The 57,671-nt window shown below is 31.4% G+C and carries 57 protein-coding genes and 1 riboswitch (2 of these 58 running past the window's edge); of the genes, 8 read left to right on the plus strand and 49 right to left on the minus strand.

The genetic code is table 11. From position 1 onward, the window contains the following. Both OZJ21_RS02305 and yjeM read right to left on the minus strand, forming a co-directional pair. Nucleotides 1-903 carry the 5' portion of an ABC transporter substrate-binding protein/permease gene (locus OZJ21_RS02305; RefSeq protein WP_011476410.1) on the minus strand. 597 nt of this gene lie to the left of the window's left edge, so 903 of the gene's 1,500 nt are visible here — the first part of the coding sequence; the start codon lies at nucleotides 901-903; its stop codon lies beyond the left edge, outside the window. A gap of 224 nt (nucleotides 904-1,127) precedes the next feature. After that, on the minus strand, nucleotides 1,128-2,618 hold the full coding sequence (gene yjeM / locus OZJ21_RS02310) for a glutamate/gamma-aminobutyrate family transporter YjeM (protein WP_268857371.1): 1,491 nt from the start codon (nucleotides 2,616-2,618) through the stop codon (nucleotides 1,128-1,130). Between the two features lie 281 nt (nucleotides 2,619-2,899). Between yjeM and OZJ21_RS02315 the strand changes: the two genes are divergently transcribed. Together OZJ21_RS02315 and OZJ21_RS02320 are read left to right on the plus strand one after the other, a co-directional pair. Continuing rightward, a complete protein-coding gene (locus OZJ21_RS02315; protein ID WP_003705442.1) occupies nucleotides 2,900-3,223 on the plus strand; it encodes a MazG nucleotide pyrophosphohydrolase domain-containing protein in 324 nt (107 codons plus the stop codon). Nucleotides 3,224-3,226: 3 nt separating this feature from the next. After that, nucleotides 3,227-4,399 (plus strand): MFS transporter, encoded by a 1,173-nt coding sequence (locus tag OZJ21_RS02320; RefSeq protein WP_268857372.1) that lies wholly within the window; start codon nucleotides 3,227-3,229, stop codon nucleotides 4,397-4,399. 69 nt (nucleotides 4,400-4,468) lie between these two features. Here OZJ21_RS02320 and OZJ21_RS02325 read toward each other — a convergent pair whose 3' ends face one another. From OZJ21_RS02325 to OZJ21_RS02390, 14 genes are all read right to left on the minus strand, one after another. After that, on the minus strand, nucleotides 4,469-5,125 hold the full coding sequence (locus OZJ21_RS02325; RefSeq protein WP_087250074.1) for a hypothetical protein: 657 nt from the start codon (nucleotides 5,123-5,125) through the stop codon (nucleotides 4,469-4,471). 32 nt (nucleotides 5,126-5,157) lie between these two features. Further along, nucleotides 5,158-8,100 carry a peptidoglycan DD-metalloendopeptidase family protein gene (locus tag OZJ21_RS02330; protein WP_442916302.1) on the minus strand — a complete coding sequence of 981 codons (2,943 nt, stop codon included), beginning with the start codon at nucleotides 8,098-8,100 and terminating at the stop codon, nucleotides 5,158-5,160. Between the two features lie 250 nt (nucleotides 8,101-8,350). Then, nucleotides 8,351-9,346, minus strand: a complete 996-nt coding sequence (locus tag OZJ21_RS02335; RefSeq protein WP_098183884.1) for a sugar transferase — start codon at nucleotides 9,344-9,346, stop codon at nucleotides 8,351-8,353. A gap of 7 nt (nucleotides 9,347-9,353) precedes the next feature. Then, nucleotides 9,354-10,541: a hypothetical protein gene (locus OZJ21_RS02340; RefSeq protein ID WP_095761960.1), complete on the minus strand. Its 1,188-nt coding sequence runs from the start codon at nucleotides 10,539-10,541 to the stop codon at nucleotides 9,354-9,356. Between the two features lie 15 nt (nucleotides 10,542-10,556). Next, nucleotides 10,557-11,981 (minus strand): flippase, encoded by a 1,425-nt coding sequence (locus OZJ21_RS02345; protein ID WP_095761961.1) that lies wholly within the window; start codon nucleotides 11,979-11,981, stop codon nucleotides 10,557-10,559. Between the two features lie 81 nt (nucleotides 11,982-12,062). Continuing rightward, on the minus strand, nucleotides 12,063-13,055 hold the full coding sequence (locus OZJ21_RS02350; RefSeq protein ID WP_268857374.1) for a glycosyltransferase: 993 nt from the start codon (nucleotides 13,053-13,055) through the stop codon (nucleotides 12,063-12,065). Nucleotides 13,056-13,073: 18 nt separating this feature from the next. Continuing rightward, nucleotides 13,074-14,186 (minus strand): UDP-galactopyranose mutase, encoded by a 1,113-nt coding sequence (gene glf, locus OZJ21_RS02355; RefSeq protein WP_003709511.1) that lies wholly within the window; start codon nucleotides 14,184-14,186, stop codon nucleotides 13,074-13,076. A gap of 489 nt (nucleotides 14,187-14,675) precedes the next feature. Beyond that, nucleotides 14,676-14,963, minus strand: coding sequence for a hypothetical protein (locus tag OZJ21_RS02360; RefSeq protein ID WP_034984109.1), 288 nt, complete (start codon nucleotides 14,961-14,963; stop codon nucleotides 14,676-14,678). A gap of 116 nt (nucleotides 14,964-15,079) precedes the next feature. After that, nucleotides 15,080-15,745 carry a sugar transferase gene (locus tag OZJ21_RS02365; protein WP_095761963.1) on the minus strand — a complete coding sequence of 222 codons (666 nt, stop codon included), beginning with the start codon at nucleotides 15,743-15,745 and terminating at the stop codon, nucleotides 15,080-15,082. 79 nt (nucleotides 15,746-15,824) lie between these two features. Further along, nucleotides 15,825-16,796, minus strand: coding sequence for an LCP family glycopolymer transferase (locus OZJ21_RS02370; protein ID WP_268857375.1), 972 nt, complete (start codon nucleotides 16,794-16,796; stop codon nucleotides 15,825-15,827). Nucleotides 16,797-16,815: 19 nt separating this feature from the next. Then, entirely contained in the window at nucleotides 16,816-17,592 is a 777-nt protein-coding gene (locus OZJ21_RS02375) for a tyrosine-protein phosphatase (RefSeq protein WP_268857376.1), read from the minus strand. Between the two features lie 288 nt (nucleotides 17,593-17,880). Next, on the minus strand, nucleotides 17,881-18,675 hold the full coding sequence (locus OZJ21_RS02380) for a hypothetical protein (RefSeq protein ID WP_268857377.1): 795 nt from the start codon (nucleotides 18,673-18,675) through the stop codon (nucleotides 17,881-17,883). Between the two features lie 185 nt (nucleotides 18,676-18,860). Further along, nucleotides 18,861-19,586: a CpsD/CapB family tyrosine-protein kinase gene (locus OZJ21_RS02385; RefSeq protein ID WP_268857378.1), complete on the minus strand. Its 726-nt coding sequence runs from the start codon at nucleotides 19,584-19,586 to the stop codon at nucleotides 18,861-18,863. Between the two features lie 18 nt (nucleotides 19,587-19,604). Then, nucleotides 19,605-20,399 (minus strand): YveK family protein, encoded by a 795-nt coding sequence (locus OZJ21_RS02390; RefSeq protein WP_268857379.1) that lies wholly within the window; start codon nucleotides 20,397-20,399, stop codon nucleotides 19,605-19,607. A gap of 204 nt (nucleotides 20,400-20,603) precedes the next feature. Here OZJ21_RS02390 and OZJ21_RS02395 point away from each other — a divergent pair, with 204 nt between their 5' ends. Both OZJ21_RS02395 and OZJ21_RS02400 read left to right on the plus strand, forming a co-directional pair. Further along, on the plus strand, nucleotides 20,604-22,091 hold the full coding sequence (locus tag OZJ21_RS02395; protein WP_268857380.1) for a nucleotide sugar dehydrogenase: 1,488 nt from the start codon (nucleotides 20,604-20,606) through the stop codon (nucleotides 22,089-22,091). A 390-nt stretch (nucleotides 22,092-22,481) separates the two neighbouring features. Continuing rightward, nucleotides 22,482-23,771, plus strand: a complete 1,290-nt coding sequence (locus OZJ21_RS02400) for an ISL3 family transposase (protein ID WP_268857381.1) — start codon at nucleotides 22,482-22,484, stop codon at nucleotides 23,769-23,771. Nucleotides 23,772-24,409: 638 nt separating this feature from the next. Here the strand turns inward: OZJ21_RS02400 and OZJ21_RS02405 are convergent. The 16 genes from OZJ21_RS02405 to OZJ21_RS02480 form a co-directional block, all read right to left on the minus strand. After that, nucleotides 24,410-24,985 (minus strand): acyltransferase family protein, encoded by a 576-nt coding sequence (locus tag OZJ21_RS02405; RefSeq protein WP_268857382.1) that lies wholly within the window; start codon nucleotides 24,983-24,985, stop codon nucleotides 24,410-24,412. A gap of 37 nt (nucleotides 24,986-25,022) precedes the next feature. Beyond that, the gene (locus OZJ21_RS02410; RefSeq protein ID WP_268857383.1) at nucleotides 25,023-26,471 is read right to left on the minus strand and encodes a flippase; all 1,449 of its coding nucleotides are present in this window, start codon (nucleotides 26,469-26,471) and stop codon (nucleotides 25,023-25,025) included. 507 nt (nucleotides 26,472-26,978) lie between these two features. Next, on the minus strand, nucleotides 26,979-27,845 hold the full coding sequence (locus tag OZJ21_RS02415) for a glycosyltransferase family 2 protein (protein WP_268857384.1): 867 nt from the start codon (nucleotides 27,843-27,845) through the stop codon (nucleotides 26,979-26,981). Beyond that, nucleotides 27,842-29,116 carry an O-antigen ligase family protein gene (locus OZJ21_RS02420; protein ID WP_268857385.1) on the minus strand — a complete coding sequence of 425 codons (1,275 nt, stop codon included), beginning with the start codon at nucleotides 29,114-29,116 and terminating at the stop codon, nucleotides 27,842-27,844. The genes OZJ21_RS02415 and OZJ21_RS02420 overlap by 4 nt, the downstream gene beginning before the upstream one ends. 19 nt (nucleotides 29,117-29,135) lie before the next feature. Then, entirely contained in the window at nucleotides 29,136-29,987 is an 852-nt protein-coding gene (locus tag OZJ21_RS02425; RefSeq protein ID WP_268857386.1) for a glycosyltransferase family 2 protein, read from the minus strand. A gap of 113 nt (nucleotides 29,988-30,100) precedes the next feature. After that, complete coding sequence (locus OZJ21_RS02430; RefSeq protein ID WP_268857387.1) at nucleotides 30,101-30,751, minus strand: acyltransferase; 651 nt, start codon at nucleotides 30,749-30,751, stop codon at nucleotides 30,101-30,103. 12 nt (nucleotides 30,752-30,763) lie between these two features. Then, nucleotides 30,764-31,906, minus strand: a complete 1,143-nt coding sequence (locus tag OZJ21_RS02435; protein WP_268857388.1) for a glycosyltransferase family 4 protein — start codon at nucleotides 31,904-31,906, stop codon at nucleotides 30,764-30,766. 2 nt (nucleotides 31,907-31,908) lie between these two features. Further along, entirely contained in the window at nucleotides 31,909-33,072 is a 1,164-nt protein-coding gene (gene cps2T / locus OZJ21_RS02440) for a beta 1-4 rhamnosyltransferase Cps2T (RefSeq protein WP_160996297.1), read from the minus strand. A gap of 392 nt (nucleotides 33,073-33,464) precedes the next feature. Beyond that, nucleotides 33,465-34,301, minus strand: a complete 837-nt coding sequence (gene rfbD, locus OZJ21_RS02445) for a dTDP-4-dehydrorhamnose reductase (protein ID WP_268857389.1) — start codon at nucleotides 34,299-34,301, stop codon at nucleotides 33,465-33,467. A gap of 55 nt (nucleotides 34,302-34,356) precedes the next feature. Continuing rightward, on the minus strand, nucleotides 34,357-35,388 hold the full coding sequence (gene rfbB / locus OZJ21_RS02450) for a dTDP-glucose 4,6-dehydratase (protein WP_003702299.1): 1,032 nt from the start codon (nucleotides 35,386-35,388) through the stop codon (nucleotides 34,357-34,359). A gap of 11 nt (nucleotides 35,389-35,399) precedes the next feature. Continuing rightward, nucleotides 35,400-35,981, minus strand: a complete 582-nt coding sequence (gene rfbC, locus OZJ21_RS02455; protein WP_003709486.1) for a dTDP-4-dehydrorhamnose 3,5-epimerase — start codon at nucleotides 35,979-35,981, stop codon at nucleotides 35,400-35,402. Continuing rightward, nucleotides 35,981-36,853 (minus strand): glucose-1-phosphate thymidylyltransferase RfbA, encoded by an 873-nt coding sequence (gene rfbA, locus OZJ21_RS02460; RefSeq protein ID WP_081541057.1) that lies wholly within the window; start codon nucleotides 36,851-36,853, stop codon nucleotides 35,981-35,983. The genes rfbC and rfbA overlap by 1 nt, the downstream gene beginning before the upstream one ends. Nucleotides 36,854-36,928: 75 nt before the next feature. Further along, on the minus strand, nucleotides 36,929-37,855 hold the full coding sequence (locus OZJ21_RS02465) for a glycosyltransferase (RefSeq protein ID WP_268857390.1): 927 nt from the start codon (nucleotides 37,853-37,855) through the stop codon (nucleotides 36,929-36,931). Nucleotides 37,856-37,872: 17 nt separating this feature from the next. Then, the gene (locus OZJ21_RS02470) at nucleotides 37,873-38,919 is read right to left on the minus strand and encodes a glycosyltransferase (protein ID WP_268857391.1); all 1,047 of its coding nucleotides are present in this window, start codon (nucleotides 38,917-38,919) and stop codon (nucleotides 37,873-37,875) included. Next, the gene (locus OZJ21_RS02475) at nucleotides 38,919-39,920 is read right to left on the minus strand and encodes a glycosyltransferase family 2 protein (protein WP_268857392.1); all 1,002 of its coding nucleotides are present in this window, start codon (nucleotides 39,918-39,920) and stop codon (nucleotides 38,919-38,921) included. Before OZJ21_RS02475 ends, OZJ21_RS02470 begins: the two co-directional genes overlap by 1 nt. Nucleotides 39,921-40,001: 81 nt before the next feature. After that, a complete protein-coding gene (locus OZJ21_RS02480; RefSeq protein ID WP_268857393.1) occupies nucleotides 40,002-40,814 on the minus strand; it encodes a DUF4422 domain-containing protein in 813 nt (270 codons plus the stop codon). Between the two features lie 232 nt (nucleotides 40,815-41,046). Between OZJ21_RS02480 and OZJ21_RS02485 the strand changes: the two genes are divergently transcribed. Further along, complete coding sequence (locus OZJ21_RS02485; RefSeq protein ID WP_268857394.1) at nucleotides 41,047-41,688, plus strand: CPBP family intramembrane glutamic endopeptidase; 642 nt, start codon at nucleotides 41,047-41,049, stop codon at nucleotides 41,686-41,688. Between the two features lie 34 nt (nucleotides 41,689-41,722). Here the strand turns inward: OZJ21_RS02485 and OZJ21_RS02490 are convergent, their stop codons facing one another. The 3 genes from OZJ21_RS02490 to OZJ21_RS02500 all read right to left on the minus strand — a co-directional run bounded on the left by OZJ21_RS02490 (nucleotide 41,723) and on the right by OZJ21_RS02500 (nucleotide 44,493). Then, entirely contained in the window at nucleotides 41,723-42,367 is a 645-nt protein-coding gene (locus tag OZJ21_RS02490) for a YigZ family protein (RefSeq protein ID WP_003701096.1), read from the minus strand. A 15-nt stretch (nucleotides 42,368-42,382) separates the two neighbouring features. Further along, complete coding sequence (locus OZJ21_RS02495) at nucleotides 42,383-43,048, minus strand: HAD family hydrolase (RefSeq protein ID WP_098033991.1); 666 nt, start codon at nucleotides 43,046-43,048, stop codon at nucleotides 42,383-42,385. Nucleotides 43,049-43,137: 89 nt separating this feature from the next. After that, entirely contained in the window at nucleotides 43,138-44,493 is a 1,356-nt protein-coding gene (locus OZJ21_RS02500) for an MDR family MFS transporter (RefSeq protein ID WP_268857395.1), read from the minus strand. A 187-nt stretch (nucleotides 44,494-44,680) separates the two neighbouring features. Between OZJ21_RS02500 and OZJ21_RS02505 the strand changes: the two genes are divergently transcribed. From OZJ21_RS02505 to OZJ21_RS02515, 3 genes are all read left to right on the plus strand, one after another. After that, nucleotides 44,681-44,845: a hypothetical protein gene (locus OZJ21_RS02505; RefSeq protein WP_003701093.1), complete on the plus strand. Its 165-nt coding sequence runs from the start codon at nucleotides 44,681-44,683 to the stop codon at nucleotides 44,843-44,845. A 78-nt stretch (nucleotides 44,846-44,923) separates the two neighbouring features. Then, nucleotides 44,924-45,580 (plus strand): HD domain-containing protein, encoded by a 657-nt coding sequence (locus OZJ21_RS02510; protein WP_187397322.1) that lies wholly within the window; start codon nucleotides 44,924-44,926, stop codon nucleotides 45,578-45,580. A gap of 67 nt (nucleotides 45,581-45,647) precedes the next feature. Then, nucleotides 45,648-46,037: a MerR family transcriptional regulator gene (locus tag OZJ21_RS02515; RefSeq protein WP_187397321.1), complete on the plus strand. Its 390-nt coding sequence runs from the start codon at nucleotides 45,648-45,650 to the stop codon at nucleotides 46,035-46,037. 45 nt (nucleotides 46,038-46,082) lie between these two features. Here the strand turns inward: OZJ21_RS02515 and OZJ21_RS02520 are convergent, their stop codons facing one another. The 14 genes from OZJ21_RS02520 to rsmG all read right to left on the minus strand — a co-directional run. Then, nucleotides 46,083-46,862 (minus strand): flavodoxin family protein, encoded by a 780-nt coding sequence (locus tag OZJ21_RS02520; RefSeq protein ID WP_268857396.1) that lies wholly within the window; start codon nucleotides 46,860-46,862, stop codon nucleotides 46,083-46,085. 60 nt (nucleotides 46,863-46,922) lie between these two features. Then, nucleotides 46,923-47,717 carry a bifunctional hydroxymethylpyrimidine kinase/phosphomethylpyrimidine kinase gene (thiD, locus tag OZJ21_RS02525; protein ID WP_268857397.1) on the minus strand — a complete coding sequence of 265 codons (795 nt, stop codon included), beginning with the start codon at nucleotides 47,715-47,717 and terminating at the stop codon, nucleotides 46,923-46,925. A 69-nt stretch (nucleotides 47,718-47,786) separates the two neighbouring features. After that, nucleotides 47,787-48,329 carry a folate family ECF transporter S component gene (locus OZJ21_RS02530; protein WP_003701088.1) on the minus strand — a complete coding sequence of 181 codons (543 nt, stop codon included), beginning with the start codon at nucleotides 48,327-48,329 and terminating at the stop codon, nucleotides 47,787-47,789. A 61-nt stretch (nucleotides 48,330-48,390) separates the two neighbouring features. Further along, a riboswitch (THF riboswitch) is annotated at nucleotides 48,391-48,492 on the minus strand. Between the two features lie 76 nt (nucleotides 48,493-48,568). Then, on the minus strand, nucleotides 48,569-49,369 hold the full coding sequence (locus OZJ21_RS02535; RefSeq protein ID WP_003705492.1) for a metal ABC transporter permease: 801 nt from the start codon (nucleotides 49,367-49,369) through the stop codon (nucleotides 48,569-48,571). Next, on the minus strand, nucleotides 49,362-50,030 hold the full coding sequence (locus OZJ21_RS02540; protein ID WP_087309972.1) for a metal ABC transporter ATP-binding protein: 669 nt from the start codon (nucleotides 50,028-50,030) through the stop codon (nucleotides 49,362-49,364). The genes OZJ21_RS02535 and OZJ21_RS02540 overlap by 8 nt, the downstream gene beginning before the upstream one ends. A 2-nt stretch (nucleotides 50,031-50,032) precedes the next feature. Next, the gene (locus OZJ21_RS02545; protein WP_034997657.1) at nucleotides 50,033-50,899 is read right to left on the minus strand and encodes a metal ABC transporter solute-binding protein; all 867 of its coding nucleotides are present in this window, start codon (nucleotides 50,897-50,899) and stop codon (nucleotides 50,033-50,035) included. A gap of 232 nt (nucleotides 50,900-51,131) precedes the next feature. After that, nucleotides 51,132-52,007 carry a hypothetical protein gene (locus OZJ21_RS02550; protein WP_268857398.1) on the minus strand — a complete coding sequence of 292 codons (876 nt, stop codon included), beginning with the start codon at nucleotides 52,005-52,007 and terminating at the stop codon, nucleotides 51,132-51,134. A 455-nt stretch (nucleotides 52,008-52,462) separates the two neighbouring features. Next, the gene (locus tag OZJ21_RS02555; protein WP_081512797.1) at nucleotides 52,463-53,209 is read right to left on the minus strand and encodes a DUF1129 domain-containing protein; all 747 of its coding nucleotides are present in this window, start codon (nucleotides 53,207-53,209) and stop codon (nucleotides 52,463-52,465) included. A 29-nt stretch (nucleotides 53,210-53,238) separates the two neighbouring features. Then, nucleotides 53,239-54,339 (minus strand): redox-regulated ATPase YchF, encoded by a 1,101-nt coding sequence (gene ychF / locus OZJ21_RS02560; RefSeq protein WP_003701082.1) that lies wholly within the window; start codon nucleotides 54,337-54,339, stop codon nucleotides 53,239-53,241. A 17-nt stretch (nucleotides 54,340-54,356) separates the two neighbouring features. Beyond that, a complete protein-coding gene (locus OZJ21_RS02565) occupies nucleotides 54,357-54,551 on the minus strand; it encodes a DUF951 domain-containing protein (RefSeq protein ID WP_047035972.1) in 195 nt (64 codons plus the stop codon). A gap of 16 nt (nucleotides 54,552-54,567) precedes the next feature. After that, nucleotides 54,568-55,443: a ParB/RepB/Spo0J family partition protein gene (locus OZJ21_RS02570; protein ID WP_268857399.1), complete on the minus strand. Its 876-nt coding sequence runs from the start codon at nucleotides 55,441-55,443 to the stop codon at nucleotides 54,568-54,570. Further along, on the minus strand, nucleotides 55,433-56,200 hold the full coding sequence (locus OZJ21_RS02575; RefSeq protein ID WP_003701079.1) for a ParA family protein: 768 nt from the start codon (nucleotides 56,198-56,200) through the stop codon (nucleotides 55,433-55,435). Before OZJ21_RS02575 ends, OZJ21_RS02570 begins: the two co-directional genes overlap by 11 nt. Nucleotides 56,201-56,217: 17 nt before the next feature. After that, complete coding sequence (gene noc / locus OZJ21_RS02580; RefSeq protein ID WP_034982451.1) at nucleotides 56,218-57,060, minus strand: nucleoid occlusion protein; 843 nt, start codon at nucleotides 57,058-57,060, stop codon at nucleotides 56,218-56,220. Nucleotides 57,061-57,090: 30 nt separating this feature from the next. Further along, nucleotides 57,091-57,671, minus strand: partial view of a 16S rRNA (guanine(527)-N(7))-methyltransferase RsmG gene (rsmG, locus tag OZJ21_RS02585; protein WP_003705502.1) — the 3' portion only. Its footprint extends 145 nt past the window's final position; the window shows 581 of its 726 coding nt (coding positions 146-726); the start codon falls outside the window, past its right edge; its stop codon occupies nucleotides 57,091-57,093.

Raw genomic sequence — 57,671 nt, forward strand, 5'->3', positions numbered from 1 at the left:
AATACCTTTTGCGAAGTATGTCCAGTAACTAGCCATTGTGTTGTGCTTGCTAGATTGCTTCATATACTTAGCAGCTTCTGGAACGTATTCTTTGTCTAATAAATCTTGTTTCTTAATATCAGCAATTGTCTTGTTAGCAGCTTGAGTTAAAGCTGTTGCTCCTTTAGGAAATGCCATTGCAGCCCCTGTTTCGTTAACATCAACACTTACTTTAGAGTTGAATGCATATAAATTAGGGTTATTTTGTACGTAAGCCTTAGCTGTTGGTTCTTCCATCAATACCCCAGATACCTTACCAGATTGTAAAGCAATAATTAAGTTGTTTAACTTAGCTAAACCTTTAACTGTTGCTCCAGGGAATTGTTGCTTAATCAAATTGTATTCCAAAGTACCATTTTGAGCACCAACTGTTTGACCCTTAAAGCTTTCCTTAGACGTATATTTACTCTTATCTTTCTTGTTGATAACAATGTACTTACCACCAGAGTAGTAAATGTTAGAGAAATCAACACTCTTACGACGTTCTTCAGTTGGATTCATCGCAGAAATGATTGTATCGATCTTACCTGTTTCAAGCGCAACTAGTAAGGAATCGAAGTTCATATTCTTAATAACTAACTTAACGCCTAAATCTTTAGCAAATTTCTTAGCAATTTGAATATCAATTCCGACATATTCAGTCTTGCCATCTTGCTTAGTAGTAAATTCGTAAGGTGGATAATCGGCACTTAAACCAACTACCAATGTTCCCTTTTCTTTTACCTTTTTCAATGAATCATCTGTTGTCTTAGCTGTATCAGCGGAAGAACTACTAGAAGTTGTATCAGCAGTAATCGCAGCAAATGGTGTAACTACCATCATGAGTACAGCTAAAAGCATTAATATCTTCTTAAAAATTTTCATACTCATAATCTCCCTCATTAATATAATCTATAGTTTTCAAGTTGATATGATTAGTATACTTTCTATTGTTTATTTATGCAAGTATTTTTTGAAATTTTGTATATTTTATTCATAATTAATGTTTAAATTGCATTTAAAATGAATAAAATATATTTATGTAACAGTTTTCTATAAAATAAAAACATCAATGAGCTTATCTACAAAACTCATTGATGTCTCTTTAACTATTTTATTTTATGTTTCTTTGATGAAACTTGATAGAAGATGAATGCCACTAATCCGAAGAAGACTGGACCAGCAATTGTCCAGAAGGCTGTCTCAAAATCGCCATCCAAAATTGGTTGAACACAAGTAAAGATAATACCTGCTGATAAGATAATTTCAATAATAATTACTAATAAGTTAGTCCAGAATGGATTCTTAAAGGCTACAAATGAATGTTCAATCTTCTTTTTCTTAAAGAATGGGAATGCCCCAACTAAGAATAGATATGGGAAACTAGTAGATACATTTGCCATATCAGTCAAGATTAAATAGAATCTTTGAGCTGCAGATCCACCAAAGGCTACTAAGAAGATAATTACACAAACAATAATTGCTTGTAACCACATTGCATTGGCTGGCATATTGTGTTTGTTAAGGCGAGTTAATTTTTCCGGCCATAATCTCTTATCTGAACCTAAAATAAATGACTTGATTGGTGAGTATAAGAGAATGAACATCGCACCTAAAAATCCTAAAACTTGTGTTAAAGCTACAAATCTTGTAATTAACATACCTGTTGTATGAGATGCAGCTGCTGACCAACCTAATGAATGTCCTAGATAGACACCTAATTGGTTAAAGACAATATATGTGATGTTACCTAAGTTTACCCCATGCTTAGCAACAACAGAGTTATAGTTAACACTGAAACCAATCATAAAGATCATGATTACATATGCACCGATGGTAAATAAGCTAGCAATAATTAATCCACGTGGGAAAGTCTTTTCTGGCTTATCCATACTATCAGTTACACTACCTAAAGATTCCATACCACCATAAGCAAAAATTGCATAAACAACGAATGAAATAATAGCGATTGGGGTTTGGAATTGTGGATTAGGTGAAGTAATAAAATCTTTCATTCCATGGATAGGTTGAGCTAATTGACCATGATTAGCAAAAATAATGATTAAACTAGCAATCAAAAAGATAATGTTAGTTACAACCGTAAAAATTCCACCTAAAGAACCAACTTTAGAAATTGAATCCATTCCTTGTGTTGTAAAGAATGTTGAAATTAAAATAAATAAAATTCCTAAAATACCAATAACTTCAGTTGATGATAGACCTAACATTGACCAATGTTGTGTAGTATCTTTGCCAAAAATCAATGCAGAAAATGTTATCCAGATACGTGAAGCTGTTGATACCATCCAGACAATCCAAGATGCTAACCAGATAAAGGTTCCAATGAAAGCTGCACGTTCTCCGATTGATTCAGCTAGCCAGGAATAAATACCACCTTTGGCGTCTTTAAATGCAGAACCATATTCTGCCATCATTAAACCACAAGGGAAGAAGAAACATATCCCTGCTAAAATATACCAAATAATACTACCATAACCCATTTGTGCATAAGCATTAGATACATTACCAAAACCAAAGATAGCGGTAATAATCATCATAACTAAGCCAAATGTCGTGATTTTCTTTTTATTTTCTTCCAAAATCTCCACTCCATCTTATGTATATTTATTAACTACTAAAGTATATTCTCTTTTATGCAATTTGTATTAATTATGATAGATTTTTTATTGTTTTATAATAAAAATTCATTCTTATACCATAAATTTGAATTTTAAAACATAATATTCATGGAATATTCGTATAATTTATGATTATTCATTGTTTTTTAATTGTAAAAAATTCATTCTTTCTAAAATTCGTCTAACTTGAAAAATATACCTGTTTCCTGTATGTTTTATTATTATGAAGGAGTGAATATATTTTGGATATTAATGAACATCAACAATGGTTAGTTAAATTCTATGAAAAAAGAGATTGGTTTAAGTATCCACCTCAAGATCGAGTTAATTATATTACAGAAGAACTTGGAGAATTATCACGTGCTGTTCGTACAATTGAAGTCGGACGCGATCATCCTGGCGAAAAAATCTTAAATCAAGCTGAAAAAGAAGATAATTTAAGAGAAGAAATGGCAGATGTTATTGATCAGGTATTGGTATTGGCTGCTAAATATGACATTAAACCTGATGAATTACTTGAATATAGCGAAAACAAATTAAAGAAACGTTTTAATATGGATGTTTAATATATGGAGAAAAAAACTTTATTTTTTCTTGTCGCTTTATTTAATCTAGCAGCTAACTATGCCCATCCAGTTACACCTACATATTTTAAGATGCTTCATCTTGATAATTCTGTCTTTGGTACGGCCTTTGCGGTAATGTCCTTTGGTATCTTTATCGCCTCTCCATTTTGGAGTAAGATTGCTGGCTTAGTTAACTCAAAGTCTGTTATCGCAATTGGTTGTATTGGCTATGCTGTTGCACAATTCTTATTTGCTATCGGACATACAACAAGCCTGATCTTAATTGGCCGATTGCTTGCAGGACTAGCATGTGGCGCATTCTTTGTAGGTGTGCTTAACTATATTGTTAATCTATCCAGTGAAACAAATCGAGGAGCTAACCTAACTCTTAATGCTACTATTCAAACTGTTGCTAGCGCTTTAGGTTACTTTGTCGGTGGAATGCTTGGTGCGTATAATGTTTATCTATCTTTTGCAGTTCAAGTTATTCAACTAACTTTAGTCGGGATATTATTCTATCTTTTACTTGAAAAAGATTCGCAAAACACTGATAGTTTGCAATTATTTCTTATATTGAAGGAATCAAATCCACTTAAACGCCTCGAAGATGGACGTTTATTTATGAATAAAGCTTTTGCCTTATTATTCTCTGTTTCAATCTTACTGTATTTAGGATATACTGCCTTTGATCAAAGCTTTAACTACTATTTAAAAGATATCTTCAATCTTTCTAGTAGTTTTAATGGGATCTTTAAGGGAGCTATCGGTATTATTTCTTTGATTGTTAATACTTCAATTGGTTTGTATTTAATGAAAAATACTAAGATTAGTAAAAGCTTGATCTATGTACTATTAGGTGCTTCAACTTTAATGGTACTTATCTTATTTAGCCATCATCTAACAACTTACGTTATCAGTAGTTGTATATTCTACGGCTTCTATGCTTTGAGTACTCCACTACTTCAAGATTTAATTACACAAGAAGCTCAAGTTGAGACACGTAACTTAGTACTAGGATTTTATCAATCAACACAATCATTAGGACAAATTCTAGGTGCTTACTTAGCTGGAATTATTTATAATTTCAGCCCACAAGCTCCATTCTCATTAGCTTTTCTTGCCCTACTAGGTGCATTTCTTTGTTCGATTTTTTATCGAAGAAAGTATAGAATTTAACACAACCAAAAAAGCAATTTTGAAAGAGATTCAACTCAATCAAAATTGCTTTTCTTTATGCTTAAATTATTACTTTTGTTCGTTTGTAATTTGGGTGTTTCCAGCCACTGTACTAATTTGTCCAGTTGCCCCTTCACTTTTAGCCTTATCCAAAATAGCTTGCATAGATGTTTGTTGCCAATTTCCATTATTATCATAAATGTATACTTGACCATCTTTTACAGTGTAAGTCAATGACTTATCACCATAACCATCTTGCCAGTACATTTGATAATAAGTATCTCCACCAGTTGGTAAAGCAGGTGTTCCCATTTGAGAACGAGATGCTTTAGTTACACCAACTTTAGAGTTTGCTGATGGTTGTCCATCTGTTTTAGCATAGTTTCCTGCATACCAACCTGTTAATGCAGCTTGTTGTTGTTCTGTTAACTCATCTGCAGAGGAAGCTAATGCTTTACTACTACTGCTACTACCATCTGGATTAACTTTTTCACTATCTACGCTAGATGATTTACTAGATTTAGATGTGTTATCTGCAACATCTGCATCTTCAGCAAAAACTGCCTTAGCCTTAATTGCACTCTTCTTATGAGATTTCTTTACTACAACGCTACTTTCATGTGCAGAAGTCTGTGCTTGAGATTCGGCACTCTTATTGCCACATGCAGCTAATGTTCCCACTAAGAGTACACTACTAAAAGTAACAATTAATTTGTTTAATTTCATTTTATCCTCCAAATCTACCTGTCAAAACTCCATTACTGATTAGCAATACCATTTCTAATTAACTCTAATGGATTCAACCATGTACCATTATTGTTAAATGAGTTGGCAATAGCTCTCATAATATTCTTTTCACGAGTTATACCTAAGTGTAAGTGTGATGTATCACGATAACCAATTACGTCACCTGTATTGATTTGTTGACCAACACGTACCTTGATATTACCACGATTACTGAATGCTTCTTGGTAAACAAAACTATATTCGTCCGATTGAACAACAACATAGTTTTCCAAACCAGCAATATAACCAATTTGTGTAACGACACCACTGTGTACAGCATGAACTGAGGAACCAGGGTGATCATAAGAACCAAAGTCCAATCCATCATGGAATCCATTCATACGGAATTCTCCACCTGGATTTACACCAAATAATTGAGCACCTGTAAAGCTACCTTGACCTACAGATGGGAATGGCCATCCCCATGTATCTTGTTTCAATGTTCCATCAGAATTGAATGTGTAATTCTTACCGTTGATATTAACTGTACCTGTCTTCATAGCACCAGAAATAGTATCAAGATAGTAGTTCTTACCATTGACATTTTGCCAACCATATTGCATTTGTCCATTTGAAGCATAGTACACTGTCTTATTTTGACCATATGGAGCTAGATTTTGGAAGCCTGTTTGCATTGCTCCGGTTGCCTTATCAAATAAATACCAATGATTTCTAATTACTTGTTGGCCGTATTGCATTTGTCCATTTGGTGCATAATATACTATCTTATTTTGACCATATGGAGCTAGATTTTGGAAGCCTGTTTGCATTACTCCGCTATTTTTATCAAACAGATACCAATGATTATTCACTAATTGTTGGCCTGTAAGTACTTTATAATTAGAATTCAGCAAGTAACTCTTTCCATCCAATGTTACTATACCTTGCATTGAAAGATTACCTGTCTTACTATCAAAGTTATAAACTTTACCAGATATATTTACTTTGCCAACTTGCATCTGACCATTTGATGCATAATATTGGATTGTCTTTGTATCAGCATTATATGCAACACCTACATACATCTTACCTGTAGATTTATCAAAGTAATATTTTTTACCATTAATAACTTGACTACCATGTTGCATTTGACCTAACCTAGCTTTATCTTCACTATAGTAAACAGTCTTATTTTGATCTGTTAGATGTGTGAAACCAACTGACATCTTACCTGTTACTTTGTCAAAATTATACCAGTGTCCATCAATATACTTTTGACCTTTTTGAACTGCACCAGTTACTTTATCAAGATAGTATCTACCACTGTTGATATCTTGCCATCCAAATTCCATTTGACCTAATTTAGACTTATCTTCACTATAGTAAACAGTCTTATTTTGGTCAGGAATATTAGTAAAGCCTATTGCCATTTTACCTGTTGCTTTATCAAATAAATACCAATGCTTATTAATATATTTTTGACCGAATTGCATTTGACCATTTGATGCATAGTATGCCACTTTATTTTGGCCATACGGTGCTAAGTTTTGGAAACCTGTTTGCATTGCTCCAGTTACCTTATCAAATAAATACCAGTGCTTATCAATGTATTTTTGACCATGTTGCATTTGACCATTTGGTGCATAATATACTACTTTATTTTGGCCATATGATGCTAGATTTTGGAAACCTGTTTGCATTGCTCCGGTTACTTTATCAAATAAATACCAGTAATTTCCTACTACTTGTTGGCCAAATTGCATTTGTCCATTCGATGCATAGTAGACTACCTTATTTTGACCATATGGTGCTAGATTTTGGAAACCTGTTTGCATTACACCACTGCTCTTATCAAATAAATACCAATGATTTCCTACTACTTGTTGGCCCTTACGTACTTCTCCACTTACTTCATCTAAATAGTAGGTCTTTTGATTTACTTTAGTTAAACCATGTTGCATTTGACCTTTTTCATTATAGTAGACCACCTTATTTTGACCATATGATGTTAAATTTTGGAAGCCTGTCTGCATTGCTCCAGTATATTTATCAAATAGATACCACTGATTGTTTACTACTTGTTGACCATGTTGCATTTGACCTTTTTCATTGTAGTATACTGTCTTACCTTGATTTTCAATTTTCTGGAAACCTGTCTGCATTACACCTTGGTTATCAAATAAATACCAACTACCATCAATATGTTTTTGACCTGTAGTCATTGCACCACTAACATTATCAAAATAATATTTGTTATTATTGATATTTTGCCAACCAAATTGCATTTGAGCATTGCTTGGGGCATAGTAAACTACTTTATTTTGATCCTTAATTTCTTGGAATCCTGTCAAGTTCTTACCAGTGTTATTATCTACTAAATACCAGTTGCCATTGACATTCTTTTGGCTAGCATTATCAGCAGTATTCACTGGTGTTTCTACTTTAGGTTCTTCACTCTTTTGTGTAGTTGAACTTTGAGTAGTACTACTTTGTTCACTATTGTTAACTACTTGAGTATTTTGCTTTTGTTCAAAAGTAGTTGCTGGTGTAGCAGGTGCAGTAGCTACTTTGTTTTCTGCTACTTGTGTAGTTACATTATTATTTGCTGGAGTTGCTTGTTGTACAGGAGCATTTTGAGCTTGTACAGTTACTGGTGTAGCTTGCTTTACTTCTTGATTCGCAGAAGTTTGTTGAGTAGCATTAGCTACTTCGTTTGTATTAGTTTCTACACTTTTATTGCTTTCAACGTTTGCTTGTTGACTGCTGTTTTCTTGATTAACAACTGCCTTTACTTCTGTATTTTGTGTTGCTTGTAATGTTACTTCTTGCTTATTAGTTTGATTGTTATTGTTATTATCTGTTTGACTTTGAACATTAGTATCAGCCATAACTTTAGGATTATGTACACTGACACCCATTGCCAATCCTAAGAAAACTAAAGGTGCTACAACCCAGTTTTTACCGGCTTTATACATCTTATAACGTTTTTTTGCTTCATAATTCTCCAAGAAAAAACGTCCTCCTTTTTCTTATCTAAACTTAAATTCTTTCTAAACTTATGTAGCTATTCCTATAATAGTTTACAGGAATACTTTTTTATTATACTTTATGCAAATATCAATCTCAATATTTACCAAAGTTTGTATTATTTCTTTAGGTTAGTGTTACATTATTGTCATAAAAAAATCATCGACAACTTTTTATAGTCATCGATGATTTATTCAATTAAATTTCATCTAATTCTTCTAAAATTTTTTTTGTATATTTTCCATTTTTTAAATCTTTACTCAATTTTAAAACATTTTCTCTCATTATCTTGTATTCATCATCCGTTATACTATCAAGAGTCTCATCCAAATCGACTAAACTATCTATCGCTACACCAAGTTTATTTTTTACAATAAACTGAGCCATAGCAGCCTCTCGCCAAATTAATATTGGCAATCCAGTAGTAATATATAACGATGTCTTGTGCGGATTATTAAATTTCATATACTCTCCATAATGCCCCTCACAAGTTTCTATACTATCTCCATCCCATATTAATCCAAAGCTCTGATTCAAATGACTAGGTAGCTCTTCAGGACTAAATTGTCCTTTGTAATCTATGCATTCTGGATAATTGTCTAATTTATTAGGTCCATATACATCTATTTTATGTTTTTTCAGGGTTAGTTTTTGTAAAAAGGTTGATTTAAATAAATTTCCAGCAAAGCATACTGTTTTATCATACTCTTTTGATTTAGGAGAAAAATCTGTTAAATAATCAAAAATACCTAGAACTAAAATTTTCGATGAAATATTATTCTTTTCCAAAATTTTCTTCATTACATCATTGTGTACAATAATTTTATCAGCTAGATTTAGTAATCCTATCTCATATTCTGAGATTGTATTTCCATCTTCTTGCAAGCTTGATATATCATGAATAAATAATACTAGTTCAGCATTACTATTAGATATGTAATTTATTATCTCACGTGTCATTCTTACAGATGAAGTTGGATACTGAAAAACCACTCTATTGATATTTGTCAGATCTATATCCTTTCGCATTTTTGTATGAATATATAGGTATTTTCTAACTTTAGAAGTATAAATAGGAACATTCTTACTTATATATCCCATATCACTAAAAATTCTACTTATATCTTCTTTAGCCTTACCGCCACCAATATTCTTTCCTGGATCGCCAGTCGTCAAAATTATATTTTTCAACATTATTACCTCATACTAATTTATCTTTAAAATAATCGTTATTAGTTAACATTGCTATAAATATTATATTATATGATAATTCCATCAAATGTTGATCTATTAATGAACTTAAAGCTGCAAATAATAAGGCTACTAATAAACAAATAGTCTTATCATTCATAAACTTATTTACTGAGTAAATTAACATAATAACAAGAAATACAAAAGCTACTATTCCACCAAACATTAATACTCGTAAATAGCTAACATCTATAAAGAAATAATTAAACTTTCCCTTGTGAATTCCACCGTTAGCATGCTCCTTAATAAATTGACCAAACATTGTTACATTATAATCTTTAAAAGCCATATGACCATATTTCAATCTTCCAGATAATATGCGATCCATTATATTAAGGATTCTACTGTTAGCATTATATAAATAAGTTAAGATTATTTCAATTCCTACAACTGCTCCTGCCACTAAAGTTATAGTATTTGTTCCAATTCTATACAATAACTTCATAACAGTATTGTGAAAGACCGAAACTACTATTAGTAGTAATATCAATAAAGTATCTACCTTTGTATCTGTTACAAAATATATAAACGCACATATTGCTAACAATGATATATATTCTGGCAATTTTAACTTAAACTTCTTTAACGTAACATAAGCTAGTGAAATATAGAATATTCTTGCTGCTAAATCTGTTGGATAAACAGATCCTAACGATAATCTTATTCCAGCATTTCCAGTTCGCATATTTACAACTTCTAAAATCCATCCCATATAAACTGAAAAAGCAGAAAATAGTAACATAAATACTTCGATATAAATAAACACTTTCAATATTTGCTTAAAGTCTAAATCTTTTGCTGCTAAGATCATTATATAATAGTATAAAAGATCCATCGTTTGAGAGTTAATTGCAGTCACAGCTAATAATAAGCCTACTAATATTTCTATTGTTAATTCTTGCCAGTTACTAATTCTATTAAAAAATAAAATTTTTATTATTGCTAAAGCAACTGCTACCATCATAATTCTATAAGGAATACTTAGTCCAATATCATAAAAAATATATACATACATTGTTCCCATTAAAAAATGGGTAACCAAATATATTATAAAAGCTGTATAAAATATATACTTACCAACTTTATCTCTATTAGGATTATTTTTTATTTTTTCCATTGCTGTCGTTAATATATCCATAAAAAGACTCCTAATCTATTTTCTTCTTTGTTCAATCATTTGCTTGGCTTTTACTAAAATTGTAGGTTTTAAAATAAAAATCATAACAACATATAATACTATTCCTAATAATATTTCAATTGCCAACGTAATAACATTTGTCCTTAGTGTGTTATCCAAATAAAATACTGGAATAAACATAATGATTCCGCTGATTATATACTTAGGAACATTACTAAACATATTCTTGAATTCCACATCTTTTCTAACTCTATATAATTGATAGAATGTTACTGCAAATTCTGAAATTACAGTTGCCATCATAGCACCTTTCAATCCCCAAAGATAGATAAATGGAATGTTTAAGATAATATTTACAATTGCTCCTAATAATACTGAATTAGTAAATTCTTTTACTCTATTTACAGGAAGTAAATATTGAGTACCAATAACATTACTCCATCCAATTATGATTATAACAACTGATTCTATCAACATAGCTTCCCCAACAGGGCCATATCCTTTTCCATAGAAAAATGGGGCTATATGTAAAGAAATACCTGCCAACCCAAAAGCCATAGGAATAGCTATAAAAGAAACAAAGTCAAATGAATTATTTAGTAACTCATTAACTTTCTTATGATCACCCTTTGCAAACGCATTAGATACGTGGGGAAGCATTACAGTTCCAGTAGCAGTTACTATCGTCATTATCATCTTTACTAAATTATCTGAATATTGATAAAAGCCTGATGCGGTAGTTCCTACAAAAATCCCCAACATTGTCTTATTTAATTGAACATAAACTTGAATAGCTGCTTGTGGAATAAATAATGCAACTGTTGGCATAAAATGTTTAAATGGTTTTAAATCTTTTAACTTAACTCTAACTAGCATATCTCTAATACTTGGCCACAAAATCATATTTCCTAGTAAAACAGATAATGCTGTTATTAGTATGTATATAGTAACATCATCATGATTTTTGACGAAAACGAATATCATGATAGTTGAAAGTATTTTAAAAATTGTATTTCTTACAACAGTCGGTTTGAAATTCTCAATACCCATATATAACCATGAAATATCAAAAGCAACAGCTACAATATTTAAAGACTGTACCCATAAATATGTATTATATTGATTATACCAACTTAAAAACAATACAAATAAAATATAAGATATCACAGTAGTTACTGTCTTTACTATTTGTATTTCCCAAAAAGCCTTACTCATCTCATATCTATTTTCTCGTAAGTAGGCAATTTCTCTATTTCCATAGTAACCTACACCAACACTTGCTATTAAAACAAAATATTGAATAATTGAGTTTGTATACGATGAATCACCTACACCTATTGGACGTAAGACACGACTAACATAGGGCATAGTTATAAAGGGTACTATTATAGCTAATAATTGATACCCTGCATTGTATAAATAATTTTTTATTATCTTCATTTAAAACCACCTATTAAGCCTAACTACTTCTCTAAAAGAATAACAAGAATTCAAAAAAATTGGAAGAGCCCATCTTCCAATTTAATCTTTCACAATTCTAAATGCTAAATCAGTTATCCCAGTTACAGCCAATAAATCCCATAACCTACCTTTTTTATTCGTAGTATGATTATATTCATCAAAATTTTTCATTTTCATATACTTAACAAAAGAAGGACGTTTATAGAAATTATATCTAGATTCAATATATTTAATTGCACGAATTGAATCCTTATCTTTAAAATCGTAAGTCATTCTTAATTTATTTAAAGTAACTAATAGCCTTCTAGCTTCTTCTGATCTACCTTTTCTATTATAATTCAAAATATATTTCTTCAAATTGTTTTTAGCTGTAGTTCCTATCGCATTATTTTCATGTACTCTATAATTTACTAATATTTTATTCATGAAAAAACATCCGCCATGAATCGATGCTAAAAGATTTAAATGCCAATCATGCGGAAGAGTGAAATCGTATGTTTCTAAAAATTCATCCTTTATGTCTTTACTAAAGCACATCGCACAACCAGGAGTTATATTTGCAACAATTATTGAAGCTAATGGTATATTGGTCAAAAATCCTAACTTTCCTTTATGGTGTAGTAAATTTTCATTATAGAAATCAGGCTTTAGTTTTACTTCGAGAGGATTTAGCCTAGAATCTACAAATTTTACGGCAGCATTTATACTTTTTATTTTTGCATTTTTTTCTAACTCGTTTGTCATCAATTCTATCTTATTTTTCTCCCATACATCATCTTGATCAGATAGGAATATGACATCTCCTGTAGCTTGTTGAATTAAATCATAGAAATTCTTTTTATAACCTTTATTACTAGAATTAATCATTAGTTTCCAATTTTTTAAATCATGCTGTTCAATAAATTTTTCTATTAATTCCACAGTTCTATCATTAGAAACATCATCAGCTATGAGAACTTCATCGGGGTTAACAGTCTGATTATAAATACTTTTTAATTGTTCAACTATATATTTCTCTCCATTGTATGTAGCCATCAATAACGAAATCTTCATAAAGTACCTTCTCTTCGATTATTCAAATTCATTCTTAACAGTTATTAAAGCTGCTCCTATAACTTGATCCATATTGTAGTAACGATATTGTCCTAAACGTCCACCAAATATTACATTTTCAGTTTCTTTACTTGCTAATTCTTGGTATTGCTTATAAAGACTGTTGTTTTTACTATCATTTACTGGATAATAAGGTTCATCGCCACGTTTCCAATCAGCAGGATATTCACGCGTAATAACTGTCTTACCTTTTTCACCTTTACCAAATTCAAAATGCTTGTGTTCGATTATTCTAGTATAAGGTGTTTCAGCATCTGTGTAATTTACTACAGCGTTACCTTGATGATTATCTTCATCTAATACTTCTGTTTCAAAACGTAAACTTCTATATTCTAATTCTCCAAGTTTGTAATCAAAGAATTGATCAATCATACCTGTGAAGACAACTTTATCATATTCTTTTAGATATTCTTCTTTACGATCAAAGAAATCCACCCCTGTTTCCACAGTGATATTGTCATGATCTAACATCTTTTCGACAATTTGTGTATAACCGCCAATTGGAATACCTTGATATGTATCATTGAAATAGTTGTTATCATAAGTTAAACGTACTGGCAATCGACGGATAATAAAAGCTGGCAATTCTGTAGCTTTACGTCCCCATTGTTTTTCTGTATAACCTTTGATTAATTTTTCATAAATATCTGTTCCGATTAATGAAATAGCTTGTTCTTCAAGGTTTTCTGGTTTCTTACCATTAAGAACAGCACGTTGTTCTTCAATCTTAGCCATAGCTTCTTTAGGAGTTGCAACTCCCCAAAGTTTGTTGAATGTATTCATATTAAAAGGTAGGTTATAAATTTCACCATTATAATTAGCTACTGGACTATTAGTATACCGATTAAATTCAGCAAATTGATTTACATATTCCCAAATTTCCTTCTTAGAAGTATGGAAAATGTGTGCACCAAATTGATGAACTTGAATGCCATGTACTTCTTTTGTATAAATATTTCCAGCAACATGGTCTCTTTTTTCAATAACCTTTACTTTGTGTCCTCTTTGAGCAGCTTCATGTGCAAATACTGCACCAAAAAGACCTGCACCTACTACTAAATAATTTGTCACTTTATAATTCCTCCATTGATAAATAATCTACGTAGTAATCTAATTTGCAATTCTATATCAACAATTATGTAACTTTATTCATACATATATCACAACATATAGTTCTATTTTTAATGAAAAACATCCATCAATACATGCTTTTTTATTAATAATTGTTACCATAGTAATCTACTGTGAAATTCTACGTTATATTATACTCCACATTCCTTACTTTTTCGCCAATTAATCCTTCTATTTAATGAATAATATAAAATTAAAATACTATGCACCTTGAAACATTAGTTTCTATATTACTTATAATACAAAGTGTACGTTCCATATAATTTATGCTTATATTTTGAAAATATAGTTGTATCCAATCCGATATTATTTTGAACTAAATATACACTCTTTTCATCCACGTTTACGTTTGATAAATCACTATAAAAATGATATTTATCAAAATAGGAATATTCCATATGATCTGCAGGTTTTACTAGTTCTCTTGTTTTATAAAAAACGTTTGGATTTGTTTTTGTATAAAACAATACTACTGGATACTTCGATTCCTCCATCTCTTAATTCTGCTGAATTTGTTACCAAATATGATCTAACAAATAACGCTAATAACACTAACATTATTGCTAAAAATGAGATTTTCATAAATTTAGTATCTAGTAAATATAAAATTCCGACATATTCAAAATACAATATTGGGGCAAACATTGCATTAAAATGAACGAAGTTTGGCAAGATTAAAATATATGTTGGGAGTGAACCTAAAAGTAACAAGAACATGTAGATATCTAATTCATTTCAAAATACTCCTTAGTATTTTTAATTTCACTAATTGATGATACCACATACATACTAAAAAAGCATACTTACTCAAGCATGCTTTTAACTTTATTTCATTAATACGCATCATTAGAGAATAACACAATCTTAACTGTTAAAAAGATCAAGTATAAATCATAGAAAAATCCACTCTTTTGAATATATTCTAAATCTAATTCAACCATTTCAGAAAATCCTACACTATTTCTAACTGTTGCTTGCCAAAGTCCTGTACAACCAGGGACAACTAATAATCTTTGCTTATCATATTCTGTATACTGAGCAACTTCAGCTGGCAAAGGTGGACGAGGTCCTACTAAACTCATATCACCTTTAAGCACATTTAAAAGTTGTGGTAATTCATCAAAACTATGCTTACGAATAAATTTACCAATTTTAGTAATACGAGGATCTTCTTTCATTTTAAACATTGGACCCTCTACTTCATTTTGAGCCTTTAATTCAGCTAATTTTTTATCAGCATCCACAATCATTGAACGGAATTTATACATTTCAAATTCTTTACCATCTTTTCCCACTCTAGTTTGAGTATAGAATACCGGTCCCTTATCTTCATTATGAATCTTAAATGCTATGTATAAAAATAGCGGTGATAGTACAATTAATCCTACTAAGCTAGCAAGAAAATCAAATGCTCGTTTGAAAAAATGATAGACGTATCTTTTATTAATATTTTCTCTATCTAATTTCTTCATGCTAACCGTTCCTCCAATTTTTTCCATTAGCGCATTCTCCTCATTTTTTATTAACTCCAAAAATTATATCATTGAACTTCGACAAAAACTTAACAAAAAGTTAACATTATTCATTCAAAGCTGCTTTTAATTGACTAGTTACTTTATCTAGATTACTTTGTGGCACAACTTCATAAGACACCCCGTCAATCATCCTACTTTCCCCTTGCAATTGAACTTGTTCAATCTTAGAAGCAGAACCATACTTAGTTGCAATTGCCTTCATGTCATCAAAGGTTAAATTAGTCTTCATATTGCTAGAAATTGCATTTAAAATTGATTGATACTTAGTAATACTTCCAATCGTTGCAATCTTCTTAACTAAAGCTTCAAGTACCATACGTTGACGTAATTGACGACCATAGTCACCTCGTGGATCTTCATATCGCATACGTGTATAAGCTAAGATATTATCCTCATTGATAGTTACAGTTCCCTTTTTAAATGTCTTATTTAAGTTAGTAAACTCTAGATCATTCTCAACCTTAACTGGACCTACTGCTGCAGAAAGTTCTTCAAGACCTTTCATATTCATTTCAACATAGTAATCCACAGGAACGTCTAAATAACTCTGAACGATATTAACCGCACCTTTTGTACCTTCATATGAATAAGCTGCATTAATCTTATTATTATATCCATATCCTGGAATTGCTACCTTGGTATCACGTGGGATACTTACCAAAGTAGTTTTCTTTTCTTTAGGACTAACTGCTGCTAACATCATAGTATCTGAACGTCCACGATATGTACGTCCATATTCTCCCGTATCAGTTCCCAAGATAAGAACTGTAAATGGTTTACCATTATTTAAATCTGGTGTATTACGTAATTTATTGGTCTTAACTTGTTTATATGTACTGTTAGCTGACTTTTTAGCATCAAAATACATCTTACCAAACAATGCAACGTCAGCAACTATAAATAACCCAATAACAATTAAAACCCATTTCCAAATTTTATGTCTTTGCCAAAATGAGCGATGGTGATGCTTGTGATGGCTGTGATTTCTATTTAACTTTTCTTCTTCATTATTCATTTCCTACTCCCACTTTCCGTTAAAAGAACCAGAATTTCTTCTTTTTCTGAATTGGTGTATAGTCTCTAGCTACGACATACTCCCCGTTGATGAGATTTTCAGCGTTTTTCTCAAATTGTATTGCTTTTTGCTCACCAAAATCTTTAGCAATCTGATCTAAAGCTTCACTTAATACAAACTTACGTCCCTTTAAAGTATGTGCATCCGACGCAACAATTTGAACTAAATTATGTTCAACCAATGTACGTGATATTTCAGCTACATGTGAGCCGAAACCACCAACATAACTTGTAGCTGTGACCTGTGCTAAAGCCCCCGCTTTGATAAAGTCATATAGCATATTTAAATTATTCTGAATTTCATGATTACGTTCTGGATGTACAATAACTGGAATTGTTCCTCTTTTTTTTAGATTAAAAATCATGTTCTCAGCATATCTAGGAACCCCATCATGTGGAAATTCTAATAGCATGTATCGTTTATCCTCATCTATCCCTAGTAAATCATCGTAGTTATCCAAAAGTTCACCATTGATATGTACTTCTTGACTTGGAAAAACAGTCAATTTAATTTCTCGCTTGTCTAGCTCAGCTTGAAATTCATCAGCCACTCTAATGACATCTTGTGCGTGATTAGTATAATTACGATCGAGATGGTGTGGAGTAGCTAAAATATGTGTGACTCCATCAGCAACTGCTTCTTGAGCTAATTGTAATGAATGTTCTAAGTCTGGAGATCCATCATCAATACCTGGTAAGATATGACAGTGTAAATCTACTATTTTCTCAAAATTCATATTAATAATCCTTTTCTGATAATTAAATAATATAAAAAACACATATATTATACCAAACTCCACCTTTAAATTCATTAAAGGCAAACAAAAAATCGACAATTGTTGTCGATTTTTAAACAAATTATTAAGTCTACTTTTCAGTAATGGTTACCCAAATACTAAATTTTCATAAGAAAGTTAGAAATAAAAATTAATCTTTACATTCAACTGATTGAAAAAATCCAATTTTATTCCTTATTAAGCATTATATATTAAGATTATCTCAAATTACAATATTAAATAAAAGAACTAATATCCAATATATTCAACTTTCACTCCACTTTTATACTCATCAATATATAAAGTTCTTTTTTCCGAACGATCTTTATTAACTACTTGAAAAGTTTCTGAAGAATAATTAATCCCTGTTTCTAACCACTTGTATCTTCTTCCCACATCGTCAACTATTCTCATTTCAAATTTCTTATTTTTTTGTTTACGTCTATTCTTTAAGCCTTGTTTGAAAAGTTCTAGAGAAACAAGAAATTCATTTGCAATAACTCTAACTGCTTGATAAGCAGGATTATTAACTGCTGCATTACCACTAGAATCACTCCAACCTAAAGAGTTCATTTTTATCAAATTCGCATATGTTCCATCCAATTTAGGATCAACATGTGCTCCTCCATCTTGATTTGCTATAGAAGTTACAATATCTTTTCTAGTGAATCTATTTTTATGATCATCAAAAATAATCTCATTCCACCAATCGTGAAACTTCATAAAATATCTTGATTGACTTTCTAAATTTGCTTTATATTTAACTCCATTAGGATTTAATTCCATACTTAATAGAGTCCAAGATGTCAATAAATTACTTGGAGTATAGAATTGTCCACTTGAATAAAAAGTAATCCCTAATCCCAACTGTTTGAACAGTGATTTTGATAATTTAGTATCATGGAATAGTATTCGAAGACTTGTTGCAATTCTTTGTGCTTCCATCTCATCACCTAAATCAAATTCTTCAACTGATTTTCTGATAAATCTAATCTGATTATCCCAATGTTCTTGTAATTCTTGTGTACTAAGTTTATATTTCATTACACCAACCTGACTTTCTTTGTAATATCTTTAAACCTTTCATTTATACTATATCAGTAATTATGTATGCAATTAACACTATAGTTATGTATTTCTAAAACCTATAATTATCTAATTAAATTACAATACTAAATAAAAAGTTCCTACCTAAATATAGATAAGAACTAAATTAACAATTATATAATTTACTTTTCTTTTCCGTAGCCGTAGTAACCATAATAACCATCTGAGGAAGCATCTACATCATTCAATACAGCTCCTACAATATGAGCATTAACATGCTTTAATAAGTCCACAGCTTGACGGACGCCTTCTTTTTCTGCAAATCCTTGACGAACAATCAAAATCGTTCCATCAACTTTGGCAGATAAAAGTTGAGCATCAGTTACAGATAAAACCGGTGGAGCATCATAAATAACTATATCTAATTTTTCTTCTAATGCTTCACGTAATTTATCCATACGTTTAGAACCCATTAATTCAGATGGGTTAGGAGGAATTGGACCAGCTGGAATAACAAAGAGATTATCTACAGTTGTTTCATAAATAACATCATTAATATCAAAATCTCTATCTGTTAAGAAGTTTGTCAATCCTCTTGGATCAGCAATACCGAAAGTCGAAGCAATTGTTGGTCTGCGTAAATCAGCATCGACTAATAGAGTAGACAAACCTTGTTTTGCAAAAGATGCAGCAATATTTGCAGCTGTAGTAGATTTTCCTTCAGAAGCAACAGATGAAGTAATCATTAAAGATTTATATTCTGTATCTGCACTAGAGAACGTAATATTTGTACGAATAGTATTAAACTGTTCAGTATCTACAGATGTTGGTTTAGCAACTGTTACTAAATAGACACCCTTTTCCATACTATTTGTATCTAACTTCTTTTTCTTCTTGAATAATGCCATGTCTCTTACTCCCCCTTTCTAAACTCTACGTCGACGAGGAGTATCAAACTCTTCTTCGCCATTATCATCAGAGATTTTATTTCTAGCAATAACCTTAACTACACCATAGTCGTTATCATTAATGTCTAAATGATAAACAGAACCTATGTTGGTTAAGCCTAGTTCATCAGTTAAGAAACTACTATTCTTAACAGTTTTATCGGTAAGTTCTTTAATAAAAGTAATTGCTATTCCAACAAATGCACCTATTACTACTCCTGCTAAGGCAAATACCTTTTTATTGGGTGACACTGGACTATTATTAACTTTAGCATTAGATACAATTGTAACATTATCTACTTGCATCATCTTTTTAACTTTTTTTGAAAATACTTTACCAATTGTATTTGCCACATCTGCAGCAACATAAGCATTTTTATCAGTCACAGTCACTGTTACAACCTGCGAATTGGTTTGATTTGTTACCTTGATAGAATTTTCTAAAGTACTTACATTTCCCTGATAGTTATCTGTGCGTTTAACTTCTTTAAGTACTGGAGCCAAAATAATTGGCTTTGTCAAAACATCCTTATATGTATTAATAGCCTGTAAATCAGCTTGTTGCGTTGTATATTGTACCTGCTCATTACTAGCTTTTTGATTAACTAAAATATCAATACTAGAACTATACTTAGGCTCAACAAGTAAAAACACACTTCCCAAAGATATTATTAATCCTAATACTGCCCAAATAATAATGGATATCATGTTATTTTTCAAAACAATAATTAGATGTCTTAAATCAATAATCGTTTCATCGTCTTTTCTACTCATAATCTTCTCCCATAAATAAAATCTACAGGCTTAATAATAATTTATTTTTGTCTATTTTGTCAATATACTATTGACTTATTTGTCGTTATTTGATGTAACAAAATAAGTATTTATTTTGCAAAAATATACTTTATATGCTATTTTATTACTTAAAAGCAATACTATTGTTAATAAAAATAACAAAAAGGACGAGATTTTATAACTATGAAACAATTATCACTCTCTAAATTAGCTGAAATTATTATTGCTAATAGAAAGAAAAAATCATTAACACAACAACAACTTTCTGATGTAACTAATATAAATAGAGCAACTATTAGCAGAATAGAAGCGAAAGACTTTGTTCCTTCTATTCCTCAATTAGAAAGTCTTAGCCAAGCACTAAATTTTGATATAATAGACTTATTCATTGAACCACTTAACACAGCTAAAAAAGCTGAAACTCTATCTAATGTAAAAATTGCTGTAGCTGGTACAGGATATGTAGGCCTTTCAATAGCTACCCTTTTAGCACAAAATCATCAAGTAACTGCGGTAGATATTGTGCAAGAAAAGGTTGATTTAATAAATGATCGTAAATCGCCTATTCAAGATGAATATATTGAAAAATTTTTGGCTGAAAAAGATTTAAACTTATCAGCTACGTTAGATGGTAAAAAAGCTTATAAGGATGCTGATTTTGTTATAATTGCAGCACCTACTAACTATGATAGTAAACGCAACTATTTTGATACAAGTGCTGTTGAAGCTGTAATAGAACTTGTTATGGAAGTCAATCCTAATGCTATTATGGTTATAAAATCAACTATTCCTGTAGGCTATACAGAACATATACGTAAAAAGTATCAAACTAATAAAATTATCTTTAGTCCTGAATTCTTACGTGAATCTAAAGCTTTATATGATAATCTTTACCCAAGTAGAATTATTGTTTCTACTGATAAAAACGATCCTGAAATTGTCAAAGCTTCTCATGATTTTGCTTCATTACTTCAAGAAGGTGCTATTAAAGAAAATATAGACACACTTTTCATGGGATTTACTGAAGCTGAGGCCGTAAAGTTATTTGCTAATACTTATTTAGCTCTTCGTGTCTCTTACTTCAACGAATTAGACACTTATGCTGAATCAAAAGGTCTTAATACTGAAGAAATTATCAATGGTGTTTGTCTTGATCCTAGAATTGGTTCTCATTACAATAATCCTTCTTTTGGTTATGGTGGATACTGTTTACCAAAAGACACTAAGCAACTTTTAGCAAATTATAAAGATGTACCTGAAGATTTAATCGAAGCTATTGTAAAATCAAATTCAACTAGAAAAGACTTCATAGCTGACCAAGTTCTTCAAAAAGCTGGTTATTACTCATACAGCGATTCAAATAACTTTAACCCACAAGAAGAAAAGCAAGTCACTATTGGAGTTTACCGTCTCACAATGAAATCAAACTCTGATAACTTCCGACAATCATCTATTCAAGGTATCATGAAACGCGTCAAGGCCAAAGGTGCTGAAGTTATTATCTACGAACCAACTCTTGAAAATGGTACAACTTTCTTTGGAAGTAAAGTTGTTAATGACATAAATGAATTTAAGAAATTAAGTGATTCTATTATTGCCAACCGTTATAATAACGTTTTGGATGATGTAAAAAATAAAGTTTATACTCGCGATATTTTTAAGCGTGATTAAAAAATACATCCCCTTTTGATATATATATAATATTCAATTATTAACTAAATTAAAGTTATTAAAAAATAGAAACAATCTCAAAATTCAAAAATCGACAAAAATTAATGTTTTAAGTGACGTTGCATACTATCTTTATAGTAAACATAAAATATATAAATTCTTTATCTTATGATGTGCAACAAAAAGTTATATAAAATATATTTTTAGGTGACTAAGGCATGAGTTCGGCAATCAACCAGACTTATGTCTTTTATATTGGTTGTATAATATTTAGGACTGATAATGTAATTTTTTTGCATTACGGTCCTTCTTTTATTTTCTCCATTTTTGCGGCAAAATAAAAGAGATGGCCCACAACGCCAATCTAATTAAAGAAAGGACACTATCTCTATGGATAATAATATCAAACTTTTACTTGGAATTACAGACCCTAATTTAACTATTGACCCTAAATATCAATATACTTCGTATATTGAAGAAAAAATTATTAAAAATAGTAAGTCTCTGCTCTGTCATCTATATTTGTCTTACCCTATGTATTGCCCTAATTGTAAGGCATTGATGTTACATAACGGCACTAAAGTGGTTAATAATGTTCATCTTTCTTCTGCTGGTAAAAAGCTTGTGCTTTCTATAAAAAAGCAGAAGTATCTGTGTCCTGAATGCAAGAAGACTGCGACAGCTAAATTTAAAGATACTAACTATCATGATCATTTTTCCAATGCTGTTAAAGCCAAACTTGTACGTGATTTAAGTCTATCCAGACCTATGTGTGAAATTGCTGCGGACTCTTTTACATCTTCAAACACAATTATTAGATCTTTAGAGAGTGTAGAAAATAATTTTAAAGTCAATCGTAACTGGCTTCCTAGTCACTTATCCTTAGATGACTTCAAATCTGGTAAAAGATTTTCATCTAGTGGTATGAGTATGTGTTTAATCAACGCAGTCAATCATCGAATTATAGATATAATTCCAGAAAGAAATAATAAATTCCTTAGGAATTATTTCATTCAATATAGTTACAAAGCTAGATTATCAGTAATGACTATAACAGTTGACTTATATGCACCTTATCGCAGTTTGATTAAGGAGTTATTCCCTAATGCATTTATTATTGCAAATAAATTTCATGTGGTTACACAGGCATATACAGCTATGAATAAAATTAGAATTAGGGTTATGAAAGAATATGGAGCTGGAACCCACGAATATCGAGCTTTAAAACGTTTTTGGAAACTACTTCTAAAAAATCAAGATGATGTTGATTATCATAGATATTATCCAAGGATAAATTTTAAATACGCTGAATTAAGCGACTCTGAAGTTTTAGATCGTTTATTTGATATGTCTTCTGAATTGAAGACAGCCTATGAATATTATCAGTTACTTTTACAAATGTACCGTAAAAACAGTTGTCAATTACTAAATTTATTAACTGATACATCTTCTTGGAATCTTCCACCAGAAATGAGACAAGCTTTAAAAACTATCAAGAAACATAAGTCAGAAATAGAAAATAGTTTTGTTTTACCTAGACTTACCAATGGTCCTATTGAAGGCGTCAATAATCACATTAAAGTAATTAAGCGTATAGCCTATGGCTATAATAATTTTAAGCATTTTAGACTCAGGATTTTGATTTCGCTAAAAAATAATGTAATTTTCTTCTCCACTTAAAACAAAAAAACTATTAGACTTTCATCTAATAGTTTGAAAATAATACTTAAAATTTTGGCATCAGTCCTTTTTGACAAAGAACCGTTTTTACAATATAATGCCCATCAGTCTCACAATTGAAACGTGAGATTGATGGGCATTACTTGTTATTGTAATAGTGTAATTTGCTAAAAGACAATTTTATCAATAATCCTATATATACGTCTCTCCAATTTTAAATGATTAAAAAGAAGTATTCTAAACTTGTCAACAAAAACTGTGATGATTACAAGAAATACTGCTATTAGTAATCCAAAGCCAGAAATTAATAAGGGATTTTCGTAACTAGTAGTATTAAACAACTCCGTCCAAATAAATTTATCAGCATAAATATTTTCTGTCATTAAATACGTCGCAAATACAGAACTAGCAAACCAATTTATAGTTTTGTTAGTAAAAGAAGGTATCTCGACAAATATTAAAAAAATTGATATTGCCATTATAAAAGGTAGAATTCCATATGTAAATCGGGTTATATTTCCTTCATAACCCACTATTTTCCACAAAATAAGTATTGACACTAGCATAAATAAATAAGTAGCAATTACTGCAAAGATCAGATGAAATTTTTTAGTTACTATGTCATATCGTCTAATATATCAACCAACTAAATAAACCGCTAGTATATCACCAAATCCTTTATCTAAACTGAAGGTTGTATTACCTATGACAGGTATAACTTCTCCACAAAATATTGTTATAATTAGCAATACTATGTACTCTCTTTTAGAAAGTTTTTCCAGAAGTTTATTAATAAAAGGTGCTAAAAGTACCAAAATAATATAAGCTGTAGCAAACCAATAATTGTTAAATACTATTGGTAGAAATCCTTTAACCATATTTACAATGGAAAAATGACTATAATAAAAACTCCCCGCAAAAAATACCACTACTGAATAAAACCAAACTTCAAGCCATACTTTACTCGCCCTTTTCATGGAAATTGCATAATTAGCATCAACCTTAGACGCTAAAAAATATCCAGTAATCAAAACAAAAATATCAACCCCTACCTGCCCAAGCGGTTTATAAAGTTGATAACTTATAACATTCACTAAGCTGGCACCTTTCATATTCCAAGGCTCTTCTCCAGAATAGTGGTTCATGACTATAAAAAGCATAGAAATAATTCGTAATAACTCTAACGAAGAATTTCTATCTATCCGTTTGCTCACCAAATTCTCTCTCTAAATATAATTTATCTCCAAGAAACTATCCATGTCTTACCTTACTTAGAAATATTAAAGCCACTTGGTTTTTAGTTGCTAGTAATATAGCCAAATAAACAATAACTGAACTAATTACAGAAACAACTAACCTAATAAACATCTGTTGAAAAAGAGCCGAGGAAAGTGCACACACCGCTATAATTCCCACGCATCCTAATAACACAGTAATGATATTCTTCCAGGTTTCCCTGTCTTTAAAGACAAACCCTGTTATATCTCTACTAAAGTAAAAATTCATAAACATCATTGTAAATTCAGCTAAAACAGTAGTTAAAGCAGCACCTTTCTCTGCAATAATTGGAATTAAGATAAAGTTAAGCCCAATATTTAGTAAAGCGCTAATTACTGAAGAAATTAGAGTCTTCTTTTCTCTTTTTGCAGGTATCAACGCACATTGATTAAATATACCGCTCATCGCACTGCCCAGCATTGCAAAACAGCTAATTCTCAATGCATAAGATGCACGTAAATATTTTTCGCCTGCAAGAAGAACAATAACCTCTTTACTTACCATAAATAAACCTAATATTCCAGGTAAAATAAGGAATATCATTATATTAATTACTTGTTTCAGAAGCTTATTGTACTCTGACATTCTTCCTTGACCCATGAACATTGCCAAGCGAGGAATCGTAGCAGCAGTAGCAGCAATTAAAAGAGTTCCCACAATCCCATAAATTTTTGTAGCTGTACTATAAATACCAACAACATACTCATTCTGCAAAAAACCTAACATTGTAACATCTGAATTAAGATAAATTTGGATAGCAACTCTTGAACCAAAAATTACTAATATTGGATTTAAATATTCTTTCCAATTAAAATTAAAGTCAAGTTTAATGTCACAGTAATTCTTAGCATGAAGGAAATTTAAAATATATGATCCTGTTGAAGCAAAAACGGTAATAGCAACATAATTTAGATAGTCGCCTGGATGTCGTACAAATATGAATAATAAAATTATTGATAAGATTTTAAAAATTATATTCCTAACTGTAATATATCCATATTCTTCGAAAATCGTATATACCCAATCTGTACCTAAAGTCGTAAAAAAAATTTGAATACTAAAAATAAAAATAGCCATAGTATACTGATGTAAATTAGGTGTAAAAATAACTGTTACGATTAAAAATACATATGAAACAATTGTAGAAATTAGATTAATAGTAAAAACTCGACTTGCAAAACTGCTGATGGCTTTTCTATCATTACGTAATTTAGCACCTTCACGAACTGCATAATTGCTAATACCTAATCCTGCTAATAAAATAAAATAGCTGACAATAGAATTAGCAAAATTGTATTTTCCTACTCCGTTTACTGACAATGTTCGTGAAATATATGGGAATGTTATTAGTGGGAATATTAAATTTAAAAGGCTTTGTAAACTATTTAATAGTGCATTTAGCCCCAATGATTTTTTTTTCAAAATGGCAAGCTCCCTTACTTTTATAGTATAGTATCATTAAAAACTGTATATCTATATATCAATTTATCGTAGTATCCCAGTTTTTGATTCTAAAATCAATTCTTTAACGATTTATATCAATCACAAATCATACATAATTTATAGGAATGCGGTACAAATAAGGTAGCAAATATAAAATAGACAGTGTAAATTCATAATATATGAATAACTATCTTTTATAAAATTAAATAAAAAAATAGCATCAAAAATAATACTATGATTAATACAGTTAGTTTGAACATACTGCAAAAAACAATACTATCAAATCCTAATTTAGTTGAGCGTAAAAAATGTAGCTGAACACATCATTAATCTTAAATATTAGGTTTTCATTACTTTGATTAGTATTGTCCTAATTTAAATATTGGAAAATAATATTACTATCCAATCAAAAAACTGCATCATGATCCTAACCATATTTTTAGCTCTCGACCTTATCATGGTAGTTTCTTTTATTCGCAGTAGTACCTAGAAAAGTATTAGCTTCATGATTTTAGCCAATATTTTCATTTTCTTTACCACTAATCTAATCCTATCAGTTTCATAATGGTAAGCATCTCTAATATACCTTAAACACAAATCTAATTTTTCTTCTGTTATGTTTTCTTCTGCCAACGTATAAAAAATACCCGCCCATTCTCTAGACATTTCTGGATACATTTTTTTGAAATTTTTTCTACTTTTTTCAATATGTTCACATGCTATCTCCAATTTTTTCCCACTTTTGCTTATTGAATCTATACCAACTTCATAATTCACAAGTGATTCATTTAAAAAGTAAAAAGTAAATCTCTTTGATTCAGAAATTCTAAGTAGTAAATCTAGCTCCTGAAATCTTGGAATCTTTTCATCAAACTTAAATTCCGTTAGCACTTCTCTTTTAAAAAGTAAACTTTGTGTTCCAATTCCTTGTAAGTTCTTTACTGGTAAAGCTTGAAATCCTTCTTTCAGCTTTCTAGGTAATTCATAATATTTATTCCCCAATTTTTGTGTTATTTTACAAAATACGACATCTGCATTATATTTTTCTATAATATCTAATTCTTTTTCTAACTTATCTTCCATCCAGACATCATCACTATCATTAAATGCTATATATTTTCCTTTAGCTGCTTTAATTCCTGTATTTCTTGCTACACAGGCACCTTTATTTTCCTGCCAAATATATTTAACCCTACTATCCTGTATGTTTTTTATAATACTTTCTGTATTGTCTGTCGAACCATCATCAACTACTAATAACTCTATATCCTTATACGTTTGGTTAAGTACGCTTTCTACAGCCCCCAATAGTTTATTACCTCTATTATATGTGGGTATTATTACTGTTATCATATATTATTCCCCTTCTCTACATATTCTTTTAAATTTTTATTATAGAACAATCCCATGATTAAAAAGGTATAAAATGGAACTTCGAAGGTTTGAACATTAGGTAACATAATGTAATTAATCAGCGTAACTATTATGATGTATTTACATAGTTTTCCTAATTGATACTTTTCATTCCAACATCTAACTAATGTATAAATATATGACAAAAAGTACATAATTCCACCAAATAATCCTAAATCGTAAAACATCAGATAATATGAATTTTCTACTGTCAAGGCGTTATTATTAGTACTAATAGCCATTGGCCCATTTCCAAAGCCTGTTCCAAAGATATTTTCACCGATTATTTTCACGGGTAATACCAGATCCTGAAAATGTCTACTTGCAGAAGCATCATTATTATTAAAAGTATTTCTTATCAATGAGAACAACATGTTTGAAAAAACTTTATCAAAAAACAAACTATCTATTATCGCAAAAATTCCCACAATTAGGATACAAAAAATAAAATAATTTAACGTTTTATAGATTGAAATTTTCTTATTTAGGTTAGATAATAGTAACACTATTATCAACTCTAAAAATGCTGATCTTGAGAATGTTGATAATAATCCTAGTATTAATACAGAAATTGTCCCATAATACATATAATTTTTAGTAAATAATAATTTTTTATTAAGAATAGCTATTACGATAACCATTACTAACAATGTGGAAAAAATATTTGGTGATATGAAAGTTCCTACAGCTCTTTGATTTCCATAGAATCCTCCTATATAGTAGGAAGTACCTGCTAAACTTCCGTTTTGTGATGGATAACCAATTTTTATTAAAAAATCAGCACCCAGAAAAAAGGCTTGATATATCCCATATATAGATATCAAAAAGTATTCAACTATTATTAATTTCATAATTTTCCTATATTCATCCAAATCAATATCTATATTGTGCCCAATAAAAAATATTAGCATTGGCATAACATATGTTCTACATATATTCCATGTTTGTGGGCTGTATTTTATACTTTCAATAGAAATAATTGTGTATATAATAATAATAAATATACTCATAGCAATCATTATATCGGTTTTATTAATGTATTTATTAGGTCTTGAAAGCAATAATATTATTAGAACTATGATTAATGCATCTCTTGTTAATGATAATATTGGTACTTCTTTTAGAAATAAATTAAATATGTAATATTGAAATGGCATTATACATATTAAAAATCCGAACAATAAGTTAGTTAATTTATTTATTCTTACCATAATATTCCTTTCGCTCCAATTACAGCATTCTAATCTTGTATATTATATTATCTATAATTTGCCTTGAAAATACAAAATAATCTTTAAACTCTAGAGAATGTGTATCTTTTCTATACTTGAATTTGATAGCCTTTTCTAATTTTTGCTTTTTACTTATGGGATAACCTATTTTTGATAAAATCATGAGCATTTCTATACATGAATCATACATTTTCTTATAATCAGAAGATAAATTCCCACTTTCTGTAGCTTTGTGATGGTAGATTATACTTTTGTTATATACAAACTTTTTATGATTATTGAACATCAACAACCATAGTAACCAATCATCCGCACCGTTTATTTTCATAATATTATTTTTCCACTCTTTAGGAATAGCCTCTTTTCTTATAAGACACTGTCCTGGAGAAGCTATAATATTCCTTATTCTCAACATATTTTCCTCTGTTATTAATTTCTCCATATCTATATTTTTGTACAAAGTAATAGACTGCAGATCCTCTAAATCATACTTAGCATTTCCAACAATTACATCTACATTTTCAGATATCATATTCACTTGTTTTACATATTCATCAGAACTTAACGAATCATCTTGGTCTAAAAAAATTATCCATTTCCCTGTTGAAATTGTCAAACCATTAATTCTTGATTGTTGAATACCTAAATTTATCCTATTATTAATTACTTTTACATCATAGGTAGTGTCATAATGCCATTTTATCTTTTCCCCAATGTAATCATTAACTAATATTAATTCAATGAATATCCCCTTTTTCTTAAGACTACTAGCTAACTCTGTCATATTCTCTTTTATATCTTCTAAAAAGTTCATACCTTTATACAAAGGTATAATAACTGATATTTTCATTTTAATCCGTCCTTATATTCGTTGTTAATATTAATAAATAATTCAGATATAGACTAGCATGAGCTGTTTTTTTACTTTTAAAAGTTTCAATTGTTATCTTCTATTAAGTGTTATTATCTTAATGCCATCTTCTTATCCCTCTTATCATACACAACTGAGTTTTTAGGAATATCTTTTGTAACCAATGTTCCCGCTCCAATTACAGAACCTGATCCGATCGTTACACCATCTAAAATAATGACTCCACTACCTATCCAGCAATCATCTTCAATGGTTATTCCTTTATTACTTACACCTTGTTCTTTTATAGACTTATCTTTTTCTGAAAAATTATGATTTTCGGCAAATAAAGATACTCTCGGGCCTATCATTACATTCTTTCCAATTTTAACTTTTCCTGAACAGCCGATATAGCCATATGGTCCAATCGAAGAATTATCGTCAATTTCTAAACCATATCCTATTTGTCCTACTCCATAGTAGCTAGAAGGACGTATGCTAGTAAATCGTCCAATTGTCACATTATTTCCAAATCTCAATCCATTAGTTGCTAAACCATGAATTTCTGAATAAGATTCAAATTTCACATTTTTCCCACAATATATATTTTTCTTATGTGTAATTTCCACCCTTCTACCTATAAAAATGGGAGATTTTTTCTTTATTCTTACACCTTTAATACCCCCCCTAAAAAGTTTAAAGGCTGTTTTCGCATATATACTTAACTTATCTATATTCGAAATTTCTTTATTAATACTTGGCATTGTTTCTCCTTTTCAAATATCATAGATTTTAGAAAAATTATTAATAAAGCTATACTCTGAAAAATTCTTTACAGCTCTATCACGTGCTTTTTGTCCCATCAATCTGTAATCAGACTCTAAAACTTGCTGAATCTTTTTTCCTAAATCCTTACTATTTTTAACTTCCGCCAATAAACCCGTCTCACCATTAATAACCATTTCAGTGACTCCGCCATGGTTATATCCGACAACAGTGGTCCCACATCCCATAGCCTCTAAAACTACAGTTGGAAGAGGATCAGGATTGGTACTTGGTAATACTAGAACATCAAAAAAACTATGTATCTCTGGCGTATCTGTTCTAAATTCAGAAAAGATAATTCTATCTTTATTTTTACTATCTGCTATTTTCTTCTTTAATTCATCCACACGCCACTCTTCACCAGCAAATGCACTACCTACTATAAAGATATATAAATTGGAATATTTCTTCAGTAATCCTTCAGCTGCATCTAGAAAGTCATTTTGTCCTTTCCAAGCATTGACACGACCTATCATACCAACTTTAATAGCTTCATCAGGTATGTTCCATTCTTTGTATAAGTACTTATTTTCTACATTAGGATTAAATCGTTCTGTATCTACTCCGTTATAAATAACTTCTACCTTATTTTTATCTATGAATTTCGAATCAATCAAGTGGTTTTTTACAGCTTTAGATACTGCTACACATTTATCTGCATACTTACCTATTAGATAACTGATAGTTTTATTTATTATAGCTGGCTTTAAAATAATTTCATGAACATGCCATACTAATTTACACTTTAGTTTCTTTTTTAAATATATTCCCTCTAATACAGCAGTTGTATTTGCATGAATGATGTCTACTCTTTTATTTTTTAGAAGTTTCACTATCTCATTGGATTTGCCAAAATAGTTCAGTCCGTAATTTATAATACCCTTTAAGTTAAAGTATTTACGTCTTAGTATCGGATAATGAACAACATATGTTTCTATACCATTTTCAATCAACTTGTCTTTTAATATTCCATCATTAGGTAAGACAACAATGGGATGAAATTTACTTTTATCTAAACCAGTAACTAACTCCAATAGTATCTTATCCGCACCATACATTTCAGCACCTGCATGTAAATATAATATGTTTTTCATTATTACCCTCGCATAAATTGTTCTTCATAATCATTGACAATCTTTTCCCAAGAATAATTATCAATAATCTGTTGCTTAGCTAATTTACCAAAATTCTCTTCTTTTTCTGTTGAGATTTCTTCAACTTCATTTAACTTATTGGCCAGACTTCCGTCTTCTAAAGACCAGTATAGTGAACTATCTTCACCAACCTCTTTATTGAATCCCACATTATAGAGTAAATTAATTTTTGTACTTCCGAGAGCTTCTAACAATGAAGGGTTTGTTCCACCAACAGAATGTCCGTGCAAATATCCTAAAGCATTTTCACGGATAAACTTCAATAATTCTGCATCATAAACAGTTCCTACAAACTTGATCCTCTTATCATTTTCAAAATGAGTTTCTTCTTTCAAACTATTGTAAAAAGCATTTTTTTCTACATTAGTTATAATAACTAGATCTTTGTTTACCTTACTTTTCATAAACTCTTTTATCATTGTTTCATAATTATTTTCTGGAACAAATCGCCCAACAATCAAGAAATACTCATTTAACTTCACATCATGTTTATTAAACCAATCAACCACTTTTTTATCATCTTGCTTCAAAGTAGACGGTGTTATATCTGCACCATATGCAATAAAAGTAGTTTGTGGATTATATTTTCTATAATCTTCATGTATATATTCTTCAATTGATTTACTATCGCAAATTAAAAAGTCTGCGTTCTTTACCATTAATTTTTCTGAAACTTTCCAGTACTTACGAACTGGTGCAGACCACTTAGCACGTTTCCACTCATGTCCATCAGGATTAACCCATACTTTAAAACCATGATTATGGAACTTTTTAATATACTTATGTAAGAATGGTCCTATACGACAAGCTAAAATATAAACAATACCATCTGTTAAATTTCTTTCTTTAATAGTATCTAATGCCCAATCCAAGCTTCTCAAATCATATAATATAGCCTTTGCTCCACCTATGTTAGGAACATATATTTCTTGACATTCAGCTCCATTATAATCATATTGTTTTACGGATTTATCAAAAGTCATACATGACACATGATACTTTATTTTTGGATTGACTTGTCTTGTTACCAAATTATCTACAAATGTTTCAAAACCACCATAATTGGCTGGTATCCCCTTTGAACCAACAATAAATACGTCTTTCATTAATAACTCCTTCTCATAATTAATTGATTGTACGTTAATTTTATTTTGAAAACATTTATATGATACATATAATACCCTTTTCCCTTTTTCACGATACAAATTGTAACCTGGTTTTTATTTTATTACATAGTTACTAAACAAGCAATGTTAAATAATACTTATTAATTATGGATACAAAATTTTTTAATTATTGACAGCTAATTTTATTTTATATAATATCCATATTTTCCATTTTAGATACAGGACCAATTTTCTAATTTCTGCAAATTTAACGCTTACTTGCATAAATTTTTATATTTCTTCGGTGTCTAAATATACCAATAGCTAAAAAGTCTATTATCACTTTATACGTTATGATAATAGACTCTAACAAAATTATTTACTTGTTAATTTTACTTAACTTCACTTAAAAACTCATCCAACGCTTCTTTCCAATCTGGAAATACAAAGCCTGTTTCTTTAGCTAACTTCATTACACTATAATGTGGTCTAAATGCAGCTGTTGGATATTGATCTGAAGTTACAGGTTGAACATCGACATCTGTATCTTTCAATATCTCTTTAGCAAATTCATACCATGAACATTGACCATCATTACAGCAATGATATACCCCATATTCGACCTTATTATCTACTAAATATGTCAAGAATTCTGCTAATGTTCTAGTCCATGTAGGGCGTCCTACTTGATCATCAACAACTGTCAACTTATCATGATTCTTTGCTAGATTTAACATTGTGTATACGAAGTTATGTCCCCATTGTCCATATACCCAAGCTGTTCTAATTATGTAATACTTATCGCAATATTTTTGTACTGCTTCTTCTCCAGCAAGTTTTGCTTTGCCATATTCGTTGCGTGGTCCTTTAGGATCATCTGGTAAATATTCACCACTTGTACGATTACCATCGAAAACATAATCAGTACTTACATAGAGTAATGTTGCCCCAACTTTTTGACATGCTTTAGCAATATTTTCTGTTCCATCAACGTTGACTTTCCAGTTAAGTTCTTTACCCTCTCCTTCAGCCTTATCCACTGCTGTATAAGCTGCACAATGATAAACTACTTCTGGTTTGTTCTTTTCAAAGTAAGCATCTACTGCTTCCTTATCTGTTATATCTAGTCCTTGTGAATCTTCTGCTAGATATTCTTGCCCACGTTCATCTAACAGATGTTGCATTTCTTGACCTAATTGTCCATTTGCACCAGTAATTAAAATTTTCATCTAATATCTTCCTTCCAATAATAAAGTAAAACCCCAGGAAAACCTGGGGAAATTTTTATTGCCCGTTTTTAGCGTATTTAGCTTCAACTGCATCCTTTTGATCTTGCCACCATTCACGATGGTTAGTATACCAATCAATTGTTGCCTTTAGGCCTTCTTCAAAGTTAGTATATTGAGGTTCCCAACCTAATTCATTACGTAACTTACTTGCATCAATAGCATAACGTAAATCATGTCCTGGACGATCTTTAACTTGATCGTAAGCGTCCGCTGGTTGTCCCATTAATTTCAAGATTAATTCTAAAACTTCTTTGTTGTTCTTTTCACCATCAGCACCGATTAGGTATGTTTCGCCAATTTTACCTTCATTCAAAATCTTCCAAACAGCACTTGAATGATCATTAGTATGGATCCAGTCACGTACATTCTTACCTGTTCCATATAATTTTGGACGAATACCACTTAAAATATTTGTTATCTGACGTGGAATAAATTTTTCAATATGTTGGTAAGGACCATAGTTATTTGAACAATTGGAAATAGTTGCTTTTAATCCAAATGAACGCACCCATGCTCTAACCAATAAGTCTGAACTTGCCTTTGAAGATGAGTAAGGACTACTTGGCTTATATGGAGATTCAGGCGTGAATTTTTCACCTGGGCCTTCACCATGTCCTGGTAAATCTTCACGCAATGGTAAATCACCATAAACTTCATCAGTAGAAACATGATGGAAACGTACATCGTACTTAGTACATGCTTCAATTAGAACTGATGTCCCAACAATATTAGTTTGGATAAAAGGATCAGGATTTCTAAGTGAGTTATCATTATGACTTTCAGCAGCATAATGTACCACAGCATCAGCATTTTGAACTAACTTATCTACTAATTCCTTATCACAAATATCTCCGACAACTAACTCTACGCGATCTTCTGGCAAGCCAGCAAGATTTTCTTTATTTCCAGCATATGTTAGTTTATCCAATACTGTCACATGAACTTCAGGATGATTATTGACTACATAATGTACAAAGTTTGAACCGATGAAACCAGCTCCACCAGTTACAATAATATTCTTAAACATCAAGATACCTCCTAAATTTCGCCGTAGACAAATGGATTGTCTTTTTCAAATTCTGTCAATGTAGGTTGGTTAGCATCTTTTTCAGATGTAATGGCCTTGTCTAAGTCGATTGGCCAATCAATATTAAGTTCAGGAGTCTTAAAGGAAATACCACCATCAGCTTCTGCATCATAGTAATTATCGCATTTGTAAAGGAAGTTAACGTTGTCTGTTAAAGTAACAAATCCATGAGCATAACCCTTAGGTACTAACAATTGACGATGATTACTTTCAGATAAGATATATCCTTCCCATTGCTTATATGTAGGAGATCCCTTACGTAAATCAACAATTACATCTAAAACTGCTCCAGTTGCTACGCGAATCAACTTTGTTTGTGCAGCTTTACCACGTTGAAAATGTAAACCACGTAAGACACCTGCTTGTGTAGAAAGAGAGTGATTATCTTGAATAAAATCAAAATCAATTCCAGCTTCTTTGAAATCGCGATCTGAATAACTTTCTGTAAAGAATCCACGATGATCACCAAATACTGCTGGTGTAATTAATTTAACATCTTGTAATTTTGTTTCTTTTACAATTAATTTTCCCATTATTGTTGCTCCTTAGCTAATCTTAATAGATATTGACCATAATCATTTTTCTTCATTGGTTGTGCTAGTTCAACTAATTTTTCTTTGCTTATATAACCCATACGGTAAGCAATTTCTTCTAAACAAGCTACTTTCAAATTTTGACGTTTTTGAATTGTAGCAATAAAACTAGCAGCTTCCATCATGGAATCGTGAGTACCTGTATCTAACCAAGCATATCCACGTCCCATTAACTTAACATCTAGTTTGCCTTCATCTAAATATAATTTATTAATATCTGTGATTTCTAATTCACCACGATCAGAAGGCTTTAAATTCTTAGCTTTTTCTACAACTGTATTGTCATAGAAATATAAACCAGTAACTGCGTAATTACTCTTAGGATTCTCAGGCTTTTCTTCAATTGATAGAGCCTTCATATTACTATCGAAATCTACAACACCAAATCGTTCTGGGTCATTTACATGATAACCAAAAACTGTTGCTCCATCTATCTTTTCTGCTGCTTCTTGTACAAGCTTAGATAAGCCAGATCCGTAGTAAATATTATCTCCTAAAATTAAGCAAACTGAATCATCGCCGATAAAATCTGCTCCTAAAATAAAGGCCTCTGCCAGTCCATTAGGTTTTTCTTGAACCTTATATGTAAGTGAAATACCCCATTCAGATCCGTCCCCCAATAATTGTTTAAATAATGGAGTGTATTCTGGAGTAGAGATAATTAAAATATCTTTTATCCCTGCTAACATCAAAGTTGATAATGGATAATAAATCATTGGCTTATCATACACAGGGATTAATTGTTTAGAAATCCCCTTAGTTATAGGATAAAGACGTGTGCCACTACCACCAGCTAAAATTATTCCTTTCATATAACTACCTACCCTAATTAATTAATAATACACTTTATATAATACTATAACGTTACTCTATAATCTAGGCACTAATTATCTAAAGATATACTTTATATATATATCCCCTAATAACTGTCTAGATTGAAGATAACAATCTTTATACCTTGACATTTGAAAAATAAGTAATGGATTACCTGTCTCATAAAATCTCTTTCTCAAATTTAAATACTTCTTATTTCTTTTTATTACAGATAATTTCTTATCTTTTTCAACTATCATATTATCATCACTTATATAATTAGTTAAATCATCACAATAATCCAATGCCATATCAATCCACTTAATACGAGCTTTTGTATTTCTACTTTTTCTAACTTCAACTGAAAAAGTACTATCATCATGCCTTCTATAATCTATCGTATCTCTATTGTAATTATATAATCCATCTGCAAATAATCCTAGTTTCCAAAAATAGTCATCGTGTGCGTATTCTACATTATAATAATTCTTACTTTTTTCTACTATTTTTTTTCTAATACAAAATACGCATCCTGGTGCATCAACTTTAAATATATGTTTTTCCCATGAGACTTTTTCTAATTTTTCGTTTTGGTTACTACTTTGTTCTTTATCACCATTACTATATAAATTTGTTACATTTGTAGTTAAAACTTGTATTTGAGGATTATTAATCATAATTTTTTCTATAACTTCTAATTTATCTTCATGCCATATATCATCTTGATCACAGGGAAAAACCAAATCTCCGGTAGAGCTCCATATCCCCTCTACGAAGTTTCTCCTCCAACCTTTATTTTCTTCATTAACTATTAGTTTCCAAGTATCATTTAATTTATTATTACTGATGTACTTTCCTATAAATTCTATTGTTCCGTCGTTCGAACCATCATCATATATTAAGACTTCGTTAGCTTTTCTCTTTTGGTTAAGAATAGAATCAAGTTGTGATTCTATGTGTTTTATTCCATTATAAGTTGTCATAACTATTGATAATTTCATATCCAATTATACCTTTCTCAATTATCTAAAAAATATTCCAATGATGAATCCAATCTTTTAAAATATTCTTCAGGATAATACTCGCTAATACTATTTTTTACATCTATTGGGTTTAAATTATTATTAGCTACTTTCTCAATTGTTTTAGTTAATTCTTTTATATTTCCTAGTGAATAACTATATCCATTTATATTTTCTTTTACAATATCATCATAGCTCTTAAATTTACTTGTTATCACAGGTATACCTCTAGCCACAGTTTCTAACATTACCATAGAAAGACCCTCATACTTTGAAGTCATTATTAAAGCTGATGGTCTTTCCTTTATCTTATCCCATAAATCTGGAGTCCATCCATGCCAAGTGATTTTTTTTGAAACTCCTATCTTTTCAGCATAGTTTTGACAAGACTCAAGTTCTTCACCCGTACCATAAATATCTAGATGAACATTATCTATATCTTTAATTCCCATTAACATTTCACGTAAATTCTTTTGTCCGTCTAACATGACTCTACCTGCATAAAACAGATTAATTCTCTTACTATTATTCGTTTCCGGTAATACATCGTATTCTTCTATTGGATTGAAGATTAATTTAATCTTCTCTCTAGGTATTTTTAAATCTTCTAGTTGTTTTTCGATTGTTCTACTAATAGCTAAATGCCCATCTGCATATGGCAAAGTATGTTCAGTATCAAACATATCCTGATCAGTTAATGAATAATGGAACCATGAAATAACTTGATATTTTTTATTCAAGAATTTTTTGATTTTACTACCTAATAAAACCATTTTAGGACTCAGCGATATATAATCTGTATTTTTTTCAAATAAAAATGATCTTAAAATAAAAAGTAACTTAGAAATATTACTCTTTCCCTTAAACATATTTATTTTTACTCTCGTATCTATCTTATCTAGCCATTCTTTTTCTTCGGGAATATTACTTAGTGTAAGTGTAATTTCATAGTTATTAACTAGATGATTTAAGACTTTTATTAATACAGTCTCTGTACCACCAGTACCGGATAATTCACTACATAAAAAGTTTAATTTTTTCATTATCCTAACTCCTTCCTATAATTACTCCAACTTCGCAACCTAAACATCAATCTAGCCAGATGTCGCATTCCCAATTTTATGAAAAATACTGGTAAAAATCTTGGTGATGTACAATCCTTTAATTTCATTTGCTTAATAGCTTCATTGATTGTTTTATTTTTTAATAATTCGTTAGATTTACGTACTTTAGAGCCATAATCACTATTATCACCATAATTAAATATCTCTCTAACCATCATGATATTCATTTGAATTACTGTGTATTGATAAAATGCTTGTTTCAATTCTGGAATATTATTGAAGATATCCTCTTGTACAACCTCTAGAGACTCCAAATATCCAGGAATCTTACTTTGCTTGTTTTTCCCTCTCATTACTGAAGCATTATCGATTGAGTAATGATACAAAATTGTATTATCAGAGGTTATCTTCTTACATTTTTGCACATATCTTGCCAAAAACTCACTATCTTCTGATAGTTTCAAGTCTTCATTAAATTTTACATTGTTCTCATGCACTGTTTCAGTTCGATAGGCTTTTCCCCAAACCGTCATATATTTAGTTGGATTACTCAACATTACAGATAAGGCTTCAACATTAGTATTAGGCACTTCTGCTAATAATACTGGAGTATTGCCATGTTCAAAGTTGAATATCACCAAATCACTGTTACTTTGTGCAACTATATTTTTTAAATTCTTTAATGATCCTTCTACATAATAATCATCAGAATCTAAAAATAAAAGATGCTCACCTTGAGCTTGATTAATTCCCTTATTTCTTGCGAAAGATACCCCACCGATTGTACTAGTAAAATGGATATTACCATTATCTTTCATAAAATCATGGACTATCTCAACCGTTCCATCTTGAGAACCATCATCGACTATGATGATTTCGTATTCTGATTTATCTAGCTGGTTCGTAACACTTTCAATTGCCCTAATAATTGTCTTTTTCGAATTATACGTAGGTATTATAAACGAAAATGTGATACCCATATTTCCACATCCTATTCTTTTGCCTTAATAAAATAAAAAGCCAGCAAAATTTGCTAGCTCTTCTCCCCTTATTAGTAACTCTTAGAAGCTATTTTCATATTTCTTATTAAAGAATTTAGCTTTTAAGAACGCTGTGCCTTTTTTCCACCAATTTACTCCCTCTACATATACAATTGGCAGCTCTTTGACACGTTTCTTATCAATAACACCATTTTCAAATTGTTTTTCTAGCCAAACGTTAAAGATAATTTCACTTACACGTCCATAGAAACGTTGTTGGAAAGCATCCAAATTTTGTGTTCCCAGACGTTTTTCAAGTTCAAATAAGATATCAAATAACCATGTACAATAGGCGTCTAACAAATCTTTTCTCATAATAACCATATTAAACATATATCCTGAAGTCTTATTTATTACCTTCTCATATGTACTAGCATATTCAGGATATTTTTTCTTAATAATATCAGAAGTTACATCTAGCTGGTTTGAATAATGCGTATGCTTATAATGTGAATATAAAGTTTCGATATAGTATCTTCTCTTTCTAGGCAATATCACATCATAATTATTTAACATTGATTTTAATTCAGCTTTTGTAATCACCCAACTAAGCCTATCTTTACCGTGATGATAATTCTTTCCACCAAAATGACGTCTGTAATGAGCTAAACCAATATATTCAGCATCTACATGTTTCCAAGCCCAATATAGAGCTGTTAATTCACTATATCTATCATTTTTATCAGAAATATTATCTCCAACATTATCTTTTTGATATCCTAAGTCTTTATCTTTATTCAATTCGGCACCTACATGGATTGGTAGATATAAATCATCTGTAGGCATTTTATATTTCTTGTGAGTAGCAACTACTACTTCTACCTTTTTTTCCAAGAGATTTCTCCTCACTTAGATATACAAATAATATAAATAAAATTTCACTAAGAAATCTATTCTGTAATCAATTTCATAAAATTAATTACTACCTTCACTACTATATCATAATATTAGCAAATTGTATTTAAAAAATTTTGTCATGTATATTATTCTTTAAACTTTATTAAAGGATATTTCACTAATCCATCCAAATCTAGTAAGATATATCTATACGAAAGTGAGGTATTTTATGCGAAATTTTTTATCATTACTTGGTAAGATCTTCTTGTTTATTGTTTTTATCGTGTTATCACAGTTGCCATTGCTACTTATTGAGAGTCATTATTCAATGGGGATCATCGCGCCACTCGTTATCCTCTGTTATTTAATATTAATTGGAATCCTGTTCTATATCGTTAAACGTGTAAAAGGTGAATTACCGTTTAAAAAAATCACAGGGAAAAATGTTAGGTTCATTCTTGCGGCTTATGTTGTTATGATTCTCGCTAAGGGTATTTTATTAACTTTAATGACAAAAGTTTATCATCAAACAACGAGTGCTAATGATAAAGCTCTTAATGCTTTAGTTACTGACAGAACTGCTTTATTAATGACTATATTAGTTGTTGTTTTGGTTCCTATTACTGAAGAATTGCTTTATCGTGGTGTATTTACGAGTTTCTTCTTTAAAAATCAACCATTTTGGCAAGTAACTATGAGTGGGGTTATCTTTGGTTTAATGCATTCTAGCACAAACTTCATCTCTGCTTTAGTTTACGTTACAATGGGATGGATTTTAGCTTATGTCTATGTACATACTAAAAATCTTTCTAACAGCTTAACTCTTCATATTTTAAATAACGCTCCGTTTATTGCGGTGTTATTCAATTAAAAATGAGGCTGGGACTCAAATCCCAACCTCATTTTTATTTATATAGTTCATATGGCACTTCAACATATTTTTCTTGGCCTTCTTCTACTTCAACTTGTCCGTTCATTAAATCAACAATTGTCGCAGTAAAAGATTCAACTTCTGGCGTATCAACATAAACTACTGCTGTGACATCAGTCATAAATACCGTATCACTTACATTTACCTGATTATTTTCAAGATAGTTCTGCAGTTTACCCCAGGCAGAGTAGCTAACTTTTAGTGATAATTCTGTTTGAACTACTTTTCTTACTACCCCAACATGCTCAATCGCATTAGAAGTCGCATTACTATAAGCCCTGATTAGACCACCAGCACCAAGTTTAATGCCACCGAAGTAGCGAGTAACCACTGCTGTTACATTGTGCAATTCAAGATTCTTTAAAACTTCTAGAATTGGCACTCCTGCTGTTCCAGAAGGCTCACCATTATCACTTTCACGTTGAATCTCATCATTCAATCCAATCATATAAGCAAAACAATTATGTGTAGCCTTACGGTGTTTAGTCTTAATTTCATCTATAAACGCTCTTGCTTCTTCTTCAGTCTCCGTTCGAGCTAAGGAACAGATAAACTCTGATTTTTTTATTTCAATCGTTGCTTCGCCGTTTTCTTTAATTGTTAGATATGGTTTCTTCAAAGTTGACTTCCTTTTCTAATAATTATTTTTTAGATATTCACGCACAGAAATCAAGTCATTCAAAACAGCCACTGTCGTCTTTCTTTGTTCTTCTGTTGGTTGGATGATATCAGGAACCATGATTACTGGAATCTCAGCGTTATTAGCAGCTTTAATTCCGTTAAATGAATCTTCTATTACTATTGTCTTTTCTTTGGCAGGTGCTCCACTCTTCTTCCAAGCCTTATTAAATATATCTGGTGCTGGTTTAGCCTCAGCTACATCATCTGCAGAAATAATCGTCTCAAAAGAAGCTGGATCAACATCTGTATGCTCTAAGAAAAATTCAATTTCACTTTTGTAGTTACTTGAAGCTAAAGTATAAGGAATGTCATTTGCTTGAAGATATTGTGATAGCTCTACGAAACCTGGTTTTAATTTCAATTCTCCTGCTTCAACTAAAGGATGAACATTTTCTTCACTAATACGCAAAAAGTCATCAATGAGTTGAGCATCACCACCATAATCCTCAATCATTTGTTCTCTCATCGCATCTGTTCCCGCACCAATAAATTGCTTATAATAAGCTAACGAATAATCCATACCAAGTTTATCAGCAGCTATTTGATTAGCTTCAAAATAAACTTTTTCTGAATCAAAAATAACGCCATCCATATCAAATATTACTAAATCCAAATTCATAGTCCTACCCTTCCATGATTAATATCTAAAAGTTACTATTATCATTCTAACAAATTTCACTAGAAAGGTCGCAGGATATGTTCTATTCGTTATTTTTTACTGTCATCACGTAAGATAATTGCCAAAATTAATCCTACAATTTCCAAGATGCAGAAAAATCCAAAGGCATAGTGATAACCAATTATTTCACTTAATGTGTGTCCGCCAGCTACTATAATAATCATTGCTAAAGCCACTCCGAGACTACCTAACAATTGACGTACAGTCGTAGTTATCGCAGTCCCATGAGGAATCATGTTTTCAGGAAGTGAATTAGCTCCCATAGTTGTAGCTGGCATCATGACAAAGGCGTTACCTCCTTCAATGATACAGGCAGTTAGGATCATTCCCAGTACATTTAGATGGTAGCTGAAGATAAATAGAATTGCCCAACCTACAACTAACATCACCATACCTATCAATAAAGTGATTTTAAATCCTACTTTGTCAGCTAAACGACCAGAAACTAGGTTTAAAATACTCAATAAAGCTGCTGGTGGGACTAATGCTAAACCTGACACTAATGGATTAACATGCAAAATTCTTTGATAATACAATGGATATACGATTGTTACTACAATTAATGAAATATAAGCAAAACCTGTTAATAGAACGCCAATATCAAAGTTAACTACTTTCAAAACTCGTAATTGAAGTAAGGGATCTTTAACTCTAAATTGACGCAAAATAAAGGCTATAAACAAGATTACACTAACAATTAAAATTAAATATAATGGCAAAGTTAACTGCTTAGTGCCTAATTCATTTACAAAATACAACAATCCGATAAAGCTAAGTGAATAGATAACGGAGATGAAGTCTAACTGGCTTTCTTTACGTTCCATTACATCGCGCATATTAAAGATCGCACTAATAAAGATTAACGCAATTACTAACAAGAAAAACCAGAACAAGCCTTGCCAACTAATATAATTTAAAATAATACCAGAAATAATTGGACCACAAGCTAAGGCTGATCCCATAACTAAACCAGCCAATCCCATGACTTCAGCGCGACCTTCTCTAGCGGTGATCGTCATTAAGACTGATTGATAAGATGGAAATAAAATACCTACCGCAACTGCTTCTAGACCTCTTCCTAGTAAAGCGATTGGAAAATTAGGAGCCAAAATAATCATCAATGTTCCTAATTCGAAGATTGCTAGTACCGTTAAGTACATTTTCTTAAAAGATAGATTGTTCAACAACCAAGGACTAACCGGCATCATGATACACATAATCAGCATAAAACCGGTTGTTAGCCATTGAATTGTTGGTGCATCTACATTGAAAAACTTCATTAAAGTAGGATAAGCTGTCGATAAAGAGGACTGACTAATCGACATAGTAAAAGTTCCTAACAATAAAGTAAATACAAAAGCTTTTCTTTGGGCTTTAGTCATCATATATTCTCAACTCTCTTCAATAAATTTTACACTATTATCATAATTCTATTTAGAAATTTTGTAAATTAGTAATTTTATAAATAAAATCTTTATTATTCTCATTTTTAAATGTAAACGGTTCCCAACGACGATAATTTTATGCTATAATTTATATGAATAGAATAGCTTTTTAAGGATGGTGATAATTATGAATGGTAAGACTTTACGATTATTATTTTCAGTTGGTATTATGGCTTTTGTCCTATTTTCTGGTTATCTGGGCGAGTACGATGCTAAAAAATACATCGATATTATCCTTCTAATCATCGCCTTGCTTATTATTCCTAGACCTAAGCTTTCTTTCAGATTATAATAAACACGTGGAAGTTGGATATAAATTCAACTTCTTTTTTTGACTACAATATTTCCTAGGAAAGAAGTGATTCATTAAATGGATGAATTTAACAAATTATCCCAAATTAAAACATATACTAAATCAAAATTAGGAACTGATAAAACAGGACACGGCTATGATCATATTAAACGTGTTGTAACTATGGCAGAAAAAATTCTAGAAAGTGAAGCTGCCGATAAGTTAGTTACACTAGCTGCCGCTTATCTACATGATACGATTGATGATAAACTTGTCTCTGATCCAAAATCTGCTTTGGCCGAACTTCAAGAATTTCTAGCATCTTTAGAATTTACTTCAGCACAAATTGAAGAAATTAGTTTTATCATCACACATATGTCTTTTGCACATTCACTACAAGATGATGACTTCCAACTTCCCCTATCCGGACAAATTGTACAAGATGCTGACTGGCTAGATGCGATTGGCGCAATTGGCATCACTCGAGCAATTTATTACGGTGGTCATCATGGCGAAAAAATCTATAATCCGGTATTAGCTCCACGCACCAATATGACTAGAGAAGAATACCGTAACCTTGATGATGAAACTATCATTAACCACTTTTACGAAAAACTCTTGAAGTTGAAAGATATGTTAAATACCCCAACTGCTAAGAAAATTGCTGAACATCGCCAACAAGTCATGCTTGATTTTCTAGATGAGTTCAAAAACGAATGGAATTCTGTAGTCTAACCTCTTGCCTTAGAGTATACTCCAAGGTGTAAACTCTGATTATCAATAATTTTAACGAGGTATTGCTATGAATATTAAAAAAGTTAGTGAACAGTTAGGTATTTCGTCTGATACTATCCGCTACTATGAACGTATTGGACTTGTCCCTCCTATTAGTCGAGACAAAAATGGAGTTCGTAATTTTACAGATATAGACATTCAAAGACTAGATTTTATAAAATGTATGCGTCATGCTGGTTTATCTATCGAAAGCCTCCACGAATACATGCATCTTTATTCGTTGAATGATAATCGTACCATTCCAGCACGTAAAAGAATCTTAGAAGAAGAGGCTGAAAAATTAGATGAAAGAATTGCTAGTCTTCAAGAAACTAGAGCCTATTTGCAACATAAGATTGATGTCTATGATTCACAGCTTACCCAAGCAACCAATGATTTGAAACTATCAGAAGAGTAACAAATAGCCCATGAAATCAAACCGATTCCATGGGCTATTTCTCTATTATTTACGTCTATGTTTAACTACTGTGAAGAAGTGGAGTGTGATTGCTAATAAAATAAAGAATATCAAGACAAAGGAAATATAATTTGTCCAAAAACTAAGTGCTTGTCCTAATAGCTTTAATATTCCTGCTTGAATTACCATTGTTATTAATGCCATCGCTGCTACAATAAAGAACAATTCAATATAACGTTTCAAGGTTTGGTCATCCTTTCTCTGTGTTCGATTAATCTTGTTGCCTAATTTTTCTAGCTCTGTCTGCTTTTTATCAGTTAATTGTTTTAAACCATAAGTCGCAGTTTGAACCCCTTCACCTAATTTAATTAGGCCAGCTGTTGTCATCGCCTTATCCATTGTTCTAAAAGCTGAGTCTGTCATTCCAGTTAGCATATTTTCTGCTTTACCTACGTAACAATTCGTCAATATAACGTAATGCTTGTGTGCGAATTCTGGAATAGGATGTGGATCACCTTTTCGATCAAAACGTAAAACTTCTTGTCTAATGCAGTCTAAAAAGTTCTTCATTACTCCAGATAGTCCACCCCAGTAAGTAGGAGCTGCTAGAACCCATACATCAGCTGCCTTGAGCTTTTCAATTATTAAGTCTAATGTTGGATTATCTTCACCTGGAACACGTGGCTTAATTTGATAGTCATTCAAGTTAAGTAACTCTACTTCATTTGAAGCTTCAACTCCATTAAGAACTGCATCTAGCATCATTCTAGTAACTCCATTACTCTTGTGTGAGCCTAAAATACCTAGTACTTTCAAAAAAATCACGTCCTATTAATGTTACTTTTTTCATTATAACATTAACTAGACGTGATTTTTTAATTTATATTATACCCAATGATTGATAGGTCCGAATTTATGACCTACTGCAATTTCATTTTTAATTGCGTCATGAGTATATTTTTTAGATATCCTTATTGCTTCCTCAACACTTGCTCCTTTAGCAAGTTCCGCAGCTATACATGCTGAGTAAGTATCACCAGTTCCATTAATATGTTCTGTATCGATATATTCATCTTCCAACCAAAAATTCTTTCCATCTTCGAGTAAGACATAGTCTTTAACAGTTTCAGAGTCACCAGTATGTTCACCTTTAATAACTACATTTTTGGCACCCATAGCTTGTAACTTTTTAGCTGCTTCAATAATTTCATCTTCATTTTGGAGTTCAGACTCTACTAACTTTTGTGCTTCATAGAAATTAGGTGTAATCACAGTTGCCAATGGAATCAATTCATCGCGTACTGTCTCATATGCTTCTTGTTCTAGCAACATCGCTCCATGTTTAGTAATAATAACTGGATCAACAATTAATGGTCCAAAGTTATACTTTTGATAACTTTCAATTACTGCATGAATTGTTTTAGTATCTGTTAACATGCCGGTTTTAGTCGCCAAAATTTTAAAATCATCTGCAATTGCCTTAAACTCTGCTTTGATAAAATCAACTGGTAAAGCATGACTAGCATGGATTCCATAAGAATTCCCCGCAACTGCGGCTGTTAAAATTGAAGTCCCATATACTTTACGAGCTAAAAAAGTATTCATATCTGCTTGCATTCCTGCAGATCCATCTGAATCAGAACCAGCAATTGTCATTACTTGCGGATATTCATTTACCATTGGAAAATCCCCTTTCCTCTAAAAGAAAAGCCAACAAGAATTACTTCTCATTGGCATCAACTTCACTCATTAATACGTATTATCATTACTACGTAAGTTTAACCTTGAAACTGCACGTAAAACTAAGAATCCCACGATTGAATATACAATCCATGTAAGAATATTCTTAGGTACTCGAACAGTTAACAAAGCCATAATAGGTGCTTTGTACATAATATGAATCCAAAGAGTTGTAAAGAAAATATTCGTAACTAGAGTTTGAACAAACTCATAAATGAACAATCTTCTCAATGTTATCTCTTGGTTATACAAAAATGCTCCGGCGATTATTCCAGAAATAATTGCACTAAAAGTAAACCCGATAAAGAAATTACCACCCGTCGAAAAAACACTGTTAGTAAGAATATCACTTATTGCCATTGCTACACCTGTCAACCATGGGCCTAAATAGTAACCCATTAACATTGTAGCGATAAAGCCAAATGAAAACTTAACTAGATTGTCAGGTCCAATTGAAAGCTTAGATAAGACAATCTGCATCGCAATTAAAATTGCCGCCATTGCTATCGTCCGGGCGGTTAATTTCGGACTTTTCCATGATAATAGTGTCATAATAGACATCTCCCTAATAATTTTTTAGGGTAGAGACAAGCACCATTGATATTAAATTATTGATGGTGAATGCGGAAACCAAACGCTAAGTCATATCAGACTTAATCTACTAATGTTCACATTCCGTTCCATTAGTCCGTTACGCAAGGCTTCCTACCCCTTAGGTCCTAACTATACCACGAAATACATCTAATTCCTAGTATCTATATCCGAACATTACTAAAAACATGAATTTATTTTTATAATCTAGAAGCGGACATTCTTTCCTTAACGATGGCAGCCCCATAAAATAGTGCTTCAATAACTGTAATAAAGAAACTTACTGGCCAGTCTGTAACAAAACTTAGATACAAACCTAACCAGATTCCGACTAATACAAAAATAAATGTTAGACCGATCATTTTCCAAAGTGTATGTGCAAAGTACTTAGCTGCAGAAGCAGGTATTGTTAGTAAAACAAAAATTAATAAAGCTCCTACAATTTGTGCTGTAATACTAATAGTTAATGCTAATAACACTAAAAATATGATTGATACAATTTGATTATATCGTTGATTGTATTCAGCTCCCTGAGAGTCAAAAGAATTATAAACTAATCTTCTAAAAAGAACACTAACAACGATTAATAAAAGTACACTCAATCCTATTAAAGTATACAAATTATTAATATCAATTCCCACAATACTTCCAAATAAGATATTGGTTGCATAACTCGCTTGCTTATCGGACAAAGATAAAAATAAGATACCTAACCCTAAGAATAGGCCGGAGAACACTGAAATAGATGCTTCTCGTCTACCTACCTTTTCTCCAGATAATCCGACAAAAATAGCAGATGTCATCGTAAATATTAGCATCCCTGTCAATGGAGAAATACCTGCAAAAACTCCAAATGCTGCTCCTGAAAATCCGATTTCAGATAATGTATGCGTGAAAAAAGAAGTTTGACGTGCAACCACAAAGACTCCCATCACACAGGAAATTAAGGCAATAAAAATCCCTGCAATAAATGCATAACGCATAAAATCATAATCAAACACGATATCTCGCCTCTCTCTTCATCAATTTACCTGATTTATTTTCTAAATGTAATTCATAATCTGCATAATCTTCTATTAACTCTGCGTCGTGTGTAATAAATAATACTGTAATTCCATGAATTGGCATCAATTTTTTTAAAAGTTGCATCAATTCATGCTTAGATGATTGATCTAAATTAGCTGTTGCTTCATCTAAGATTAATAACTTAGGTTCTGAACATAGAGCTTGTGCTAAATATGCTCTTTGCTTTTCACCACCAGAACATTTTCCTAAAGGATTTTTAGCCAAACTTTCCAACTTAGTTTCCTTCAAAGTTTGTTGCAAACTCTTCTTCATAGCTGGAGTGTTCCAAGGTAAAATTCGATGTTTAAAACCCAATGATACAAAATCCTTAATTGCTAAAGGATAATCCTCATCAATATTTCTAATTTGTGGCATATAGAAAGCTTCATCACGTTCAATAGTAAATTTAACAAAATGGTTATGCGAATTAGTTTTTAAATCACGTAATAAGTGCTTAACTAATGTTGTTTTTCCAACACCATTTTCTCCAGTTATACATGTTAAAGCCCCTCTAGGAATATCAAAGGCTAAATTTTCAAATAAACGACGATCAGGCAAATCTATATTCAGACCATCAACTGAAACTATATTTTCCATAATTACTTCCCGTCTTCTTGAATTTTTAGAACTTGTTCATATTCTGAACTCATCCACTGTAAGTAATCCTTTCCCTTAGGTGTTGTTTCAGTCACTTTTATAACTGGAACATCATACTTTTGACATAGACTAACAATACTTGAAATTACTTTACTATCAGATTGAGTATTTTCTACAAAAAATGCTATCTTTTTGTGTTTAATATCATTTTGTAATTTCTTAATATCACTATAGGAAGGATCGCTACCATCTTCTGTTGCTTTAGCAAAATGGCTGTTAGAAATCTTATACCCCATATCTTTTAAAGCATAGTCAAAAACAGGTTCACTTACTGCAACTTTTTTATTATCACTATTTTTCTTAATCTTTGCAATTAAAGTTTGTAATTTAGTTAATTTTTGTTTATATTTGGCTGCATTCTTTTTATAGTAAGTTTCATTTTTAGGATCTAGCTTCGCATATTCCTTAACTAAATAATCTGCAAGCTTACCCATTGTCTTTGAGTTATACCATAAATGCTCGTTATCCCCATCCTTAGCATGCATTACGTCTGTCGCAACATCTATCTTCTTTTTGCCATTACTAAGTTTTGTTATCCATGAATCATATCCTAATCCATTATAAATAACAATATTTGCATTTGAAACTTGCTTAGCTGTTTGTGTAGTTGGCTCATAATCATGTGGATCTACACTAGGGTTATTAATAATTGAAGTTACTTTCCCTTTATTGCCCAAAACTTCTTCTGCAACTTGTCCATAAAAATCTGTCGTTGTTACAACTTTTATTTTATCTGCTCTAACATTACTAGGTAGGAAGAATAAGCATAATGCAATTATTCCTAAACTTAAACTTAGTATTTTTTTCAAAAAAATCACTCTTTCTTATATAGTAATCATTACTTTTTATATCCTAATAAAATAAAATTAACTTGTCAACTGCTTGAAATAGCAGCATTTCGGCTTATTACGATTTAGAAATTCTAATTTACTATTATTTAGGGATTTTTTATTTTCAAATTACGATTTAAAAATTTTAAAAAAATATACAAAAACAGCATTTATAGCTATTTACTAACTATAAATGCTGTTAAATTAATCATTATTTTTGAATTGATCCTGCTAGTTCAATTAGAGAATTAATGTTAGAACCCTTTATAGTATATACTGCCTTACCATTGTTCCATTCAATCTTTTGATTACCAGAACCAGAACCGGCTGTAAAGCTTGCTGCACCTCTAGAATCAGGAGCTGGTAAGTAAGCATTATTTAATAAAGCAACTACCTTGCGACCAGTAGGAACAGGATCTTTACCGGCTGTACCATGAATTGTTACCGACCATTTACCAGAATTCCAGTGTAGATATCTTTGTCCAGCACCAGAATTCAATGTAGCATTTACATTTCCACTTAATGGAACCTTAGGTAGACCCATTTCTGACTCGCCTGAAATGTAATTTACAGCTTGTTCAGCTTCTTCTTCAGAACCATAAGTTTTCTTGGAAAATGTTATATATGATACTTTATCTTTTAAACTAGGATCATTGAAATTCTTTCCTTCTGTATCTTTGATATAGTAAACCGTAAAATTATTACCATCGCCAGTATAGTAGGCATTTACCACACCACTACTAATCCCTGCTTTAGTTGGAACTAAGGCATCCTTTCCTAAAAAGTACTTCAATGCTCCAGCAATCTGTGCCATTCTTTGGGTATTATTATCCCCTGTAACTTTGGCTTGTTGTGGACCAGATTGACTTGAAGAACTAACTTCACTACTAGAACTTTCAGAACTTGATGAGCTTGAAGATGAAGAACTTTCACTACTTTGTTCTGTCTTTTTGGATTCTTTAGACACATTTGACTTTTGTGTCGTTTTCATCTCAGATGAACTTGATTTTTTATTATTTTCATTGCCACAAGCAGCTAAAGTTAATGCCACCAGTGTAGCCATGAATATTTTGATACTTTTCTTCATAAAAAACACTCCCGTTTTCCCTTAAAGGACTTCTCAATATCTATGATACCTTGTCAGAAACTATTTTTAAAGTAAACTATTAACAGAGTTTTTACAATTCTTAATGTTTAAACTGAAAATTAGTGTTAAACTGTACGTATGAAAAAATATAAAATACCTTTGCTTTTCTTGGGAGCGAGTATTTTTATTTCATGGACATGTGCCCAGTTTACAACAATTACCTATACTGGAGTACTTATCAGACCAAGATTTCCAACTACTTTAAGCCATTTTTCGCTTCTACTAGCAGCAATTTCTTGGCTTTACATATTTATTCGTTCGCATAGTAAAAGTAAATAATCAAAATAAGAGACGTGCCAATTAGCATGTCTCTTTATTTATTGTGACTTCTATATTTCGTTTTTATTATACAAAAAATCCCCACACATTCGTATGAGGACTTACTATAATTCGTATTAATTTTGGTTGTTTCTTCTGAAGTCTGCTGGACTAATGAAGTTCAACTTCTTCTTTAAGTACCAACGAACACCATAAGCAACAACAGCAAGTACTGCATAAGCTAATGGTGGAAGAACAACGTTAATTGTTGGTGGGATAATTGCAACAATACCGAATGCTGCTACCCATACTACCATTAAGATTGCGATCATAAAGATAATGTTTAACCAACCACGACGTTTGCTTTGACCTGGCATCATTGCACGGTAGAAATAACCTAAACCAACACCAGCAACAATAGATGTAACGATCAATGTGATTATTCCACCATTTGCTGCATTTTGGTTGCTCTTAGAGAACATACCCAAGAAAGCGTACATGATGCAGAATAAAGCTAACATCATTAATCCATTATCAAGTGATAATTCCCATAAAGTAGGCATCTTAGGTTCTTTCTTAGGTCCAGCAAGAATTGCTTCAACCTTTTCATTAACTGTTCCGTATAACTTGTTAGCTACAACGCCTTGCTTTTGTTTTTCCATCAATTCATTGTACATTTCACTAACAACTTTTTCACGTTCTGCATAATTCTTTTCAGCTAACGCCTTGTTTAAATGGAACATATAGTCTTGATTACGCTTTGTTAAACCTTCAAATTTTTCATTGAATTCCATGATTTGTTTGTTCTTTTGTTGAGAAACTGCTTCAGCTTGTTTCTTGGCAGCTTCTTGATTCTTTTCACGAACTGTTTTTTCTTCAGCCATTTACTTAAAAATCTTCCCTTCTTACGCTATTAGACGTTAAATCTAAATTCGATAATATCTCCGTCTTGAACTTCGTATTCTTTACCTTCAAGACGTAATCTACCAGCTTCTTTAACAGCTTGCATACTGCCGTACTTATCTAAATCATCGAAAGAAACAGTTTCTGCACGAATAAATCCACGTTCAAAGTCAGAGTGAATAACCCCTGCCACTTGAGGTGCTTTCATACCACGCTTAAATGTCCATGCACGTGTTTCTTTACCACCAGCAGTGAAGAATGTTGCTAGACCCAATAACTTGTAAGAAGCACGAATTAAACGGTCTAAACCTGATTCTTCTACACCTTCAGCTTCTAAGAATTCTTGCTTTTCATCATCAGGAAGTTCAGCAATTTCTTCTTCAGTTCTTGCAGATACAGCTAATGCTTGAGAACCTTCATCTTCTGCGAACTTCTTAACTTGTTGGTAGTATTCGCTTTGTTCTGGATCTGCCATATCTTCTTCGGCAATGTTTGCCACATATAATACTGGCTTAGAAGTCAATAAGAATAAGCCCTTAACAATCTTCTTTTCTTCATCGTTGAATTCAATACTACGAACTGGCTTACCTTCTTCAAGAACTGGCTTAATTTTTTGTAAAACTGCAAATTCAGCCACAGCATCTTTATCCTTAGTACGAGCAACTTTTTCTACTCTAGCATAACGTTTATTTACAGATTCCAAGTCAGCTAAAGTTAATTCCATATTGATAGTATCAATATCTTCCAAAGGATCAACTTTGTTTGCCACGTGTGTAATATTATCATCGTCAAAAGCACGTACCACATGAACAATCGCATCTACTTGACGGATATTTTCCAAGAACTTGTTTCCTAAACCTTCACCCTTGCTAGCACCTTTTACGATTCCCGCAATATCAGTAAATTCAAAAGTTGTATGTACAATCTTCTTAGCAGGAATAATTTCGTCAATTCTTGCTAAACGACTATCTGGTACTTCAACCATCCCTACGTTAGGATCGATTGTAGCAAATGGATAGTTTGCCATTTCTGCTCCTGCTTTTGTAATTGCGTTAAACAATGTTGATTTACCAACGTTAGGTAAGCCAACAATACCTGCTGTTAATGCCATTTCTTAAATCACTCTTTCTAATTATTTTCTTGTTCTGCTTTTTCTAGAACTTTTTTCATACGTTTTTCAAAGTCTCGTCTAGTCATCATAATCAGACGACCACAACCAGTACACTTAATTTTAATATCTGCACCCATTCGCACAATTTCCCAGCTGTTTACCCCACATGGATGTTTCTTTTTCATTTCAACAATATCATGTAAATCGTACATCGCCCTCATCCTCTCACTAGTCTAACTTAATTTTTAAAATATCCATAATTCGATTGAAGTCATCAATACTTAAATAATCAATTTCAATCTTTCCCTTACCACTCTTAGCATTAGCTTTAACGGCAACTTTAGTTCCAAATTTTTCTTGAAGTAAGTTTTCTGTTTGCTTAATGTAAGGTTCATATGGATTAGTTTGTTTCTTAGCTTTCTTTGGCTTTTTACCATTAATTTGTGCTACTAACTGTTCTAATTGTCTAACAGTTAAGCCTTCCTTAACAGTTTTTTCAGCTAATTCCATTAATTTTTCTTCATCTTTAACTGCTAATAAAGTACGAGCTTGTCCCATAGATAAGCTTCCATCTTGTAGCATTAGTTTTACTTTACTTGGTAAACCTAATAATCTCAAATAATTAGCAATATATGGACGAGATTTTCCTAGTCGCTCTGACACTTGAGTTTGAGTTAAATTCAATTTTTCCATCAAAGTGTTATAGGCTTCTGCTTCTTCTAATGGTGTTAAGTCTTCTCGTTGAAGATTTTCTAACACTGCCACTTCCATCATTTGTTCTTCGTTAAATTCACGAATTATTGCTGGAATCTCTGTCTTTTTAGCTAACTTAGATGCACGATAGCGACGTTCACCAGCAATGATTTCATATCCTTTAACTGAAGATTTACGCACAATAATTGGTTGGAAGACTCCAGATTTCTTGATCGATTTTGCTAATTCTTCTAATGCCTCTTCATTAAAAGTCTTACGTGGTTGATAGGGATTAGGTCTAATCTCACTAATTTCAAGTTCTACCACTTGTTCATCTGGTTGTTGTTCTTCTTTAGATTCTTGGAATAAAGCATCGATTCCTCGTCCTAGTCCTTTAGATCTACTTGCCATGAGCCTTCAACACCTCCTTGGCTAATGCTTCATATTCTTCCGCACCTCGTGATCTAGGATCATAATCAATAATTGACATTCCATGACTAGGTGCTTCAGATAATCTAACATTTCTTGGAATAACTGTTTTATATACCTTTTCTTTGAAGAATTTCTTTACTTCTTCAACAACTTGATTACCTAGATTAGTTCTTGCATCCAACATTGTCATTAATACACCTTCAATTTGTAAATCAGGATTGAAGTGTTTTTGAACAAGTTGAATAGTATTCATCAATTGGCTCAATCCTTCCAAAGCGTAATATTCACTTTGAACTGGAATTAAAATTGAATCACTGGCTGTAAAAGCATTGATTGTTAATAGTCCTAAAGAAGGTGGGCAATCAATTAAAATAAAGTCATACTCTTCTTTAACATCTTGAACTGCATCATACAATTTCTTTTCACGAGCCATTTGTGCTGTTAGCTCTATTTCTGCTCCGGCTAACTGGATTGTTGCCGGCACAACATCCAAATTATCGATATAAGTAGGCATGATTGCTTCTCTAATCGGTAATTCACTAACAATCACATCATATACATCATTTTCAATATTGTGTTTTCTTACACCAATACCACTTGTTGCGTTCCCCTGGGCATCAGTATCAATTAACAATACTTTTTGTCCTGCTCTAGCTAAACAAGCACCCAAGTTAACACTTGTGGTTGTTTTACCAACGCCACCTTTTTGGTTGGCAATTGCAATAACTGTTCCCATTAAACTCTGGTGCCTCCTTATTTCTTCTTTGATTTAACTGGAATATCGATAATGATCCGGTGAAATTCACCATGATCTTCTTCACTAGTTTTTAATTCGATTCCATTTTCACTTGCCAGTTTAATTGACTCTTTGATTGTATTTTCGGCTAAGCGCCAATCTAATGCTGTTCCTTTGCGATTAGTCTTCTTTTTCTCTTTTTTAACAGGTGGAGTCTTCAACTGAGCTACAATCTTTTCAGTTTCTTTGACAGATAATTTCTTATCTACAATCTTTTTTAGGATTTCTACTTGCTTCTTTTCTGGTAAAGAAACAATACTTCTACCATGTCGTTCACTGATCTTTCTTTGTAAAATGGCTCTTTGTACTAATGGAGATAACTTTAATAACCTTAATTTATTAGCTACAAAAGCTTGGCTCTTTCCAATTGCTCGTGCCAATTCTAACTGTGTAAGTTGATTTAAATCCATCAATTTTCGATAGGATTCAGCTTCTTCGATTGCAGTTAACCCTTCACGTTGTAGATTTTCAATAACTGCCATTGAAGCAGCTTCTTTTTCGTCCATTTTCTTCACAATTGCTGGAATCTTTTGCCAATTTAACTTTTTAATCGCGCGATAACGTCTTTCCCCCGCAATAATCTGATACTTATTGTCACCAATTGGCCTAACAATAATTGGTTGTAACAAGCCATGAGATTGGATAGTTTCAGCTAATTCAGCGATACTTTCTTCAGAAAAAACTTGTCTTGGCTGATCTTCATTAACTTCTACTTGTTCAATTGGTAATTCTTGAACCTTTTCTTGTGTATCGTCTTCTACTTTCTCTTCTTTTTTAGACTTAAAAAATGAAAATGCCATCCCGAATCACTCCCTTTTCGCGACTAATCTTTATTCAATCGGAGATTTCGCTGGTGTTCCTGCTTTTCTAGGGTACTTTTTAGGGGTTTCTTTCTCTTTTGCAACAACAATAATATGACGTTCATCATGAACTTGTGGTAATTCTGTAGCGTAATCTGCTATTACTTTTCCACCTAAAACTTCGATTGCTTTTTGAGCATTCTTCAACTCTTCATCTGATTTTTGTGCTTTCAAAGCTATAAATCTTCCACCAACTTTAGCTAATGGTAAGCATAATTCTGATAGTACAGACATTCTAGCCACTGCTCTAGCTGTTACAAGATCATAACGTTCACGGTGAACACTTCGTTTACCACCAAATTCTTCAGCACGTGCATGATGAAAATGAACATCTTGTAAATTTAGTTTTTGAGTTAATTCTTGTAAAAATTTAATTCTCTTATTTAATGAATCAACTATTGTAATCTTCAATTGTGGAAATGCTATTTTGACTGGCAAAGATGGGAAACCTGCTCCTGCTCCGACATCGCATAAACTCAACTCTTCTGTTTGTAAATCCTTTACTGTCAAAGCTAATAATAAAGAATCATAGAAATGCTTTAGATACACTT

Source organism: Ligilactobacillus sp. UO.C109, assembly GCF_026847815.1.
Taxonomy (GTDB): domain Bacteria; phylum Bacillota; class Bacilli; order Lactobacillales; family Lactobacillaceae; genus Ligilactobacillus; species Ligilactobacillus salivarius.

Bases quoted from the DNA above. Each gene is read 5' to 3' on its own strand.
- OZJ21_RS02550 (WP_268857398.1), bottom strand. From the start codon at position 52,007: ATGAAGAAAAGTATCAAAATATTCATGGCTACACTGGTGGCATTAACT.
- cps2T (WP_160996297.1), bottom strand. From the start codon at position 33,072: ATGAAAGACGTATTTATTGTTGGTTCAAAGGGGATACCAGCCAATTAT.
- OZJ21_RS02575 (WP_003701079.1), bottom strand. From the start codon at position 56,200: ATGGGAACAGTTATTGCAATTGCCAACCAAAAAGGTGGCGTTGGTAAA.
- thiD (WP_268857397.1), bottom strand. From the start codon at position 47,717: ATGGTAAATGAATATCCGCAAGTAATGACAATTGCTGGTTCTGATTCA.
- OZJ21_RS02350 (WP_268857374.1), bottom strand. From the start codon at position 13,055: ATGAAGATTTCGTTATTGATGGCTACATACAATGGAGAGAAATATATA.
- OZJ21_RS02420 (WP_268857385.1), bottom strand. From the start codon at position 29,116: ATGGTAAGAATAAATAAATTAACTAACTTATTGTTCGGATTTTTAATA.
- ychF (WP_003701082.1), bottom strand. From the start codon at position 54,339: ATGGCATTAACAGCAGGTATTGTTGGCTTACCTAACGTTGGTAAATCA.
- OZJ21_RS02555 (WP_081512797.1), bottom strand. From the start codon at position 53,209: ATGGCTGAAGAAAAAACAGTTCGTGAAAAGAATCAAGAAGCTGCCAAG.
- OZJ21_RS02395 (WP_268857380.1), top strand. From the start codon at position 20,604: ATGAAACAATTATCACTCTCTAAATTAGCTGAAATTATTATTGCTAAT.
- OZJ21_RS02435 (WP_268857388.1), bottom strand. From the start codon at position 31,906: ATGAAAAACATATTATATTTACATGCAGGTGCTGAAATGTATGGTGCG.
- OZJ21_RS02495 (WP_098033991.1), bottom strand. From the start codon at position 43,048: ATGAATTTGGATTTAGTAATATTTGATATGGATGGCGTTATTTTTGAT.
- OZJ21_RS02565 (WP_047035972.1), bottom strand. From the start codon at position 54,551: ATGTACGATTTACATGATATTGTTGAAATGAAAAAGAAACATCCATGT.
- OZJ21_RS02425 (WP_268857386.1), bottom strand. From the start codon at position 29,987: ATGAAAATATCAGTTATTATACCTTTGTATAAAGGTATGAACTTTTTA.
- OZJ21_RS02515 (WP_187397321.1), top strand. From the start codon at position 45,648: ATGAATATTAAAAAAGTTAGTGAACAGTTAGGTATTTCGTCTGATACT.
- OZJ21_RS02415 (WP_268857384.1), bottom strand. From the start codon at position 27,845: ATGATAACAGTAATAATACCCACATATAATAGAGGTAATAAACTATTG.
- OZJ21_RS02505 (WP_003701093.1), top strand. From the start codon at position 44,681: ATGAATGGTAAGACTTTACGATTATTATTTTCAGTTGGTATTATGGCT.
- OZJ21_RS02465 (WP_268857390.1), bottom strand. From the start codon at position 37,855: ATGAAATTATCAATAGTTATGACAACTTATAATGGAATAAAACACATA.
- OZJ21_RS02365 (WP_095761963.1), bottom strand. From the start codon at position 15,745: ATGGAAAAAATTGGAGGAACGGTTAGCATGAAGAAATTAGATAGAGAA.
- rfbB (WP_003702299.1), bottom strand. From the start codon at position 35,388: ATGTTTAAGAATATTATTGTAACTGGTGGAGCTGGTTTCATCGGTTCA.
- OZJ21_RS02500 (WP_268857395.1), bottom strand. From the start codon at position 44,493: ATGATGACTAAAGCCCAAAGAAAAGCTTTTGTATTTACTTTATTGTTA.
- OZJ21_RS02335 (WP_098183884.1), bottom strand. From the start codon at position 9,346: ATGTTGAAAAATATAATTTTGACGACTGGCGATCCAGGAAAGAATATT.
- OZJ21_RS02380 (WP_268857377.1), bottom strand. From the start codon at position 18,675: ATGAAATATAAACTTAGTACACAAGAATTACAAGAACATTGGGATAAT.
- OZJ21_RS02430 (WP_268857387.1), bottom strand. From the start codon at position 30,751: ATGCCAAGTATTAATAAAGAAATTTCGAATATAGATAAGTTAAGTATA.
- OZJ21_RS02330 (WP_442916302.1), bottom strand. From the start codon at position 8,100: ATGTATAAAGCCGGTAAAAACTGGGTTGTAGCACCTTTAGTTTTCTTA.
- OZJ21_RS02360 (WP_034984109.1), bottom strand. From the start codon at position 14,963: ATGTTCTTGTTACTTTTAGGTTCACTCCCAACATATATTTTAATCTTG.
- OZJ21_RS02530 (WP_003701088.1), bottom strand. From the start codon at position 48,329: ATGACACTATTATCATGGAAAAGTCCGAAATTAACCGCCCGGACGATA.
- OZJ21_RS02375 (WP_268857376.1), bottom strand. From the start codon at position 17,592: ATGAATTTTGAGAAAATAGTAGATTTACACTGTCATATCTTACCAGGT.
- OZJ21_RS02400 (WP_268857381.1), top strand. From the start codon at position 22,482: ATGGATAATAATATCAAACTTTTACTTGGAATTACAGACCCTAATTTA.
- rfbC (WP_003709486.1), bottom strand. From the start codon at position 35,981: ATGGGAAAATTAATTGTAAAAGAAACAAAATTACAAGATGTTAAATTA.
- OZJ21_RS02485 (WP_268857394.1), top strand. From the start codon at position 41,047: ATGCGAAATTTTTTATCATTACTTGGTAAGATCTTCTTGTTTATTGTT.
- OZJ21_RS02475 (WP_268857392.1), bottom strand. From the start codon at position 39,920: ATGGGTATCACATTTTCGTTTATAATACCTACGTATAATTCGAAAAAG.
- rfbA (WP_081541057.1), bottom strand. From the start codon at position 36,853: ATGAAAGGAATAATTTTAGCTGGTGGTAGTGGCACACGTCTTTATCCT.
- OZJ21_RS02370 (WP_268857375.1), bottom strand. From the start codon at position 16,796: ATGAATAATGAAGAAGAAAAGTTAAATAGAAATCACAGCCATCACAAG.
- OZJ21_RS02320 (WP_268857372.1), top strand. From the start codon at position 3,227: ATGGAGAAAAAAACTTTATTTTTTCTTGTCGCTTTATTTAATCTAGCA.
- noc (WP_034982451.1), bottom strand. From the start codon at position 57,060: ATGGCATTTTCATTTTTTAAGTCTAAAAAAGAAGAGAAAGTAGAAGAC.
- OZJ21_RS02390 (WP_268857379.1), bottom strand. From the start codon at position 20,399: ATGAGTAGAAAAGACGATGAAACGATTATTGATTTAAGACATCTAATT.
- OZJ21_RS02345 (WP_095761961.1), bottom strand. From the start codon at position 11,981: ATGAAGATAATAAAAAATTATTTATACAATGCAGGGTATCAATTATTA.
- OZJ21_RS02570 (WP_268857399.1), bottom strand. From the start codon at position 55,443: ATGGCAAGTAGATCTAAAGGACTAGGACGAGGAATCGATGCTTTATTC.
- OZJ21_RS02340 (WP_095761960.1), bottom strand. From the start codon at position 10,541: ATGGATATATTAACGACAGCAATGGAAAAAATAAAAAATAATCCTAAT.
- rfbD (WP_268857389.1), bottom strand. From the start codon at position 34,301: ATGAAAATTTTAATTACTGGTGCAAATGGACAATTAGGTCAAGAAATG.
- OZJ21_RS02540 (WP_087309972.1), bottom strand. From the start codon at position 50,030: ATGGAAAATATAGTTTCAGTTGATGGTCTGAATATAGATTTGCCTGAT.
- OZJ21_RS02510 (WP_187397322.1), top strand. From the start codon at position 44,924: ATGGATGAATTTAACAAATTATCCCAAATTAAAACATATACTAAATCA.
- OZJ21_RS02385 (WP_268857378.1), bottom strand. From the start codon at position 19,586: ATGGCATTATTCAAGAAGAAAAAGAAGTTAGATACAAATAGTATGGAA.
- OZJ21_RS02325 (WP_087250074.1), bottom strand. From the start codon at position 5,125: ATGAAATTAAACAAATTAATTGTTACTTTTAGTAGTGTACTCTTAGTG.
- OZJ21_RS02470 (WP_268857391.1), bottom strand. From the start codon at position 38,919: ATGAAAAAATTAAACTTTTTATGTAGTGAATTATCCGGTACTGGTGGT.